Annotated in this window: 47 protein-coding genes and 1 pseudogene (1 of these 48 running past the window's edge); 6 read left to right on the plus strand and 42 right to left on the minus strand. The window is 33.0% G+C overall.

Annotation, left to right across the window (positions count from 1 at the left end; translation table 11 throughout):
• Positions 1-1,981: pseudogene (locus KZH69_RS17295) on the minus strand (hypothetical protein); the annotation flags it as partial.
• 1,937 nt (positions 1,982-3,918) lie between these two features.
• Here KZH69_RS17295 and KZH69_RS17300 point away from each other — a divergent pair.
• The 4 genes from KZH69_RS17300 to KZH69_RS17315 all read left to right on the plus strand — a co-directional run bounded on the left by KZH69_RS17300 (position 3,919) and on the right by KZH69_RS17315 (position 8,314).
• Positions 3,919-4,419 (plus strand): CAP domain-containing protein, encoded by a 501-nt coding sequence (locus KZH69_RS17300; RefSeq protein ID WP_219318737.1) that lies wholly within the window; start codon positions 3,919-3,921, stop codon positions 4,417-4,419.
• 381 nt (positions 4,420-4,800) lie between these two features.
• Complete coding sequence (locus KZH69_RS17305) at positions 4,801-5,286, plus strand: SixA phosphatase family protein (RefSeq protein WP_219318738.1); 486 nt, start codon at positions 4,801-4,803, stop codon at positions 5,284-5,286.
• 6 nt (positions 5,287-5,292) lie between these two features.
• On the plus strand, positions 5,293-7,368 hold the full coding sequence (gene ppk1 / locus KZH69_RS17310) for a polyphosphate kinase 1 (RefSeq protein WP_219318739.1): 2,076 nt from the start codon (positions 5,293-5,295) through the stop codon (positions 7,366-7,368).
• A gap of 55 nt (positions 7,369-7,423) precedes the next feature.
• Entirely contained in the window at positions 7,424-8,314 is an 891-nt protein-coding gene (locus KZH69_RS17315; RefSeq protein ID WP_219318740.1) for a Ppx/GppA phosphatase family protein, read from the plus strand.
• A 75-nt stretch (positions 8,315-8,389) separates the two neighbouring features.
• On the opposite strand, the gene KZH69_RS17320 is transcribed toward KZH69_RS17315, so the two are convergent.
• The 25 genes from KZH69_RS17320 to KZH69_RS17440 all read right to left on the minus strand — a co-directional run bounded on the left by KZH69_RS17320 (position 8,390) and on the right by KZH69_RS17440 (position 32,008).
• Complete coding sequence (locus tag KZH69_RS17320; RefSeq protein ID WP_219318741.1) at positions 8,390-9,559, minus strand: OFA family MFS transporter; 1,170 nt, start codon at positions 9,557-9,559, stop codon at positions 8,390-8,392.
• 29 nt (positions 9,560-9,588) lie between these two features.
• Positions 9,589-10,371 carry a pyruvate formate-lyase-activating protein gene (gene pflA, locus KZH69_RS17325; protein WP_219318742.1) on the minus strand — a complete coding sequence of 261 codons (783 nt, stop codon included), beginning with the start codon at positions 10,369-10,371 and terminating at the stop codon, positions 9,589-9,591.
• A gap of 99 nt (positions 10,372-10,470) precedes the next feature.
• The gene (pflB, locus tag KZH69_RS17330; RefSeq protein WP_219318743.1) at positions 10,471-12,705 is read right to left on the minus strand and encodes a formate C-acetyltransferase; all 2,235 of its coding nucleotides are present in this window, start codon (positions 12,703-12,705) and stop codon (positions 10,471-10,473) included.
• Between the two features lie 410 nt (positions 12,706-13,115).
• A complete protein-coding gene (locus KZH69_RS17335; RefSeq protein ID WP_219318744.1) occupies positions 13,116-13,559 on the minus strand; it encodes a DUF1572 family protein in 444 nt (147 codons plus the stop codon).
• Positions 13,552-14,028: a nuclear transport factor 2 family protein gene (locus tag KZH69_RS17340; protein ID WP_219318745.1), complete on the minus strand. Its 477-nt coding sequence runs from the start codon at positions 14,026-14,028 to the stop codon at positions 13,552-13,554. The genes KZH69_RS17335 and KZH69_RS17340 overlap by 8 nt, the downstream gene beginning before the upstream one ends.
• Before the next feature lie 344 nt (positions 14,029-14,372).
• On the minus strand, positions 14,373-16,067 hold the full coding sequence (locus KZH69_RS17345; protein WP_219318746.1) for an Ig-like domain-containing protein: 1,695 nt from the start codon (positions 16,065-16,067) through the stop codon (positions 14,373-14,375).
• 179 nt (positions 16,068-16,246) lie between these two features.
• Positions 16,247-16,513, minus strand: a complete 267-nt coding sequence (locus tag KZH69_RS17350; RefSeq protein WP_219318747.1) for a YtxH domain-containing protein — start codon at positions 16,511-16,513, stop codon at positions 16,247-16,249.
• A gap of 22 nt (positions 16,514-16,535) precedes the next feature.
• On the minus strand, positions 16,536-16,691 hold the full coding sequence (locus KZH69_RS17355; protein ID WP_219318748.1) for a lmo0937 family membrane protein: 156 nt from the start codon (positions 16,689-16,691) through the stop codon (positions 16,536-16,538).
• A gap of 70 nt (positions 16,692-16,761) precedes the next feature.
• Positions 16,762-17,226, minus strand: coding sequence for a sll1863 family stress response protein (locus tag KZH69_RS17360; protein WP_219318749.1), 465 nt, complete (start codon positions 17,224-17,226; stop codon positions 16,762-16,764).
• Positions 17,227-17,317: 91 nt separating this feature from the next.
• On the minus strand, positions 17,318-17,503 hold the full coding sequence (locus KZH69_RS17365; RefSeq protein ID WP_219318750.1) for a CsbD family protein: 186 nt from the start codon (positions 17,501-17,503) through the stop codon (positions 17,318-17,320).
• Between the two features lie 132 nt (positions 17,504-17,635).
• Positions 17,636-18,091, minus strand: a complete 456-nt coding sequence (locus tag KZH69_RS17370; protein WP_219318751.1) for a low affinity iron permease family protein — start codon at positions 18,089-18,091, stop codon at positions 17,636-17,638.
• 109 nt (positions 18,092-18,200) lie between these two features.
• A complete protein-coding gene (locus KZH69_RS17375) occupies positions 18,201-18,590 on the minus strand; it encodes a hypothetical protein (RefSeq protein WP_219318752.1) in 390 nt (129 codons plus the stop codon).
• Positions 18,591-18,601: 11 nt separating this feature from the next.
• Positions 18,602-18,817: a hypothetical protein gene (locus KZH69_RS17380; RefSeq protein ID WP_219318753.1), complete on the minus strand. Its 216-nt coding sequence runs from the start codon at positions 18,815-18,817 to the stop codon at positions 18,602-18,604.
• Between the two features lie 11 nt (positions 18,818-18,828).
• On the minus strand, positions 18,829-19,326 hold the full coding sequence (locus KZH69_RS17385; RefSeq protein ID WP_219318754.1) for a hypothetical protein: 498 nt from the start codon (positions 19,324-19,326) through the stop codon (positions 18,829-18,831).
• Between the two features lie 147 nt (positions 19,327-19,473).
• On the minus strand, positions 19,474-20,208 hold the full coding sequence (locus KZH69_RS17390; protein WP_219318755.1) for an MlaD family protein: 735 nt from the start codon (positions 20,206-20,208) through the stop codon (positions 19,474-19,476).
• A 19-nt stretch (positions 20,209-20,227) separates the two neighbouring features.
• Positions 20,228-21,004 carry an ABC transporter ATP-binding protein gene (locus tag KZH69_RS17395; RefSeq protein ID WP_219318756.1) on the minus strand — a complete coding sequence of 259 codons (777 nt, stop codon included), beginning with the start codon at positions 21,002-21,004 and terminating at the stop codon, positions 20,228-20,230.
• 3 nt (positions 21,005-21,007) lie between these two features.
• Positions 21,008-21,802 (minus strand): MlaE family ABC transporter permease, encoded by a 795-nt coding sequence (locus tag KZH69_RS17400; protein ID WP_219318757.1) that lies wholly within the window; start codon positions 21,800-21,802, stop codon positions 21,008-21,010.
• A gap of 60 nt (positions 21,803-21,862) precedes the next feature.
• A complete protein-coding gene (locus KZH69_RS17405) occupies positions 21,863-22,342 on the minus strand; it encodes a PA2169 family four-helix-bundle protein (RefSeq protein WP_219318758.1) in 480 nt (159 codons plus the stop codon).
• Positions 22,343-22,465: 123 nt separating this feature from the next.
• Positions 22,466-24,862, minus strand: a complete 2,397-nt coding sequence (locus KZH69_RS17410) for a glycosyltransferase (protein ID WP_219318759.1) — start codon at positions 24,860-24,862, stop codon at positions 22,466-22,468.
• Positions 24,852-25,898, minus strand: coding sequence for a glycoside hydrolase family 130 protein (locus KZH69_RS17415; protein WP_219318760.1), 1,047 nt, complete (start codon positions 25,896-25,898; stop codon positions 24,852-24,854). Before KZH69_RS17415 ends, KZH69_RS17410 begins: the two co-directional genes overlap by 11 nt.
• A gap of 533 nt (positions 25,899-26,431) precedes the next feature.
• The gene (locus KZH69_RS20645; protein WP_219318761.1) at positions 26,432-27,886 is read right to left on the minus strand and encodes an OmpA family protein; all 1,455 of its coding nucleotides are present in this window, start codon (positions 27,884-27,886) and stop codon (positions 26,432-26,434) included.
• 310 nt (positions 27,887-28,196) lie between these two features.
• Entirely contained in the window at positions 28,197-29,270 is a 1,074-nt protein-coding gene (locus KZH69_RS17425; RefSeq protein ID WP_219318762.1) for an OmpA family protein, read from the minus strand.
• A 241-nt stretch (positions 29,271-29,511) separates the two neighbouring features.
• Entirely contained in the window at positions 29,512-30,597 is a 1,086-nt protein-coding gene (locus KZH69_RS17430) for an AI-2E family transporter (RefSeq protein WP_219318763.1), read from the minus strand.
• A gap of 114 nt (positions 30,598-30,711) precedes the next feature.
• Positions 30,712-31,293, minus strand: coding sequence for an NADPH-dependent FMN reductase (locus KZH69_RS17435; protein ID WP_219318764.1), 582 nt, complete (start codon positions 31,291-31,293; stop codon positions 30,712-30,714).
• Between the two features lie 241 nt (positions 31,294-31,534).
• The gene (locus KZH69_RS17440; protein ID WP_219318765.1) at positions 31,535-32,008 is read right to left on the minus strand and encodes a Dps family protein; all 474 of its coding nucleotides are present in this window, start codon (positions 32,006-32,008) and stop codon (positions 31,535-31,537) included.
• 292 nt (positions 32,009-32,300) lie between these two features.
• Here KZH69_RS17440 and KZH69_RS20575 point away from each other — a divergent pair, with 292 nt between their 5' ends.
• Complete coding sequence (locus KZH69_RS20575; protein ID WP_255558390.1) at positions 32,301-32,552, plus strand: histidine phosphatase family protein; 252 nt, start codon at positions 32,301-32,303, stop codon at positions 32,550-32,552.
• On the plus strand, positions 32,549-32,725 hold the full coding sequence (locus KZH69_RS20580) for a histidine phosphatase family protein (protein WP_255558394.1): 177 nt from the start codon (positions 32,549-32,551) through the stop codon (positions 32,723-32,725). The genes KZH69_RS20575 and KZH69_RS20580 overlap by 4 nt, the downstream gene beginning before the upstream one ends.
• 202 nt (positions 32,726-32,927) lie before the next feature.
• Here the strand turns inward: KZH69_RS20580 and KZH69_RS17450 are convergent, their stop codons facing one another.
• From KZH69_RS17450 to ggt, 16 genes are all read right to left on the minus strand, one after another.
• On the minus strand, positions 32,928-33,122 hold the full coding sequence (locus tag KZH69_RS17450) for a hypothetical protein (protein ID WP_219318766.1): 195 nt from the start codon (positions 33,120-33,122) through the stop codon (positions 32,928-32,930).
• A gap of 43 nt (positions 33,123-33,165) precedes the next feature.
• Positions 33,166-33,369: a hypothetical protein gene (locus tag KZH69_RS17455; RefSeq protein ID WP_219318767.1), complete on the minus strand. Its 204-nt coding sequence runs from the start codon at positions 33,367-33,369 to the stop codon at positions 33,166-33,168.
• Positions 33,370-33,558: 189 nt separating this feature from the next.
• Positions 33,559-33,993: a response regulator gene (locus KZH69_RS17460; RefSeq protein WP_219318768.1), complete on the minus strand. Its 435-nt coding sequence runs from the start codon at positions 33,991-33,993 to the stop codon at positions 33,559-33,561.
• Entirely contained in the window at positions 33,990-36,944 is a 2,955-nt protein-coding gene (locus tag KZH69_RS17465; RefSeq protein WP_219318769.1) for a PAS domain S-box protein, read from the minus strand. Before KZH69_RS17465 ends, KZH69_RS17460 begins: the two co-directional genes overlap by 4 nt.
• A gap of 57 nt (positions 36,945-37,001) precedes the next feature.
• Positions 37,002-37,547 (minus strand): helix-turn-helix domain-containing protein, encoded by a 546-nt coding sequence (locus KZH69_RS17470; RefSeq protein ID WP_219318783.1) that lies wholly within the window; start codon positions 37,545-37,547, stop codon positions 37,002-37,004.
• Between the two features lie 195 nt (positions 37,548-37,742).
• The gene (locus KZH69_RS17475) at positions 37,743-42,068 is read right to left on the minus strand and encodes a CheR family methyltransferase (RefSeq protein WP_219318770.1); all 4,326 of its coding nucleotides are present in this window, start codon (positions 42,066-42,068) and stop codon (positions 37,743-37,745) included.
• A gap of 269 nt (positions 42,069-42,337) precedes the next feature.
• Positions 42,338-43,015: a peptidoglycan DD-metalloendopeptidase family protein gene (locus tag KZH69_RS17480; protein WP_219318771.1), complete on the minus strand. Its 678-nt coding sequence runs from the start codon at positions 43,013-43,015 to the stop codon at positions 42,338-42,340.
• Positions 43,016-43,099: 84 nt separating this feature from the next.
• Positions 43,100-45,508 carry an alpha-ketoacid dehydrogenase subunit alpha/beta gene (locus KZH69_RS17485; RefSeq protein WP_219318772.1) on the minus strand — a complete coding sequence of 803 codons (2,409 nt, stop codon included), beginning with the start codon at positions 45,506-45,508 and terminating at the stop codon, positions 43,100-43,102.
• 187 nt (positions 45,509-45,695) lie between these two features.
• Entirely contained in the window at positions 45,696-48,521 is a 2,826-nt protein-coding gene (locus KZH69_RS17490; RefSeq protein ID WP_369410679.1) for a gluzincin family metallopeptidase, read from the minus strand.
• Between the two features lie 149 nt (positions 48,522-48,670).
• Positions 48,671-49,399, minus strand: coding sequence for an LOG family protein (locus KZH69_RS17495; RefSeq protein WP_219318773.1), 729 nt, complete (start codon positions 49,397-49,399; stop codon positions 48,671-48,673).
• A gap of 187 nt (positions 49,400-49,586) precedes the next feature.
• On the minus strand, positions 49,587-49,805 hold the full coding sequence (locus KZH69_RS17500; protein ID WP_219318774.1) for an addiction module protein: 219 nt from the start codon (positions 49,803-49,805) through the stop codon (positions 49,587-49,589).
• A 21-nt stretch (positions 49,806-49,826) separates the two neighbouring features.
• On the minus strand, positions 49,827-52,658 hold the full coding sequence (gene uvrA / locus KZH69_RS17505; RefSeq protein ID WP_219318775.1) for an excinuclease ABC subunit UvrA: 2,832 nt from the start codon (positions 52,656-52,658) through the stop codon (positions 49,827-49,829).
• Positions 52,659-52,924: 266 nt separating this feature from the next.
• Entirely contained in the window at positions 52,925-54,718 is a 1,794-nt protein-coding gene (locus tag KZH69_RS17510) for a chloride channel protein (RefSeq protein WP_219318776.1), read from the minus strand.
• 59 nt (positions 54,719-54,777) lie between these two features.
• On the minus strand, positions 54,778-55,941 hold the full coding sequence (locus tag KZH69_RS17515) for a S1 family peptidase (protein WP_219318777.1): 1,164 nt from the start codon (positions 55,939-55,941) through the stop codon (positions 54,778-54,780).
• A 198-nt stretch (positions 55,942-56,139) separates the two neighbouring features.
• Positions 56,140-56,808 carry a DNA alkylation repair protein gene (locus tag KZH69_RS17520; protein WP_219318778.1) on the minus strand — a complete coding sequence of 223 codons (669 nt, stop codon included), beginning with the start codon at positions 56,806-56,808 and terminating at the stop codon, positions 56,140-56,142.
• A gap of 45 nt (positions 56,809-56,853) precedes the next feature.
• On the minus strand, positions 56,854-57,671 hold the 3' portion of the coding sequence (ggt, locus tag KZH69_RS17525; protein ID WP_219318779.1) for a gamma-glutamyltransferase. The gene runs 865 nt beyond the window's last position; 818 of the gene's 1,683 nt are visible here — the last part of the coding sequence; its start codon lies beyond the right edge, outside the window; its stop codon occupies positions 56,854-56,856.

Raw genomic sequence — 57,671 nt, forward strand, 5'->3', positions numbered from 1 at the left:
CCACCGCTTTTGCAGTAGTTTCTCCATTATCCCATAGGTAGGTATAACCTGCATTTCCACCAAGAGGAGTGACAGTGGCTTGACCATCGCTTAATCCATTGGCAGTAACGGCTTTGTCTTGAATCACTGAACAAGATAAAACATCTTGAGGTTCAGCTATAGTGATTTGTTCCGTATCGGTACACCCTTTAGAGTCTGTAACTGTTACGGTATAGTTTCCAGCAGTTAATCCCGATGCAATCGCGGTATTTTGAACAGGAGTTGTGTTCCAGCTATAGGTATATCCCGCAGTACCTCCAGTTGCGGAAGCTGTTGCAGATCCCGTGGCATCACTTTTACAATTCACGTCCACTTTTGAGTTAATCGCAGCCAATAGTGCATTTGTAGGTTCAGCTATAGTGATTTGTTCCGTATCGGTACACCCTTTAGAGTCTGTAACTGTTACGGTATAGTTTCCAGCAGTTAATCCTGATGCAGTTGCGGTATTTTGAACAGGAGTTGTGTTCCAGCTATAGGTATATCCCGCAGTACCTCCAGTTGCGGAAGCTGTTGCAGATCCCGTGGCATCACCTTTACAATTCACGTCCACTTTTGAGTTAATCGCGGCCAATAGTGCATTTGTAGGTTCAGCTATAGTGATTTGTTCCGTATCGTTACACCCTTTAGAGTCTGTAACTGTTACGGTATAGTTTCCAGCAGTTAATCCCGATGCAGTTGCGGTATTTTGAACAGGAGTTGTGTTCCAGCTGTATGAGTAAGTTGGAGTTCCACCCGTTGCAGACGCAATTGCCGAACCATTAGTTCCACTTTTGCAACTTACATCTATAACGGAACCAATTAAAGCTTGAGGTAAAGCATTGATGTTTATAGGTGTAGTAACTGATTTTGGACAGCCTCCGGTGGTAAATGAATAAGTTACTATATAACTTCCAGATGTACTAGCAGCAATATCAATTTTTCCACTTGTTGGGTTAATGCTTAAACCAGCTGGACCAGAAAATGTTCCGCCTGTTACTCCATCTAAGGTTACATCTACAGTTCCTTCATTTTTGCAGAAATTACCGTCCCCATAACTAATACTCGCAGTACCTAAAACTAATTTCACAGGATATGGACCCGCAAAATCATCTAATGATGCTGATGGTGCAGCAGAAGATTTGGTTTTAATTAAAACAGAACCAAATTGAGCTCCTTCACAAGGATTATTTACGGAGAAAAATGCACTTATATTTATTGCGGCTTCAATAAATTGAGAAGTAGTATATTGACTTGTGCCAAATGCAGAACCAGTCATTGTGTCTACTACCCCAATGTTAGTCTTTCCAAAAGCATTAGTGGAAGAGTTTGTCACCAATATATAGTCACTACCATTCCATGTGTAAAATTGAACAATTGCGGTACTCCCACCGTTGGAATATTCAACGGAAAGCAAAATATCACCAATAGTTCTACCACCAGTTAAATTAAAGGTTCCACCAGCATTTGCAGTTAATGTATGTTGAAAAAATTCAAAATCAATATAACTCGTTCCTGTTGTCTCTAATCGATCACTTGCAATAATTAACCATTGATTGTTACTTATGTCAACTCCTAAATGAATTAAAACATTATTTATATCCCCTTTTCCCCCAGCTTTATTATTGGTCCAAGACCATTGAGTTGTTGGGTTATCGTTGAATTTTCCTCCACCTGTAAAGATGTTATCACTAGTGGTATCATATAAATCCGTAAACTTATAAGTTGTGGCTGTGTTTACTGCGGTTCCATCAAGGTTAAATACGTACTCACCCGATCCACCACTGCCAGAAATCCAGTCACCAATGCCTAGACTTGGTGTATTAGCCTTGAGGTCGCCATCAATACCAAAACCATTATATGGAAAAATAACAGGTGCTGTTTGTGCAACAGACATAAAAAAACTAAAAAAACTAAAGATTAAAAGCGCAACTAATTTAGCTGAATGAGTAAAAATTGTTTTCATTTTTAATTATTTTAAGGTGAATGACCTATAACATTATGAGAAGAGATTCTTAGTAATTATTCTATATTGGATTTACTATTGAAGCATATAAAATGAGTACTCACTTGACAGTAATTACAATTGGGAACTCAAAAGATGTAGCATTAGACATTCAATAATTTGGAATGTACATAGTGTAATAGTATCTTTTTTCAGGAGGTGCACTTTTTCTTTTTCTATTTTTTTCTATTTTAGATATAGTTACAAATAGAACAGATTCAGCAAATGAAATGGATGAATTAAATACTAATAAAGGGATATGAGAAATTTTAAAAGGGATCGACCATACCTTTTTATCAAAAAAGGAGGATAAAAACAGTATTTTTTTTTGAATTGTATTCGAAAAAAAATCTTTTAATAGGTTTAGAGTAGTTTTAGGTTTCATATTATTGATTTTTTATTACGGAATAACTTTATTTGAAAGTTTAATAACTAGGGTTACTTTTACAAAATATTCAGTTGACGGTTTTATAAAATTATAGTTTAGTAAATTCTTGCATTTGGTTTAAAAGACAATTTTTGATTCAGATTTGGGAATTAAATCAAATTAAAAATTGTTTTGTCTAAATTGATAACCAATGATTGACATCAGTTATAATTAAATGATGTAGGTTTTTTATTTTTGATTGATTCAGATTTGGGAATTAAATCAAATTAAAATTTGTTTTGTCTAAATTGATAACCAATGATTGACATCAGTTATAATTAAATGATGTAGGTTTTTTATTTTTGATTGATTCAGATTTGGGAATTAAATCAAATTAAAATTTTGTTTAGAGTAAATTGATATCCAATGATTGACATCAGTTATCATTAAATGAAGTAGGTCTTTTATTTTAATTTGATTCAGATTTGGGAATTAAATCAAATTAAAATTTTTGTTTTGTCTACATTGATAACCAATGATTGACCTTTTTTGTCATTAAAAGATGTAGGTTTTTTTAATTTAAATTGATTCAGATTTGGGAATTAAATCAAATTAAATTTTTGTTCTGTCTAAATTCTAAACTGAAAAATGATTTCAGTTATCATCGAATAGTAGTAAGTTTTTTCAATCCTATTTTGATTCAGATTTGGGAAATGATTCAAAATATTACAAATTAAGCACTAAAAAGTGTCGATCAATTTGTGTTTTTACTTAACTTTTATTTGGGGGTAAAAAACTAATAAAATTTACATATCAAATTTAGTAAGAAAGTTTATAATTCAATATGATTGTCTTTGAAAAACCTAAATACTCGTTGAAAAGTCTAAAATATAAGTAAATTACCTGAAAAAAAAAATCTTGTTCACAAAGATCTTCCGCTTTTTATGAAGTTACCGATTTAATTAAAATGCTAATTATGTTTTAGAGTCTTGCAAAAAAAAAGATATATGTTATGAATAATTTAATGATATATATTATTTGTTGCTTAATATTTATTGCTGATGATTGGTAGTTTCAGATAAATGATGATTCATATAGTCAGTAATTAATGTTTTTGCTCTCAATCTAATTATATCTAAATTCAACTATTTTGAATATTAAAAGGCTTGTTTTAAAAAAAAAGTTTATGTTAACTCATATTTAAAGTTCTGTTAAAAAAAAATTCTTCTATGATCTTAATTTTATAGAATAAATAACTTCTGCAATGATGTAAAGTTTTAAACTTTAATAAAAGTTTATTTCGGTCGCTATTGAATAATTAGTTGTAATTTTTCTCCAATTATAATTTTAGTATTCTTAAGTTATTTATATAGGTTTTTTATATATGTAAATATATATTTAATGTATTTCGTCGATTATTTTTGACTTTTAAACGAATAAGTTGTTATTTTGATGTGTAATTAATAAAACATTAATTCATTAAATATTTAAAGTTTTTTGCAGCGAATATTAACTTTAATCTATTAACATCATGAATGCAAAACTTCTTCGATTTCTAGTAATTGGTTTTTTTCTAATGATTTTTACAGCATGTACATCTGAAGATAATTCAAGCGACACTGAGGCGATATTGCCAATAGTTAAAGTTTATGATTATAGTCCGTTAGAATTAGAAACTATGGCTTTAATAAATAGTCATAGAGTAAGTATTGGATTAAACGCTTTGGAAAAAATAAATCATGTTTCTTATAAGTCTGAAGAGCATGATGAATATATGATTGCAAACAATGTTGTCAATCATGATGATTTTGTGGCTCGTTCAGAAAATATAATAAAAGCTTTGGGGGCTTCAAGAGTGAGTGAAAATATCGCTTACAATTATACTACTGCAAAAGGTGCTTTTGATGCCTGGATGAATAGTCCAGATCACAGACAAAATATAGAAGGAAATTTCACGCATTTTGGATTGGCAATCAGGGAGAATCCTGTTAACGGAAGAAAATATTATACTAATATTTTTGTAAAAATTTAAATTTTGTTTGTTTATACTATTCTAATGAAGCTGTCATTTATTGACAGCTTTTTTTTTTAAATATTTTTTCTAGAATTAAAAAAAAAGGATTCTAGTCTTAATTTATTAGCACTTAATTAAAAAGAGAACATCAAAACATTTTCTCATGTTATTGCCTAAATTAAATAATGTGAAGTTTTAATTAGATAATCAACGATTAACTTTAAATGAAAAATTAAAACAAGGATTTTATACTTTTTTTTTGTAAATTGTTACTCTCTAAGTTTTTAAATTCAAATTTTATTTGTTGAATAATAATCTAAACAGAATCATTTATTTCTGGAATTTCTTTTTTATTAAATTGATTGAGGAGTTTTATTATAAAATTAATAGTAGTGATGTATGAAAAATCTAATTTTAATTCGGCATGCAAAGTCTAGTTGGGAAGCTCCTTTACACGACAAAGACCGACCGCTCACTTCACAAGGAATGCAAAGTGCTCATTTAGTTTCTTCTCATATCACTAAAGCTTTACCTAAAACCTTTAGTGTTTGGAGCAGTACCGCTGAGAGAGCTGTAGAGACGGCTATGATTTTTGCACAAAATATAAATTTTCCGTTAGAGAGCATTATTTATAAGGATGAGCTGTATACTTTTGATGAAAGAAAATTAGAAAAAGTTATTAAATCATATAGTAATGGTTATGATAGTATAATTATATTCGGACATAACGAGGCTATTACAAATTTTGTTAATAAATTTGGAGATGTTTACATTGATAATGTACCAACCGCTGGTTTTGTTCATATAGAATTTAATAACGACAGTTGGGACACTATTAGTAAAGGCAAGACAAAAAAAATACTATTCCCCAGAGATCTAAAATAAAAAAAAGTGTTTGAACATAAATATATTGATAGAGAGAAAAGCTGGTTGGCTTTTAATGCCAGAGTACTACAAGAAGCAGCAGATGATTCAGTTCCATTATTAGACAGGTTAAGGTTTTTAGGAATATTTTCTAATAATTTAGATGAATTTTTCAGAGTTCGATTTGCTGCAATCAGACGATTAAGTTTGAGTGGTATTTCGGGCGAAAAATATTTTGGAGGTGTATCTGCACAACAATTAATCAAAGATATAACAGGAATTGTTATTCAACAGCAATCCGAAAGTTTAAGAATTCTGAGTAATATAGAAGAACAATTAGAAACTGAAAATATTTTTATTATTCATGAAAATGATATTAATAAGGAGCAAGAAGTTTTTTTAAAAGAATTTTTTATACAAAAGTTAAGCCCGGAACTTGTTACCATTATATTAAATGACTTAGCAGAATTTCCTGTTCTAAAAGATTCATTGGGATATTTGGCTGTAAAATTGGTAATGAAAACAAACTTGGAAGTACGTTATGCCATTATAGAAATGCCAAAAATGGTCAATCGTTTTGTGGTACTTCCTTCGAGTAATGAAAAACAATATGTCATTTTAATTGATGATGTGATAAGGTTACATTTGAGTAGTATTTTTAATATATTTAATTATGAAAGTGTTTCGGCGCATATGATTAAAATTACCAGAGATGCTCAATTAGACATTGATAGTGATTTAAGTAAAAGCATGCTTGAAAAAATATCATCCAGTGTTAAGGATAGAAGAATAGGGGAGCCTGTTCGTTTTATTTACGATCAAGAGATAGATAAGGATACCCTCAAATTTTTTCTAGACAAAATGAATATTGATTCTACAGATAGTATTATCCCAGGAGGAAGATACCATAATAGGAGAGATTATATGGATTTTCCTAATTTGGGTAGATTTGATTTATTGTATAAAAAAAATGATCCACTCCCAATTCCCGGATTGAGTCTTGAAGGCAGTATTTTAGAAAAAATTGCCGAAAAGGATTATTTGTTGAATGCTCCTTATCAATCCTTTGCTTACTTAATAAAATTTTTGCGTGAAGCAGCTTTAGATCCTAAAGTGACCTCAATAAAAATAACTTTATATCGATTAGCCAAAAATTCTCAAATTATTAGCTCTTTAATTAATGCTGCCAAAAACGGAAAAAAAGTAATCGTTCAAATAGAATTGCAAGCAAGATTTGATGAAGCTTCCAATATTTCTTATTCAGAACAAATGCAAACCGAAGGAATCCAATTGATATTTGGTATTAAAGGATTGAAAGTTCATAGTAAAGTTTGTGTAATCGAAAGATTGGAAAAAAATAAAATAAAAAGATACGGCTTTATTTCGACAGGAAACTTTAATGAATCGACTGCCAAGATTTATACTGATGTTACCCTTTTTACGTGTCATCCTCAAATATTAAAAGACATTTCAAAAATATTTGATTTTTTTGACATTAATTATAAAGTGCAACGTTACAAGCATCTAATTGTTTCTCCCCAATACACAAGACATCGTTTTGTGAAAATGATCGATCGAGAAATTGCGCATGCTATAGCAGGCCGAAAGACCTATATGAAATTAAAAATGAATAGTTTGTCAGATTTGGATATGATTGATAAATTATATGAAGCTAGTAAGGCTGGAGTAAAGATTCAGTTGGAAGTAAGAGGTATTTGTTCATTGATTCCTGGAGTGAAAGGATTGAGTGAAAATATTGAAGCAATCAGTATAGTAGATAACTATTTGGAGCATTCAAGAGTTTATATTTTTGGTAATGCCGGATTTACTGAAGTTTATATTTCCTCGGCGGATTTCATGACCAGAAACATTGACGCAAGAGTAGAAGTAACATGCCCAATATATGATCAGGAAATAAAAAATGAATTGATTGATAATTTTGATATCGGTTGGAAAGGAAATGTAAAGGCTCGATATCATTCGTATAAATTAGATAATAAATATAGAATAAGAAACAATAATCCAATTTTTAGAGCCCAACTGGAAACCTATAAGTATTATCAGAGAAAGGTTGAACTGATTGGTGAGTTAAAAGAAATTTAAAAAAAACGCTAAGATTAGAATTAAATTCTAAAACATAAATCGCATCCTAGAGAATATGATTAAAATTAAAAAATATGCTGCTATTGATATTGGATCGAATGCCATGCGTTTATTAATTACCAATATAGTGGAAGAAGAAGGTAAAGAAACCCAATTTAATAAAAGCTCATTAGTTCGTGTTCCAATTCGTTTGGGGCAAGACGCTTTTACTGTTGGGGAAATCTCTCCTGAGAATATTGAGCGAATGATTGATGCCATGAAAGCTTTTAATTTGTTGATGAAAGTGCATAAAGTAGAACGATATATGGCATTTGCCACCTCTGCCATGCGAGAAGCTTATAATGCAAAAGAAGTAGTAGCCTTAATAAAAAAGAAAGCCGATATTAAAATAGAAATTATTGACGGTAAAAAAGAAGCAGCCATAATAGCTTCTACGGACTTACATCATTTATTAAAAACGGATGAAACTTATTTGTTTGTAGATGTTGGTGGTGGAAGTACTGAATTTACACTCTTTTCTAACGGAAAAATGGTGAATTCAAGATCTTTCAAAGCAGGAACTGTTCGATTGCTAAATGAAATGGTTTGTGATGTAGTTTGGGATGAAATTGAAAAATGGATTAAACATAATACCGCCGATTATGAAGAAGTTACTTTAATAGGATCTGGTGGAAATATTAATAAATTATTCAAAATGTCCGGAAAAGTTCAGGAAAAACCTTTGTCATACATTTATATGAATGCTCAATATGCTTATTTAAGTTCACTTTCTTATGAACAAAGAATTTCTCAATTAGGTTTAAATCCAGATCGAGCAGACGTAATTGTTCCAGCAACCCGAATTTATCTCAATGCAATGAAATGGAGTGGAGCCAGACAAATTTATGTCCCGAAAATAGGGCTTTCAGATGGTATAGTAAAAGCAATGTATTATGGAAAAGTGTAGTTAAATATTGATAAAAAAGCAAACAAAAAAAGCAGTTCAGTATAGTCTGCTTTTTTTGTTTTTAATACCATACCATTAAGCAAGTTTCAATAGCAATCCTTTAAGCCATAATCCAACAAATAAACCGATAACAAGTAATATGGCAAAAAGATAGAAAATAGTGATTTCAGTGCTTAAGCCCAATAATAGGGGGCCAACAAAAGCTGCGGCTGACCAAGCAGTCAATGTGTAACCAAGTACTTGTCCGTATTTTTCATTTCCAAAAATATTCTTTACAAAGGAAGGCATTGTTGCGAAACCAGCACCATATCCTGCAATAATAATAAAAGTTAAGGTTTGAAATGAGGTTTGATTGGTTGAAAAAGTCGGTATTAAAGCGAAACAGACAGCGTTTATCCCGATAAAGATCATAAAAGTTCTCCAGCAGCCAATTTTATCTGAAATACTTGACCAGAACAAACGTCCCAATCCATTGAACAAACCGATGATAGCTACAAACATTGTAGCTTGTGTTGTACTCATTCCTACGACTTCTTCTCCTAAAATTGCCGCTTTAGAGATTATGGCAATTCCTCCACATACATTCAAGAACAACAATAGCCATAGTGCAATGAAACGTTTGTCGGTTATAATTTCTTTTGGAGTCAAATCAACATGAATGTTTTGTGAGGCATCGGTAATCAAAGGATTGGATAAATACAATGCACTCAAAAGCATGCAAATTCCATAACAAATTCCGAGAGTTAAGAATGCGCCAGACAATCCTAACGAAGTATACAAAGGTCCAATTAAAAAAGAGGCAAATAAAGAACCCAATGCAAATGACATAATGATAATACCAGAAGCCAATCCTGGACGATCAGGAAACCATTTTACAACAGTATAAACAGGTACAATGTATCCAAAACCTAATCCAACACCTTGTAAAACGCCAAAAGTTAAATAGAACAAATAGATAGAACTCATTTTGACGGCCAAGGCACTACCTAGCAATCCGATCGTTAAAAATAGTGCGGCTATTAGTCCCGCTTTTGTTGGACCAATTTTTTGCGTAAATTTACCCATAAAAGCGGCCGTTAATCCTAAAAAGCAAATAGCTAAACTAAATCCTGTTTTGGTATCGTGAGCATCCCAGTTTAATTCCTTTGATAAGGGTTCTATCCATTTGCTATAAGCATAAATCGACCCAATTGACAGTTGCATAATCATACCTGCCAATACGATCAAATATTTATTTTTTGACATGATTGTAATATTGTAAAGTTATAAAGACCTTATTTGATTTTTACATTTTTGAAATAAAGTCTGAATATTTCGGCAGCTTTGTTTACTTCTTCTGCGGTAGGCGGAAGCGTATCAGCTAATTGATATTCTAAACCTAAAATTTCCCATTTGTGCTTTCCCATTTGATGAAATGGGATGATTTCAACTCTTTCTACAGTTTTATACGATGTGAAATGTTGCCCCCATTCATGCAGATATTCTTCTTGGTCGCTCCAACCTGGAACCAATACATAGCGTAACCACATTGGTTTTCCAGTACTTTCTCGATATTCTGCTACGCGTAATGTAGTCTTGTTTTTTAAACCCGTTAATTTTTTATGCCAATCTTTATTGATGTGTTTGACATCCAAAAGCAATAAATCTGTTCGTTCTAGTAGTTGTTCTGTCTTTGAATCTAAAACTCTACCATTTGAATCCAAACAGGTATGAATTCCATTTTCATGTAATCGATCAAAAAAGTGAATTAATTTTTCACGCTGTAATAAAGGTTCTCCACCAGAGACAGTGACACCTCCTTTTTTACTAAAATAAGATTTTTGATGCAATGCTTTCTCAATTAGTTCTTCAATTGAAATAAAAGTACCACCATGAATATCCAAAGTATCGGGATTTTGACAATACAAACATCTGAACTGGCACCCTTGAACAAAAACAACCATTCGAATTCCAGGACCATCATGTGTTCCTAAGGTTTCAATGGAATGAATTCTCAATAAGTCTGGATTGTTTGCATCTATTGAATCGTCAATATATTCTTGTTGCGGAAAATACATATGAATGAAAAGATTAAAAAAACCTGTCTAAAAATTAAACTGAATGTAGTTTTTTTAGACAGGTTAATGGTTTAATTCAAAATTATAGTTTTTAATAATTTACATAGCATCATGGAAAGTTCTGGTAATAACTTCTAGTTGGTGTGCTCTGGACAATCGAACAAAGTTTACAGCATAACCAGAAACCCGGATGGTCAATTGAGGGTAATTTTCGGGATGATTGTAAGCATCCATTAACGTTTCTTTATCCAATACATTCACATTCAAGTGGTGTGCATTTCGGTCAAAGTAGCTGTCTAATATGGTTGTCAAATTAGAAACCTGCTCTTCTTTATCAGAACCCAAAGATTTTGGCACCATCGTAAAGGTATAGGATATACCATCTTGAGCATCCTCATAATTCAATTTGCTTACGGAATTTAAGGAAGCAATAGCACCATTTACATCTCTACCATGCATAGGATTGGCTCCTGGAGCAAAAGGTTCACCACCTTTACGACCATCTGGCGTAGAACCTGTATTGGATCCATACATCACATTGGATGTAATAGTTAATAAAGATAGAGTAGGAGTGGCATTTTTGTAAGCCATATGTTTTCTTAATTCATCAATAAAAATAGTCGTAATTTCTTTGGCTATGCTGTCAACTCTGTCATCATCATTTCCGAATTTTGGAAAATCGCCTTCAATATTAAAATCTACAGTTAATCCGATATCATTTCTTACAGGAGTTACTTTGGCATATTTAATCGCTGAAAGGGAATCGGCAATGATAGAAATTCCTGCTGCACCATAAGCAATGTCGATGTTTGGGTCACTATCAATTAAAGCCATCTGAGCTCTTTCATAATAGTATTTATCATGCATATAATGAATAATGTACATTGATTTTGCATATACTCTTGCTACTTCGGCCAAAGTTATTTTGAACATATTCATTACAGAATCATAGTTTAGGATACCATCTTCCATTTGAGGAATGTTTCTAATGACAACAGATCCTTTATCTTCTTCTCTACCACCATTTAAGGCCATTAGTAAGGCTTTTGGTAAATTGGCACGTGCTCCAAAATGCTGAATAGTTTTCCCTATTTTTTGATATGAAACACAACAAGCAATTCCATAATCATCAGAACCTCTGTTGGTACGCATCAAATCATCATTTTCATATTGAAGCGATGAAGTATCGATAGAAACTTGAGCACAAAAATCTTTAAATCCTTGTGGTAAATTTTTAGACCATAAAATAGTTAAGTTCGGTTCTGGTGAGGCTCCTAAATTATAAAGTGTTTGCAAGAATCTAAAAGAAGTTTTGGTTACCTTGGTTCTTCCATCATTAAGCTGACCACCAATGGCTTCGGTAACCCAAGTTGGATCTCCACCAAAAATTTCATCATAAGCGCCTGGTCTTAAATGACGTACTAAACGAAGTTTCATCACAAACTGATCGATAAATTCTTGTGCTTCTTCTTCAGTTATTAAACCTGATTTCAAATCATTTTCAATATAAATATCCAAGAAAGAAGACACATTTCCAAGAGACATTGCAGCTCCGTCTTGTTCCTTAACAGCACTTAAATAAGCTAAGTATGTAAATTGTACCGCTTCTTGTGCGTTGGAAGCAGGGACAGCAATGTCAATACCATAAGAATTGGCCATGATTTTCATGTCTTGCAATGCTTTGACTTGCTCTGAAATTTCTTCTCTCAAACGTACTTTATGATCTGTCATTTCACCTGCAACAGCTGCAAAATCAGCTTTTTTTGCTTCGATTAATCTATCGATACCATAAAGTGCAATCCTTCTAAAGTCACCAATAATTCTACCTCTAGCATAATTATCAGGTAATCCGGTTAATAAATGTTTAGAACGATAGGCCCTAATTTCGCTATCATAAGCACTAAAAACGGCTTGGTTATGATCCTTGGCATAATTGAAAATTTTCACTACTTCATCAGAAACTTTCAATCCTCTTTCAGCTACTGCTGATTCCACCAATTTAATACCTCCAAAGGGCTTCATGGCTCTTTTTAAAAGCATATCGGTTTGTAAACCTACAATGACTTCGTTTTCTTTATTAATATATCCTGGTCCAAAAGAGGTTATGTTTGAAATTACATTAGTGTCAATTGATAAACAACCGTTATTTTTTCGCTCCTGAAGTAAAGAGTCTTTACAAACATCCCAGAGTGTTTTAGTTTTCTCAGAAGGTCCTACTAAAAAGCTTTGATCTCCTTCATAAGGTGTAATATTTTGCAAAACGAAATCATAAACATCAATTGCATTATTCCAATTGCCTGGCTTAAAATATAGTGTTTCGGTCGTACTTTCCATTTTAATAAAAATTATTTAGTTAACGTGTATTGTTTTATAAAAACTGATTTATACTAGTAAATTTAAGGATTTTTGAGATTGAAAAGGCGCTAAGATTAATTTTTGAATAATAATTAAAGTATTCAAATTTAAGTAATTATTTTTTTGATTATTTTATATTTTATTGATTATTCTTAGAAGCTATTACGTTATAGAGAAAATTTATAGTTAATGTTTTTAATAAGTTTTATATTGTTAAAAAATATTTTTTTTAGAATTTTATTCTAAATATCGCGTATTTAAAATATAACTTGAAGTATTTATAACGATAAGGAACCTTTTTTACCTATTATTTTATATTAAACACTTTTGATAAATTGATAATCTAAATTGCACTATACTGATTATCAATAGTTAGTAATTTAAAGAGATTACCTATCAAGTAATCTTCTATGGTAATTGATTTGTCCTAAATGATAGGCAAGATGGGTGGTTAGGTGAATTAATAGAAATTCAGTTGATGTTTTAGTTTCAAAGACTAAAATTGGATATTCTTTTTTTAAATCCTCATCCGCTAGAAGGGTTAGAGAGTCATTGATTATTTGAATTGTTGTTTCGATTTGGGCAAGCAATAAAGCTTTCGGAACATTTTTATTGGAGAATTCCAACTCGCGATTCCTCAAGTAATTTGTATTTCCAATTTGTGCACCTATATATGTATTCAGATTCCCTATTAAATGCAAACAAAGATTCCCTGCAGAATTAGAAATTGATTTTTCGATGTGCCAAATCTTACTTTCATTTTGATACGATTCAATTTCTATTTTCAGTCTATTGAGGTCACGGTTAAACAAGGTTCTTATTGTTTCAATCATTTGATTTTTTTTTATAGTTATCAAGAGAATAAAGAGCTTGTTTATGTATTTGCTTTTGCATAAAACCTGTCCAACCCAATAGCAATCCTTTGAACCCCAGTGCTTGCTTGGACCATTTCCAAATGTCAAAATTATCGGTATGCCTAATAATTAGATTATCCTGAAATTTAAATTGGGCATAAATAACATTAACTACTTTTCTATTGGTTTTGCTAAAGTTATAGGTAGCAACCCATTTGGCTGAACCTAAATACTCATTGGCCTTGATGTTTGAAAATTCAATTTTAATATTTCCCTTGCTTTTTTCTATTAACATTTTCCACATTTGATTGACATCGTCTCCTTTTAGAATACCAAAAACAGGATCTTGAAATTGAATATCATTGTGATAACATTCGCACATTGTTTTGGTATCAGCTTTTGCGAAAGCAGTATAGAATTTATATATTAATTGTTCGTTTGGATTCATTTTATGAAAATTTAAGAGTAAAAATAGTCATTTAAATTAAGCTAATAGACTACATTTAGTTATAAAAATTAAATAGGCTCCTGTTTTTTTTTAAGTTGGATGTTTTATTTTTTTTCGTAAGTGATGCTAATGGAACTCTTTTTTTAGAAACATTTTTTTTCTCTCAAAAAAACATAGAAACATAAAGCACGTCCAGCATTATATTTTTTTTGGAACAAGGAGAGCATATCCAGATAGTTTTATGTTAAAATTGCAAAACAAAAAAAAGGATAGGCTTTTTTATTACCTATCCTTTGTATTATCGAGTTGTACTTTAGGGCTATCTGATTTTAGGGCTAAAATATTTATGGTTTAGAGATAATGTTAGTATCGGTCATGACGATCGCTCCATTTCTGGCCAACATTCTTCCTTGTAGTGTAGCATGTGAATTCATTGTTATAGAAGTCAATGTCAATATATTTCCTTTAAAGTTGGTATAGTTTCCAATTGTTGCGGATCTACCCACTTGCCAAAAGATATTTTTTGCCTGAGCGCCTCCACTTAAGATTACATTTCCACCAGCTCCACCTACAGTTGTGAAGTCGGATGCTACTTGGAAAATCCAAACTGCATTAGCGTCACCTTGTGCATCAAGAGTTAAATCCCCAGATTGTATTAACAAGGTAGATGTAGATTTGTAAATACCAGGGGCCAATGTTTTTCCGCCTTGATCACCAGATACTGTTGCTGGTGCAGGTGTTGAAGCTCCTTCGGCAAAAAGATAGGCATTTGTCAAATCTTGTTTTGCTTTTATTAACATAGCTCCAATACCTTGAGGAGCAATGTCATCAGAAGCATAAATAGCGCCTTCAACGATGATTGCAGGCGGAAATCCTGTAACCGAAGAACGCACACCAGGATATATACCTACATCCATATTTCTTATTTCACTAAAACCTGAATTATTGCTTACTCCTACACCTGCTAGGATACCGAATCTCTCAGCTGATCCAAGATTTACGACGTTACCAACTAATGAAGAACTGGTGCTGAAATTCCAAACATAATCGTTTGCTAAAGCTATACCAGCCATATTTTTGGCTCCAGAAATTGTTGCAGTATAGATTGTTCCCGGCAAAAGATTTGCACTTGGGTCAAAAGTGGCCGTTGTGCCTGTGTAGGTTACAATTCCTGCCACTGCAACAGTTCCATTTTTTACAGTAAATGTTTTATCATTGATGGTTTTAGGATCAATAGCAATGCTGAAAGTAGCTGAAATCGATTTGTCAAGCAATATTGCCTTTGCATTATCTAAAGGATCCGTTGAGATAACCGTTGGTGCTGTTGTAGCACCTGCAGTAAACGTCCAAACATAATTAGAGCTTAATGCTGTTCCTTGTATGTTTTTGGCTTCTGTGGTAATTGTAACTGTGTACAGCGTATTTGCCATCAAAGAAGCACTTGGTTTAAAATAAGCTGTTGTTCCTATATATGTAACGTTTCCTGCAATAACCGTTGTTCCTTGTTTGATTGTAAAGGAGTTTGTGTTTATAGTAGTTTGATTCATTGGCATATTAAAATTTACAGCAACTACTTTATTAAGAACTACATTAGTTGCTTTATTGATAGGATCTGTTGAAATTACCATTGGATTTAATGTATTTCCGGTACTAAATGTCCAAACGTAATCCGTTTCTAAGGTTTGGCCAAACGTATTTTGCACAGTTGTTCTGATGGTTCCTGTGTATGTTGTATTGGCTGTAAGTGCAGTTGTTGGTGTAAATGATGCTATTTTTCCAATCATGGAAACAGTTCCAGCAACTGATGTTGTTCCCTTTATTGTAAAAGAGGATGAGTCAAAGGTGGAGGCTTTCATTTCTTGGTTAAAAACCACTGAAATGGTTTTGTCCAGCGGTACATTTAGAGTACCATTTTCTGGATTTACTGATGAAACAATTGGAGCTTCACCAGTTGCTTGTTCACTATCATCCTTTGAGCATCCCGAAATCAAAACAACAACAGCCATTACAATTGTCGAAAAAAGTTTTTTAGTATTCATTTTTTTTTTGGATTAAATTATTTATATAGCAAAGGTTGGCAGATTATCTCAGAAAGTTGTTACAGAATTCAAGCCATTCGTTGTATAATACGCAGTCTGTATTTTCAACATTCCATAAAAAAAAGCCAAATTGCTTTGTACACAATTTGGCTTTACTTTTTTGTTGTTTGTTTCTAATTCTAACTGTTAATGTCCATTATATCATCAAATTTTGATTTTCTTTCAGCAATTATGTTTTTACCGTCATGAAACATTTTATCATAATTGTTTTTTATTGTTCCTGATAAATTCTCCAGTTGGCTTTTGAATTCATCGGCTAAGTTATTGCCTTTTTGCAGCATTTTTTTTCTTGTATCTGCTCCTTTTGCAGGGGCAAACAATATCCCTACAACAGCTCCTGCGGCTATACCGCCCAAAACTCCTAATGCGATTTTATTTGCTTTCATATCTCAATTTTTTAATGATTAATTATAAAATTTTTCTACCTTGAATTATTCTTAATATTACTGCTATTAATGCGATTACAAGCAATATATGTATTATAGATCCTGCACTATAGGCAAAGAAACCGATTGCCCAAAAAATAACAAGTATAACTGCGATTGTGTAAAGAAGGTTGCTCATGATTATTGTTTTTTTTAAAATTAATAATTCGTTGCAATCATATACAATCACAACTATATAACGTATTTATTTAATTTTTGTTATTTACTGTAAAATCTTTTAGACTATTTCCAAGTTCATCCATATCATGGTTGAATTCTCTTTTAAAAGATTTCCAATCACTGTTGACATCATTTTTGTATGAATCAACTTTTATTTTAAGTTCTTTATTTTTTTGTTCCATAGCATCGATATTTTTTTGGTAGGTTTTATCGATATCATTTCCAGTTTTTTTGATTTCCAATTTCAAATCGGCTATTTTAGCATTATTTTCTTCAATTTTGGTATTGGTATCTTCCTTAAATTGTTGCCATTCTTCTGCTGTAGCAGCTCTTTTGGCTTCGTCCAAATCCGCTTCGGCTTCTGTTACAGCAACTTTTGCACTGTCAACGTTCTCTTGGGCATCTTGTTCTTTTTCAGTATTTGGTTTGCAACTTGTAACGATTGAACTAATTGCAAAAGAGGCAATTGCAATGGTGAAAATTGATTTTTTCATATTAATTATATTTAGAGTTATGCTTTTGATAAAAATTGTATCCATTTAAATCCGTAAAGAGATCAAATGGATACAACTTCCAATCACTATTTTAAAGTGCTTGAATAATTTTGTGAAGTTCTTCTTTGCTTTTTCCTAATTTGATTTGAAGTTTACCCATCATTTCTTCTTTTTTACCTTCAGCAAATAACAAATCATTATCTGTTAAGGCAGCAAATTTTTGTTTCAATTTCCCTTTTTGTTCGTCCCAATTTCCTTTTAGCTCTGTTGTGTTCATCTTGTTATTATTAAGTGTGAAAGTAGTTTCACGACACTACAAAGGTGGGGTGATTTGAAAATAAAAGGGTTACAAAATTTTTGCAAAGAGTTACATCATTTACAGTTTTCGTACTGTTATGCATCATTAATTTTACTCTTTGATATGGTTTTCTGCCTCATCCAAAGCTTTATCCAATTCGCTATTAAATCCGTCTTTTATTTCTTCTTCCAATTCATTTATTTGTTCTGCTAATTCGGAATATTCTTTTGATAATTCTGTGATCTCTCGTTCAGTTTTAATTTCTGCATTCATTACCGAATTGCTTGCTGGTTCGTGTGAAGAAACTAATTCGTTTATTTTGAGATGCAAGGAAGCTGAGAAACGATTGAACGATTTTTGGATAATGAATAAACTCAGGAAAGTAACTCCAAAAATGATATCACCAATAATCAGATGTGCATCATTGTATGTAAATAAACTATTGATCCACCAAAACAATACTAAACTTAATGCGATAAGAAACGATATAGAATTCCCCAATATTGTAGTTGCGATTGAGACTAATTTTTCGAAAAGAATTTCGGTATGACTATATATTTTGTTCATGATATTTTATTTATAACTAATATAAAAGCCCCACCAATTTAATAGTAGGGCTAATCCTAAATCTTTAACAAACGTTCCCGTTGTCTTAAATTTATTTTTTAAAGAGCATTTACGCTTTTACGGTTTCAAAATAATCTGATATAAAAAAGATTTTTTGGGTTGTACTCATTTTGTCCGCTTCTTTGATTACAATTTTTGTATTAACAAAGCGATGGTCTTTTTGTGTTTTATTGAATAGTTCTGCTTTTGCATTTGTAGGTCCAAAGAGCAATACATCATCATATTTCAAAATTATTTCTTCCAGTTTTTTATAGAATTCAGTTTGTAATTGCTGTTCCTTATTATGCATTAATAATTCGCTTTTTGCAAGGCTTTCTACTTTATCAATATGTGAAAAATTAGATTCAATTGTTTTTAATTCATTCCATTGATCATTAAATTCTATGATGTGAGCGATTGAATGATTCATCCAAATAGCTAATTTTTTTTCCGTTTTCATCTTCTTTATTTTTAAATATCAATACTGTGATTTGGGGCATATTTATCTAAAATTTCTTTTAAAGAATTTAGGTATTCTTTCAAAACTTTTTTGTTCATTTCAGGAGTTTCGATATATGGAATGGTTTCCGGCATTTCTAGAAGATACTTTGATAACTCAGGATATTCTTTTCGTATTACCATTGTTATCTTCAAGATTCGGTCATTCAGTTCTTTTGTGGTTTTCATACAATAAGAACCTAATGTTTACCATTTTTATGACCATTATTTCCATTGCCATGATCACCATGATTGCCTTGGTTTCCATTATGATTACCATTGCCATGATTATCATCATGGCGAGGTTTGTAATTTGATGCTGATCTGTAGTTTTCTTGATGTCCTTTATTATACCCTCTGTAATATTTTACTTTGTGTTCTTTGTAATGACCATAAGGTCTTGATCCATGATAGTCATTTAACACTACCTTGTAGCCGTTATATAAATCATAATTTCTATAGCGATTGGGTAAATTACCGGATCTTATCCATATACCATTGCTTAAAAATATAAATTGATGTGCACGTATGTCATAATAGGATTCTACATCTGGCAAATAATAATAGGATACTTCAGAGTAGCCAACAGGCCCCCATTGTGGTGGTGTTCCAAAATTTACGTTTATTGAAACTTGTGCATGGTTTGCTGTTGAGACAAACAAGAATATTGCTACGGCAATTAGTTTTAATGTTTTCATTTTCTTTGTTTTTAAATGTTTCTATTCATCATCATTCATCATTTTTGAAGAGAATGGAATATATATTCTCTTTTAATTTTGATACAACAAAGGTGATATTGAAACCCGGATATTATGTTATACTATTAATTCTAAAGATTTCATAATTCACGGATTGGCAACTTTTGATTTTGAATTCTTTTCTTTTTCAATTTCCTCTTTCTTTTTGGCAGCTACTTTTTCTTTTTTATTAAAATAGCCTTTCAATAAAAAGTTATGTTTTGCTGCCTCCATGTTTTCATTAAAGCCTTTAGTCCCTTTTTGTAGATTTGTCATAGTGGCATCCAGTCTATTACCCATTTGCTCATCCATTAGCAGTTTGGACAAAGTTCCTTTTCCGTTATTTATTTTAAAACTAAATTCGGCTAATTGATCCGTAATTACGGCGGCATTATCGACTGTGGTTTTTACTCCTTTCATAATATCTTCAATTTCAATCGCTTTGAGGGATGCAATTGTAGCATTGTCTTTTACGGCATTTTTTGATGTTGTACCGGGTGAGATCGTAAGTACTTTGTCGCCCATCAAGCCATCAGATCCAATACTTGCTTTGGCATCTGTTTTTATAAAGTGTCGAACCTCGTCTTTGATAACCAATTTTACTACTACAGCTGAATCTGTGATGAGCTCAATTTCGCTAACTGTTCCTATATTTATTCCAGAGAACCGAACATTATTGCCCACTTTCAGTCCTGTAACTGTTTTAAACTGTGATTGCAAAGTAAAAGTAGATCCAAATAAATTTTTCTGTTTTCCAACAAAGTATATGGTTCCAACAAAGAGAATCAATCCTACTGTTACAAACATTCCTAATTTCCACGTAAAACCTGATTCTTTATACATAATTTAAGTATTTTATTTGTTAAATGAAAAAAGAGCGAACCCATTCGTCCTTACTTTTTTCTAATGCTGCATAACTGCCTTCTGCACATATTACACCGTCTTTTAAAATCATAATTCGATTACCGGTCAGTTTGGCGCAGGCCATATCATGCGTAATGATGATCGAAGTTGTTTTGTATTTTTTTTGGACATATAATATCAGTTCACTTATTTCTCTTGAAGTTATAGCATCCAAACCAGTTGTGGGTTCATCATACAAAATGATTTCGGGTTTAATGATGACTGTTCTGGCAAGTCCAATTCGTTTTCGCATACCACCAGACAATTCGGAAGGCATTTTATCAATAGCTTCTTCTAAGCCAACACTTTCGAGTGCTTCAAGAATGGCTTGGTTAACTTCATTAGAAGTCGCATTTGGCGAATGGTGTTTTAAGGTAAATTCCAAATTTTGTCTGACCGTCATCGAATCATACAAAGCACCATTCTGGAAAAGAAAACCGATTCGAACTCTAATGTTATTTAAATCTGATTCCTTCAAATTTGTGATATCATTTCCAAAAATGGTAATCTCTCCTTCATCGGCATGTACTAGTCCTACCAAACATTTTATGGTAATTGATTTACCAGAACCCGATCGACCTAAAATCACCAAATTTTCTCCTTTTTCCACAGCAAGATTGATGCCTTTTAGAACGGCATTATCACCAAAAGATTTACAGACATTTTTTAATTCTATGATAGTTTCTTTTGAATGCGTTGTTTTTTTTATATCCTTCAATGTTTTGTCCTGTATCATAGTTTAATAAAATAAATCAGTTATCTGAACAGCAATCATATCCAAAACAAAGATGGCTAAGGAGGCTGTAACTACTGCTGTATTTGCAGCTTTTCCAACACTTTCAGTGCCATTCTCGGCATTATACCCCTTATAACAACCTACTAAACCAATAGCAAATCCGAAAAAAAAAGTTTTTAGTATTGCAGGCAGTATGTCCAAATATTCGAGGTGTTCTAATACATTGGAGAAATAGCGGTATAAGCCCATGTTTTCATGAATGTTGTATCCAATATAACCTCCAAAAATGCCAATAAAGTCAGCATAAATAACTAAAATTGGAATCATAATGGTGGTTGCCATAATTCGGGTTGCTACTAAATATTTGTAAGGATTTATCGTCGAAACTTCCATAGCGTCAATTTGCTCGGTAACTTTCATGGAACCCAATTCGGCTCCTATTCCAGATGCTATTTTTCCAGCGCAAATCAGGGCGGTGATTACGGGTATAATTTCTCGTATTAATGAAAGTCCAACCATACTGGGCAGCCAAGACTCTGCGCCAAATTTGGCCATTGTTGGTCGAGATTGTATAGTAAGAACGAGTCCCATTATAAAAGCAGTAATACTTACTATAGGTAAGGATTTGTATCCAATGGCGTAACACTGCCAAATAAATTCTTTGAATTCAAAAGGAGGTTTTACAATTTCTTTAAAAAAGCGTGTGGCAAATAGCGTTGCCTTGCCAATATCTTCAAAAATGTTTTTCAGATAGGATTTAGCAATCGGTACTTTTATATTGTTTACAGGACTATTCATGGTTTTAATAATGGAGTTGCACAGTTGATTATGTAAATCTCAGGAGACTGAAGATTTTCTTTAAGTATCCAGGTTAAATTTCCGGCAAGTCACCAATAAATCGCCAAGACCTTTTAAAGTGTCATGATCTTTTTTTATTGATTGATGTTGGGCTTTGAGCATATTTTGGTGATTTGGTGTTAAATGCTCTATGTTATTATTCAAAAGGTAATTATACTTTTTTAGAATAACATCGGTATCATACTCACAGCGATTCAGTATATCTTCACGATCTTTAATTTTGATATTAGACAATAGTTGCATCCAAATTCGAAAAAACAATAAAATTGCAGCAGAATCTTTTGTTGGTTTTCCTCCTAATTTGTGAACTTCCGAAATCAATTCTGCTTTGCATCTTTTGCTTTTTTCTTGAAATACGGCAAACAACGTTTTTAAATCCGCTTCATTAGTTTGTTTTGAAGCCGTCGTGTATCTTTCAAATCGGTTGCAATTGATTCCAATAAAAATATTTAACACATCAATTGATTTTTTTGTATTCATCGGATTCAAATTAAGGTTGGTGGTTAATATATCGAAATGCTACATTTTTTAATGAGCAAAGGTCAATGCATTAGTATCATAAAGAGTTTCATAATTTGTAATGAGTTTTATATTATTCACGCATTAAGCTCCTATTTTAGGACGGCTTAGTTTCAAAAAGACTTCTTTATTAACTTGACTTGAAGTATGCAATTTTAAATGGCGTCTACTCATTTTTTCAATAGTCAATCGAGCCATTAAATAACTGACAGTAGATTCAGCTCCTTGGTTAAGATTGATATAGGTATCTTCTAATCCGTCATAACACCCGCCAGTACAAGGATTGTAAACGATTTGATGTAAATGGTTGTTTCCTAAAAACCAACTGAAGCCAATCTTCAATTTTCTTGAATATTCTTGATCTTTGAAGGCTATAGAAAATTTGCTTAACGCCAAAATAGTATAAGCAACATCAATGGGTTGTTCACCTCCAATTACTTGTTTGTCGTCACTATCTTTTTTAAGCATCCATCCCTTATTGGATATTACTTTGATGCTGTTTTCTTTAAAAATTTTGCCCAAAAGGAAGTCAAAGGTATTTTTGGCTACTTTTTTATAATCTTTGTCTCCTGTGCTTAAATAGGCGCAAAGCATTGCTTCTGGCAAAATACTGTTTCCGTAAGTCAGGTAACTTTCATACCAGTTCCAATTGGGAGAGGATTCATGTTTGTACATTTGAATCATTCGGTCGGCTAATTTTTTAATTATTGTCGTATTTTGTTTTGATTTTTCTTTAGAATTAGCATAATACAACCCTTTGATAACAAAAGCCATTGCACGAGTCGAATGTATTTTAGTTACATTGACTATTGCCAGTTGCAAAGTTAATTTAGCCTTTTCTACTAAATCTAAAGGCAAAATGGCTCCTAATGAGATCAAATATCCTAATGCCCAAATGGCTCTTCCGTTAGAATCTTCCAGATTTGTCTCGTTGTTTTGATCTGTAAAATCGCCATCTTCATCAACATAATTTAGAAAAGAACCATCATCTTGCAAACAAGAGGCTATAAAATTCAAGTAGATTTGGATGTAATTTAAGTCAGTTTTGTCTTTATGTAATTCAAAATGTTCACACATGGCTACCATCGCGCGGGCATTATCATCTATAGTGTATCCTGATTCTAAGTCGGGTTGATTGACAATAGAAAACTGAATCATGCCAAAATCAGTAGTTAGTTTTTTGATATGATCCAAGTTAATTTCTGGAATCTTATATTCTAAATTAAAATTTTTACTTCCCGTTTTTTTAAACAAAAGGGCATGAGCTATTGCAGAATTTTCCCAAGCTGTTGGGGCAATTTTATGCAATCCGTTTGCACTTATGTTTTTTCTTAATAGATTATCCAGTAACAAATGATTGACTTCTTTGGCTAATTGATTTGAATTTTCAAAATCGATTATGATTCCAGCACCTTTGCTAAGTACTTCATTGGCATGTGGAATAGGAGTAGAGATAATAGGGCAACCACAGCTTATGGCATATGAGAATGTTCCACTTACAGCTTGATTTGGATCTTTTGACGTAAACAAATAAATATCGGTCAGTTGCAAAAAGTCTAAAAGTTGAGTTAACGGCAAAAAAGCGTTGACAAATAGAACATGATTTTGTAGTTGCAAGGTTTGAATTTTAGCCTCCAACATCGTTCTGTATTTTTCACCTTCTTCTTTTACTACAGATGGATGTGTTTTCCCTATTATTAAAAACAAGACATCCTTGTTTTCTTTGATAATACTGGGCATGGCGTCAAGGGTTGTTTCGATACTTTTCCCCGAACTTAATAATCCAAAAGTCGAAAGCACTTTTTTTCCGGCCAAATTATATTCTTCTTTCAAAAGTTCTTTGTCTGAATGAGGTACCAAATGGGTTCCATGTGCTATTACGGTTATTTTTTCAGGATCAATTTCATAATCATTTTTTAAAATTCGAGCTGCTGATTGGGTCATGACAATTATCGAATGAGCTAGTTGACCAATTACCTGTACATTTACTTTAAATGAATTATCCGGATTGGGTAATACAGTGTGGAATACAATTATTATTGGTTTATTTATTTTATAAAAAAATTGTATCAAATTGGCTTCGTTTTTTTTAAAAAGTCCAAACTCATGTTGTAGCAATACCATCTGAATTGAATTATTGGCATTGATCTTTTTGGATAAATGATATAAATCATTTGGTTGATCCGTATTGAGTATGTACTTTATCGGTTCATTATACTGGTGTCTTTCTGCATCTGATTCTAACGCACAAATTTTTATTTTGAATGAATTTTTAAACTTATTGTTTAAGGATTCAATTAAATCCTTTGAATAGGTCGCAATACCACATTCTCTTGGAGGAAAAGTAGTTATAAACAGGATTTCGGGAAGTTTTGTTGCAGTTTCAGAAACCAAATGGTTGGAAATAGATGTTGTGAATTCAGTGTTTAATATTCCAACAGGTAGGCTATTTGCGTTTTGTGTGGGGATTCTATTTCTCATCTTTTAATGTATTAAGCATTAGATCTTTTAATAATTCGGATATACTCATAGAGGCAGTTCCGATACGTTCATCGGCAGCTCCATAATAGATATATAGGGTATCTTCAAATAAAGCAGTTCCGCTTGGAAAACACACATTATTGACTTCACCTTTTAGTTCCCATATTAACTCGGGTTTAAAAAGGGGGTAGGGCAATCGTGCAATTTCCTTCATTGGATTTTTTAAATCCAACAAGGAAGCACAGGCTGAATAAACAAATCCTTTGATGGTATCCTGTACTCCATGATAAATGACGAGCCACCCAACTTTAGTCTCAATAGGAGGACAACCGCCGCCAATGTAACTCGCTTCATGCGCATATTTCGGTTTCATAGCAATGCGCTCATCAAAACTTTCGAAATAGGTTTCCCAAAACTGAGGATTAAGATCTTCCAAGTTTTTTACAGAAACAACAATTTGTATATCAGGTTTAATGCGATGCAAAAAAACAAATAGACCATTTATTTTTCTAGGAAAAAAAATCACATTTTTATCCCATAACAATACTTTTTCTCCCTGTTTTTTGGTTACTCCTTCATGGTTATTATAGCGAAAGTATTTGTCATTTTTTTTTCTATTTTTTGTCGTATTCTCATCAAACTCATTGTAGGTAATTTGAGGAACAATTATGCCTTTTTTATCCCATTTTACTAAATCCATTGATGTAGCCAAAGCCCCTAATGCATTTATTCCGTCATAGGCAGTGTAGGTCATATAATAGATGTCTTCAATTTTTACAATTCTTGGGTCTTCAACGCCATGTGATTCATAATCAAATTGAGCAAAAATAATGGGAGTGAGGTTCCGGCTTTCAACAGTAAGTGGACCAATGAGTTTGCAGTATCCTATATTTGAATAATTACCATTGCTTACTGCTCGATAAAATAGATGAACATGTTCTCCTTCTTTTATTACAGCTGGATTTAGAACACCTTCATTCTCAAAAACGAGTGCTGTTTTTTGGATAAGTACACCTTCTTTCTTTACTGCTACCATGATTTTGTGTTTGACTTTTTTGTATAAATTAGAATCATAAAGGTCAATTTATAATACCGAAAATTGTTTCAATACTTTTTTAATTACTTTTATTATTTACAGATTTGAAAGTATTTACACATTCTTATAAAAGTCTTTTAATCAAATTTTGAAAGAATCTTAATTGTCTTTTCATAGAAAAGGGCTGTTGTTTCCAACAGCCCCATTCATCCCAAACCTACCTTTTACCTATTTTATGAATTCTTGTTTTGAATGCTCTATATTTAAATGCTTTTCCAGAAAGGCATTTTCATTGAACTACATTTTCTGTTTTCTAAGACTGTAAAGGTCTAATTATAATAGCTAATAGTATTACATTTTTATTTTTATAACTTATAGTATTCACTGATTTTGAATAACTGATAGCACTATGAAGTATCATTTAAAATGTTATTCTTCTATCTAAATTCGGAATTTTTATTACAAAAAAAAGGAGGCTGTTTTCCAACAACCTCCTTTTAAAGAGTATTAAAAAAACCAATTAAAAAAACTCTTTAGTATGTTGTTTTTAATTCAACTCTTCTGTTTTTGGCACGACCAGTAGCAGTTTTATTGGTTGCAATTGGTTTACCTTCTCCAAATCCTAAAGCAAGTAATCTTGACTCAGGAATACCTTTACTTACCAAATATTGTTTTACAGACTCCATACGTTGTTGTGATAATTTTATATTGTATGCATCACTTCCATTACTATCAGTATGACCTTCAATTTGCAATTTAGTTCCATCATAACGATTTAAAATTAGAACTAGTTCGTTAAGTTCAACATAAGAAGATGTTTTTAACGTAGCACTGGCATTTTCGAAGAAAATTTTACCAGCGATATAAGCAATTCTTTTAACATCTTTAGGTGCTATTTCTGGGCATCCTTTGTTTATAATATTTCCTTTTACTGTAGGACAACGGTCATCAATATCTGGAACACCGTCACCATCAGTATCAGGACAACCTTTTAGTGCGATTGGTCCAGCAGCTTCAGGACAACGGTCTTCACTATTTACAACGCCATCTTTGTCGTTATCCATAGGACATCCAGCTTCATTAACAGTTTGGCCTGCTGGTGTATTTGGGCATTTATCATCGATATCTGCAACACCATCGTTATCTGCATCTGGACAACCTCTTAAAGCTACTGGTCCCGCAACATCAGGACAACGATCTTTAGCATCGGCTACACCATCTTTATCTCTATCAGGACAACCATTCAAGGCTGCTGAGCCAGCAACATCTGGACATTCGTCTAAATAATCGGCAACACCATCATTGTCTTTATCAAGAGGACAACCATTCTTATCGACAAGTATGCCAGCAGGAGTATCTGGACATTTATCATTTCTATCTGAAACGCCATCATTATCGGCATCTTTTTTCTCTCCTAGGTTGAAAGACAATCCTACAGTATGCATCAAAAACGAATCTTTGCTTCCTCCAGAAACGCCGTCTCTGTCGTCTCCATCAGTAAACATGAATGTTTCTTGCACATTAAGCATCACAACTGGCGTCAGTCTGAATGTTAATCCACCACCTGCTGTTGGCAATAGGTAATCGATTTTTTTACTATCTACATCTAGTTTTTTGTCAAAAAGCATAACTCCCAAACCTCCAAAAATATAAGGTCTCACCACATAATCTGGATTTAATAAATTAATTTTTAAATTCAGTGCAAGTGATGAAAACTCACTGTTGAAATAACCATCAGGACGGTTGTAAGCAACGGTTCCTTTATTTGCAGCTAAGTTCAAATCAAAATATTTTCCTAAATATCTCGAAACAGACAAACCTCCAACTCCATAAAACGTCATATCGGTTTTATAAAAATCATTTCCGAGGTCTCCGTTATACTGTGTTGCACCACCAGATATTCCAATGTTCCATTTTCGATCTTCGGTTTGTGCATTTGTAATAAATGTAAATGCTAAGCACGTACATAAAAATAGTAACTTTTTCATTTGTGTTTTTGTTTAATTATTTAGTCAAAGGTCATTCGTAAATCAACTTTTATAGTTACAAAACTTTTCTTAATAATTGTATCATTCACACTTTTATTGGAGAAATAAACTCATGTGATTACTAAATAACATATTGATATTAATCTATTTGTGTGTGTTTTTTTTATAAAAGGTAGTATGCAGTTGTGGTTTAGTATTTGTGCTTAATGCAATCACGATAATGCTTTGTTTCCAATTATTAAAACAAAAAAAAGAGGCTGTTTTGCAACAACCTCTTCAGAGAAAAAAATATTCAAAAAAATAAAATAAACTATTTGTAAGTTGTTACCAATTCAACTCTTCTGTTTTTGGCTCTACCTGAAGCAGTTTTGTTATTGGCAATTGGTTTACCATCTCCAAATCCTAATGCTGTAAGTCTAGTTTCAGGTATTCCTTTGCTGATTAAATAGGTCTTTACAGATTCTGCTCGTTGTTGTGATAAATTTATATTGTCTATATCACCACCAATGTTATCCGTATGTCCTCCAATTTGTAAATCAGTCGCATTATAACGTTTTAATATGATTACCAAATAATCAAGTTGAGCATAAGACGACATTTTTAATTCAGCACTGGCATTTTCAAAGAAAAGCTTACCTGCAATATCAGCTATTTTTTTCACATCGACAGGAGCTATTGTGGGACAACCCTTGTCTATGATATTGCCTTTTTCATTGGGACAACGGTCATTATTATCTGTAACTCCATCGCCATCAGTATCTGCACAACCTTTCAGAGATAGTGGTCCAGCGGTATCTGGACAAAGATCCTGTTCATTGGCTACCCCATCATTATCATTATCCAAAGGACATCCTGATGCATTTACTTTGTAGCCTGCAGTTGTATTTGGACAAGTATCATCAATATCGGCGACACCATCTTTATCAACATCAGGACAGCCTTTCAAAGCAGCAGGACCTGCAATATCAGGACAACGGTCTTTGGCATCGGCTATTTCATCTTTATCTCTGTCAGGGCAACCATTCAAAGTTGCAGATCCGGCAACATCTGGGCATTCATCACGATAATCGGCAACACCATCAATATCTTTATCAATCGGACAACCTGTTTTGTCTACTGCTACACCAGCAGGAGTGTCAGGACATTTATCATCTTTATCGGCTACACCATCATTATCAGCATCTCTTTTAATATCCAAAAGACTTGCTGTTAAACCTCCGGTTATTTCAAAAAAAATGTCTTTTTTGTCTAAAATATTTTCTGGATTTCCGCTATAAAGAGCTATGCCATCAGACATTGCCACTTTTTCTTTTCCAATTTCGGTTTCTGCTGCGTTCATATATGCAAATGAAAAGCACATGCACAATAATACTAATTTTTTCATTTTTATGGTTTTTTAATTGTTTGTACCAAAGATCATCTACAATTTGACTTTAAGTGTTACATAACTTTTGATAATAGTTGTATGATTCACACCTTTTGTATTTTTAATGTATTGATTTTTAATTGTTTGTTTAAATAAAAAGATTAGAATCGGTTTGCTTTTATATTAATCTTATAAGAGATATTGAAAGTTTGCTGTCATTTAAGAGTGATTCTTAATGATTTTTGGCAGCACTGGCAATTTAATGACTAAAAAAAGTTTTTATTTTTTTAAAAAAATGAGAATCACCAGATTTTTTGCTTTCAATTTCTCCTATCAAAAAGCCATACGGTTTTAGGGATTCTACATGGTCACACATGATTTTTAGCATGGCAGTTAATGGTATTGCCAAAATAATTCCTGGTATTCCCCAAAGGAGTTCACCCAATACCAACGCAATAATAGTAAACAATGGGTTAATTTTTACTTGAGGTCCTAACATCAAAGGCTCAAGCACCCAACCTTGTATGAATTGCACAATTCCATAAGTAACGGCTATACCTGCAAGCAGCATTAGATCGCCTCCATGCATGGCTGCAATCAAAATTGTTAGTGATGTTCCTGTTATGTTTCCCACAAATGGAATGATTTCCAGGAATCCGCAGAGTATGGCAAAAAAGAACGCATTTTCTAATCCAATAAAACTAAAACCAATATAATACATGATCCATAAACAAACAATCATTTTCGAAAGTCCGAACAAATATTGTTGCGATACTTTGGCTATTTTATGTAAGATTAGCTCCATTGATTTTTGCTCAGAAACCGCAGTAAGCTTTAAAATAAATTGTTTTATATGGGAATGATAATACAATAAAAATAAAAAATAAGCAGTAACCAAAACAAGATTCGTTACTATTGCTGCAAATGAACTCAATATTATTTGCATCATACTGGAATAGGAAGGTTTTTCCTCATTCAGGATTTTAAATTGTTCTGCGACAGAAATATTAAAATGTTTGAAAATGTATTTTTGGATGTACGCAACTGTGTCTAATGCTTTTTCTTTCAAGAGCGTGATGTCATTAAAAACATCGGATATTTTCCAACTTAATAGAGCAATTATTGCCGAAATAAAAACTAATAAGGTCAGTAAGCAAAGAAATACAGCTAATCCTTTTGGGAATTTCTTTTTTTCCATCCTATTGCAAAAAGGCAAAAATAGTGTTGCCAGAATTCCGCCAATGACAAAAGGCATTAAAAAAATCTGACCGTAATATAAACCAGCAATAATTAGAAAAAATAAAAATAATTTCTTTGTGACAGTTGTTGAGGATGAAGTTATCATTTTGATTCTTTTAAGAAATAAAATTATGGGACTTATTCTAAATGTCAATTCGAGTGTTTTTTTTTGCAGAAAAATTCCTGTAAAAAAAAAACTCGAATTGGGATTTTTATTTTTTTAAAAACGAATCACATCCGATTGATAATACTCTTTTTTAGTTAATTTGACAGTCCAAAGTAATTCTTTTATAAACACCGAAGCCATTTCATCAGTTTGGGATTTGTGCAACGCATTTCCTAAATTGTCAAATTCCTCTTGTACTTTTGCTATCGGAAAAGTGGCAGGGATGGTAAACGCTTTTATTTTCCAAAGTAAAAACTGTAAAAAAATCAAAGCTTGTGATCCTGCATATTCTCCAGCCGAAACAGTTGAAATTCCAATAGGTTTGTGTTCCCATTCCGCATACAATAGATCAATAACATTTTTTAGACTTGCTGGAAAACCTCCATTATATTCGGGTGTTACCATAATGATTCCATCCGAAGATTTTATTTTCTCTGCAAATTCCAATGTCGCAATTTTAGGTTTTTCCTGAAACTGTAAGCGCTCTTCAAATAGAGGGAAATTGTAGCTTTTCAAGTCTAATAATTCTACTGTACCCAATTTATTTTCTACAATATAGTTTTGCAAGTATAACGCAACATTGTGGCTTTTGCGACCTGTTCTTATACTAGAGGAAATAATTGTAATATGATACATGGCCTTTGTTTTTTAAAATTTTGCATTCAGAAAGATACTTAAAGATTTTTTACTCTTTCTGTAAACAGAATATTCGATTTTTTAAAGGCGTCCGTTTTAAAATCAATCTGAATTGCGCAAGAATCACCCAAACCTTTTTTAAGTGAAATTATTTTTCCCACCTTGCAATGACTTTTGGAACTTGATGCTAATTCTTTTTTTGCTTTAAACATTTCAATAGTTTTATAGGTTTTTTTTATTTCTAACTCAAGTATCGTCTCAATATCCAAGCCATTGTTTCATGCTCCTCCATCAATCCAGTCATAAAATCAGCCGACCCTGCATCTCTATTTTCTTCAGCGCAGATTTTTATATCTTCTCGCAATTGCACAATAACAGTTTCTTGATCTTCTAAGAGTTCAAGAATCATATCTTTTTGTGAAGGATATTTATTTGGATTTTCTTTAAGTCTCGTCAGTTCCGAAAATTCATTCATAGTACCAATTGTTTTTCCTCCTAATTTACTGATACGCTCAGCAATTTCATCAATCGATGCTTCCAATTGCTTGTATTGATTTTCGAATAATTTATGTAATTCCATAAAACTATTTCCCGATACATTCCAATGGAATTTTCTTATTTTGATGTATAATGTCATTTCATCTGCCAAAATTGAAGATAAAAAGGCAATGCTTTTTTGTAAGTTTTGTTTACTGATTCCAATTTGAGGTTCCATATCTTTTTTTTTTTTGTAATTACTATTTTGAATTTTCTCAACGGGATTATCCGAATCCAGAAATATATAGGTTACAAAGATGACCACATAAGCTCAAAATCGAGTTATATAATTTTTGAAGATAATTATAGAATTTACGGTTACACTTTGATTTATAATCTGCGTTTTACATTTTAAAAAAAGGATGAATTATCCTGAATTATAGCATTATTTAACCGAACTTAGAGTATGGAATTCCCTATCACATTTCTAAGTGTTTTTTGGGCAAAAAAAATGTAATAAAGAAATAAGTATGGTTGTATTAACACTTATTCGGCACGGGCAATCGATTTATAATTTTGAAAACTGCTTTACAGGAAATGTCGATGTAAAACAGACTCCGTTTGGAAAAGAAGAAGCCAAGCGCGCTGGAAACAATTTAAAAGGATTTGATTTTAGTATTGCCTTTACCTCTGTCTTTAAAAGAGCACAGGAATCTTTAAAAATAATTCTTGAAGTGATAGGGTTGTCCCGTATTATAAAAAGGAAATACAACCAAAACTGAAAGCAGGACAAAATGTTTTGATAGTTGCTCACGGAAATAGTCTTAGAGCTTTGGTAATGTATTTAGAAGGAATTAGTGAAAAAGAAATTGTCAGTTTTGAAATTCCGACAGGCATACCAATACATTATATTTTTGATAAAAATCTAAATATAGAAAGTGTGAATTATTTGTAGATAAAAATTAGAAAAGAACAATAAAATATATTCAAAAGAGATTACTATTAACTGATTAACGGGTATCAAGCTCGTGTACCTATTCGTTGGTCATAGACGGAAGGTTGGAAAACTTCTATGTTCTTGATGCCGTTGCGCCAACCTGGCAAACCAGAAAAAGTACTATCTTGTATTCAAAAGGATATTAATAACCAATAGAAAATTAAGATTCATCTTTTGTAGTTCGGATCAAACTAATTCCTGCTATAAAGAAGACAGTTCCTAAAACTCCATAAATAACTAAAGATTTTATATCTTTTTCACTACCAGAAGTATTTGTAAATATAACCGCATCATAGATAAGGCCTCCTATTCCTAGAGCCGTTAATAATGCACCAAAGATTCGTTTGATATTCATAATTTTTATTTTTTAATAATTTATAATTCTATGTGTTTTTATTTTATTCTTGAATATCTTCTTCCAGGTCGTTATGATCATCTCCGCCTAAACTGTAATAGTCATTTTCTACATCTTCAGAACCAAATCTTTTCTGGTTTTTATCCAATTCAGAGCCTGGAATATCTAAATCACCAACTGCTTTATCGTCCCCGAAATCTTTCTCGTTTCTTTTTTCAACAAAATGAATTTTTAGGATTTCCTTCATTTTAGAAATATCCTCAGGACTTACATCAGACTCTTTATGCAATTTGTTATAAATGTCTTCATTTGGGGGATAATCCGATAATTGGTAAGACTCATTTTAATTTGCTTTATGCAAATTATTTTGTTTTAAATAGGGGTCTTTATTTTTCATTTTCATCGTTTTCTGCATTATTAAAAGAACATTATTCTTTTACATTCTTTCCATATACCAATTTAATTCTTTTTTCATTTTTCTGAATTCGAAAAGAGAAGATATTATTTTTTGCAAACGAACAAAGGCCGTTTCGCTTTTTACCACATAATCAAAGGCATGATGGTGCATACAATCGATTGCTACTTCAATTTTGTCCTGCGAAGACAACATTATTACCTCTATTTCGGGATTAAATTCTTTTATCTTATCCAAGGTGGCTATACCATTCATTGCGTCTTTATCGATACCATCCAGATGATAATCCAAAATTATAATATCTGGATTGTGATTTACATTAGCAAGGCAAAGTTCACCGGTAGAGTAGGTCTCGATTTCAAAATCGGCATGATCTAGAAACTCAATTTCCAAAGATTTTAAAAATAAGGCATCATCATCAACTAAGAATAGTTTTATTTTATTTAGGGTATTCATTTTAAGGATTTTTTTAATATTTCTAATTCCAGCTCTAGTTCTTTACATGCTTGAGTACATACGTCTTCAAGTTTCAAAATCATATCTTCCATTTCATCATTTTTTTGTTGAATGGCTACAAATTCCTGAATTTTTTTGGCCATATTTTCAAAATCGGAATGAATTCCCATAATTGAAAAAGAAGGTATCATTTTGTGAATGGCGGCATTTAATAAATTCCAGTCTTGATCCCGCAAGCTTTGCTTTAATGTATTGATCAATTCAGGTGTTTGTTTGAGATAAAGACCGATCATTTCAATCATCAATTTTGGATTGGATTTGGTACGATGGTTTAAGTAGTCTAAATTGATGTATTTTGTTTTTTCCATCTCTACCGTTTTCACAGTGTTATTTTTAATAGGTAATGTATTTTGAGGATTTTGTGTTAAATTTACAATTTTAGTATACAATACTCTTTCGTCAATTGGTTTTGCAATATAATCGTTCATACCTACTGATTTGCATTTAGCCAAATCAACCGTAGTGACATCAGCCGTTAATGCAATGATTGGGATAGTCAAATTCAGTGTTTCTCTAATGTATTCTGTTGCTTCAAAACCATTCATTTCGGGCATTTGCAAATCCATTAAAACAATGTCATATTGATTGGTTTTGAGTTTTTCAATAGCTATTTTTCCGTTTTCGGCAATATCACGTTCAAAACCAAAATCATCCAATACCGTTTTCATTAACAATTGATTGAGTGCCATATCTTCAACAACTAATACCTTAACGCCTTTGATTTCGTTATCTAATTCCATTATTTCATTTTCTAATGCTGCATCTTCTTTTGTTTTTAGAAAAGGTAATGTAAAACTAAAACGGGAATATTCATTAATTTTACTTTTAACCCTAATACTTCCGCCTTGAGATTCCACCAATTGTTTTACAATAGCAAGCCCGAGACCTGTACCTCCATATAACCGGGAAGTACCACTGGATGCTTGTTGGAAATTCTCAAAAATTCGGTCTATTTTATCTTCTGCTATTCCTATTCCGGTGTCATTGACCGCAAATTCAATAATTACTTTTTCGTCATCTTCAAACATTAAATGAACACTTACAGTAATGACCCCTTTATTTGTGAATTTAACTGCATTACTAACCAAATTTAATATAATTTGGTGCAAACGAATTGCATCTCCAACTAAAACTTCTGGAATTTTATCGTCGTATTCAGAAACTAATTTTAAGTTTTTTTCCTGAATTTTTGTTTCAAATAAATGAAGCATAGAAGATAATGACTTTTTTATTTTGAAAGGACTTTGCTCAAAAGTCATTTTCCCAGCATCTACTTTTGCTAAATCCAGAATGTCATTTATGAGCACGATCAAAGCATCACCACTCATTTTTATCGCCATCAGATACTCCTTTTGTTTAGCCGATAATTCGGTTTTTAGGACTACTTTTGTAAATCCAATAATGGCATTCATAGGAGTCCGAATTTCATGACTCATATTCGATAAAAATTGCTGTTTTGCTTTTACTGCATTTTCAGCAATTTTAGTAGCCAATTCTGCTTTACTTTTTGCTTCTTCGGCTATTACTGTTGCCAATTCAGCAAAGACTTTGGCTTCAAATAATTCTGTTGCAATTCTTTTTTGTTCTGTTATATCTCTGGCAACTACCACAGCGCCTACTACATTTCCTAAATCATCTTTGTAAACGGAACCGTTGAACAAGACATCTGTAAATTTTCCATCCATAATAGTAAGCGGATAATCGACAACAAAACCTTTTGAAAAAACTTTTTTATATCCATCACGTGCTTTTTGAGGTTCTGTGAAATAATCAAAAAAATCGGAACCAATTAGTTTTTCTCTGGATACACCAGTAACTCGTACTGTTGCATCATTAGTATCGGTAATTTTTCCGTTGGGAGATATTGTGAATAAGGGATCACGACTGGCTTCAATCAGACTCAAAGAATATTGGGAAGCCAATTTGAGGGAATAACTGTGAGCCTCTAATTCTTTGTTGGCAATCTCGCGTTTCTCTTTTTCCTTATTTTGAAACTCCAATTCCAAATCTGCAATTACAAGTTCAGCAGCTCTATTTTCTTTCTCTCCTGTTTGAAAAATAAGCTCTTTGTTGGCAATGTATAATTCGTCGGCTCTTTTTTCTTTCTCATCATTTTGAAATGCCAATTCTTTATTGGCAATTATCAACTCAGCAGCTCTTTTTTCTTTGACTTTATTTTGATACGCTAGTTCTTGATTGGCAATAACCAATTCCGCAGCTCTATTTTCCTTTTCATCGTTTTGATAGGCTAACTCTTTGTTGGCAATGAATAATTCAGCTGCTCGTTTTTCTTTTTCTTCATTTTGAAAAGCCAATTCTTTATTTGCAATACCTAATTCATCAGCACGTTTCTCTTTTTCATCATTTTGGTACGCCAATTCTTTGTTAGCAATACCTAATTCAGCTGCTCTTTTCTCTTTCTCTTCATTTTGAAAAGCCAATTCTTTGTTAGCAATTCCCAATTCATCTGCGCGTTTTTCTTTCTCATCATTTTGAAAAGCTAGCTCTTTGTTGGCATTTCTCAATTCTAGGGCCCATTTTTGCTCAGCTATATCTCTGGCAACAATGACAACCCCTTTTATATTTCCTTGATTATCTCTATAAACGGATCCATTAAATAATACTTCGGTCAATTTTCCGTTTTTGTGGCGTAATGTAAGTGGAGAATCTGAAACCGAATTTTTATCAAATACCTCTTGGTAAACATCATGCGCTTTGTTGGGTTCTGTAAAATAATTTTTAAAGTAGGTTCCCGTTAATTCTTCTCTAGATATTCCAGTAATATGCGTCAACGCCTCATTCATATCCGTAATTTTGCCTTCAGTGCTTATGGTGACCAAAGGATCTAAACTGGCTTCTATTAGGCTACGGGCGTATTGTGATTCTTGCATGGATGGGAGTGGTATTGTTTGTTGAATTTATTGTTGAATATCCAAAGTAGAATGTAATTAATTTCCAATTTCTTCAATTGGACTGCGCCTTTTGTCTTTTAATTGTTTAAAGTGAGTAGGAGATAAGCCTGTAACTTTTTTGAACTGACTCGATAGATGCGCTACACTGCTGTATCCCATTTTCCAAGCAATTTCTGTGATATTGAGTTCACCATAAATAATCAGTTCTTTTATTCGTTCTGTTTTGTGCGAAATGATAAACTGTTCTATTGTTGTCCCTTGCACTTCCGAAAAAAGATTGGACATATAGGTATAATCATGATTTAATTTTTCATGCAAATAATCCGAAAAATTAATTTTTATGTTTTCATCTGTATGATGAACCAATTCAATAATTACATTTTTTATTTTCTCGATTAGCATGGCTCTTTTGTCATCCATTAATTCGAGTCCCGAATCAACTAAACCTATTTTGAGTTGTTCCCTTTGATACATAGAAATGGTTTCCATGATTTCAACTTCGCCCAAATCAACCACAATAAAGTGCAGACCAAGTTTTTTCAATTCTTCTTTCACCGCCATTTTACAGCGATTACTAACCATGTATTTGATATATAATTTCAAGTTGTTCTTGTTTTAAAGGATAATGTAAAGATCATCTAAGAATCAAAAATCAATGTTATACAACTTTAATTAATTGTTGTATAATTCACAGATTTTTGTTTGTGAAAAGTGGATGGAGAATTGTAACTTGCGAATAGTCAATTCACTACTAACTATTCACCATTTTACCAAGAACTATTTTTTAGTCATTGATTTCTTAAGCTGTTTGATAATTTTGTCGTACAAAAGCTTTTCATCAATGGGTTTTGAGATGTAATCATTCATACCGACATTTTTAGATTTTTGCACATCTACAGTGGTTACATCTGCTGTAAGAGCTATGATTGGAATTTTGGAATCCATCGTATTCCTAATGTAATCGGTAGCCTCAATACCATTCATTTCGGGCATTAGAATGTCCATCAGGATAATATCATAATTATTTTCTTTTAGTTTTTGTATGGCTACTTTGCCGTTTTCGGCTATATCGCAAAGAAAACCAAATTCCTCTAAAATTATTTTTATTAAAAGCTGGTTTAACGGTACATCTTCTGCTACCAAAATTTTTACATTTTCAAATCCTTCTATGACATTATAACTATTTTCTGTTTCTACAGGAGTTTCATCGCAGTATTTTTCAAAGTCCATAACAAAGCCAAAAGTAGAACCTTTTCCTTCTTCACTTTTTACAATTAATGTTCCGCCTTGATGTTCAACTAGTTGTTTAACAATGGCAAGTCCTAAACCAGTGCCTCCGTATAATCGAGAAATTTCGGTAGAGGCCTGTTCAAAATTATCAAAAATATGCGCTAGTTTGTTTTCAGGAATTCCAATACCGGTATCTGTTAAAGTAAACTCAATTGTCGTTCTTTCAGCATCTTCTTCTAGCATTTGAACGCTCAAAATTATTCGCCCTTTTGCCGTAAATTTGATGGCATTGCTTATCAGATTCAAAATAATTTGTCTCAAACGCATACTATCGCCCACAATATATTCGGGAATTCTACTATCATATTGCTGTTCTAATTTTAAATTTTTCTCAGAACATTTAGACTCAAATAAATAAAAGATATCCGCAATAGATTCAAAGATATTGAAGTATTTTTTGTCGAATGTCATTTTTCCAGCATCTACTTTGGCCAGATCCAGTATGTCATTTATTAAAACAATTAATGCACTTCCTGAAGATTTTATGGCTGTAATGAATTCTTTTTGTTCTTTATTCAAATCGGTTTTCAATACTACATTGGTAAAACCAATGATTGCATTCATCGGTGTCCGAATCTCATGACTCATATTCGATAAAAATTGTTGTTTGGATTTTAAAGCATTTTCAGCAATTTTTGTATTCTCTTCCGCAATGCGTTTGGCTTCAATTAATTCATTTTTTAGATTAATATGAGCTGTAACTTCGTATGCAATAATGGTTACGCCCACGATGGTTTCATCGGCATCGAGATAAGGCTGGTACACAAAATTGAAATAGGCATCTTTTAATTGGCCGTTGCGCATAATAGGTATTAGGAGTTCATATTCTTCTTGCGGGATTCCGGACGTGTACACTTCGTTCAGCATTTTTGGCTGTGCAGTATTTTTTAATTCGGGTAAAATTGCGAAAAGAGATTCGCCTTCTATTGCACTTCCTTTTCCCCAAAGTTCTTTAATACTGTCATTGGCAAGTTTAACGAGCATATCTTTTCCTTTTAGTATAGCAAAAGAAAAAGGAGAATGCATCAGCATCATATTATACCGTTTGTTACTGTCCTCAACTAATCTAAGTGCTTTTTTTTCAACCTCAAGTTGTACTTCCAATACTTTTTTCTCTTTGATTTGGAGTTCAATTGCCAGATTTCGAACATCGGTAATGTCAATAATCGTAAGGACAATCAATTCTTCATTTTCTCGTGCTTGGATGATGCGGTGGGCATTGAGCAACATTATTTTTTTGCCAATAATCGGAAAAACATGCTCTACTTCAAAATCATGAAAGTTCTTATTTTCTGAAACAATTTCTTCTATTAGCACTTTTAATTTTGGAATATTCCATTGGTTATTCCCTAATTTATATAATGATTTTCCAATGCATTCTTCTTCGGTTACATGAAATGTTTTGCAAAATGATTTATTGGCTGATTTTATTTTTATGTCTTTATCAAGGATAAGCACGGGTTCATGAACGGTCGAAAGTATGGCTTCATTATATTGATTTAATTCTTCGACTTGCTGTATTCTGGAGTGCAATTCTTGATTACTTGTTACCAGCTCTTCATTGGTTGATTCAATTTCTTCTTTGGAGGTTTCGAGTTCTTCATTCAAGCTTTGCAATTCTTCATTACTTGAGACTATTTCTTCGTTGGCACTCTGCAATTCTTCATTAGCAGCCTCTTGGTCATGAGTGATAGATCCCATATCTGCCCGGGCTGCTGCAAGTTCTTCTTCCAGTTTTTTTATTCTGCGGTCCTTTGCAATGGTGTTGTTTTGTTCTCCTTTTATTGATTCTTCCTCTGTTTCATGTTGTATGTATCCTGTGAAAATAACAATCAATAAGGGTTCTTCCCCTTCAATATTTAACGGAATGGCTTCGATATTTACAATTTGAATAGTATTATCAATTGGATTCCGATTCATTTCAATTCCCATTTTCCGGATGGGAAGTTTTGTTTTAACAGCATGATGAATGGCATTTCGCAACTCAAATGAGATTTCGATATGTGCCATTTTCAAAATATTAAAACTGGCTTTACCTGGTGAATGCTGTAAATACAAGGACGTTGAGCCTCTAAATTGCAAAATTTCCAAATCGTAGTTAATGATGACACTGGCAGGAACATGATGTTCAAGCAAAACGGTATCAAAAACCATTCCGATAGTACCGTTTACGGATGTAGATACTTTTTTGAATGTCGAAGTTGGTATTGTATTTTTATCTGGCATGGCTGAATGAGAAAGGTTTGAAGTAAGATCTGGGATGGTACGTAATCCTGAATTTTTTTTTCTGGAATAAAATTTAAATTTTTTATCGAGAATAGTAAAAAGCTGAGTCGTTGTTCCAATAGTTTCTGATTTTCCTAACATCAAGCAACCACCATCGTTTAGTGCATAATGAAAAGTAGAAATAGCTTTTTTCTGAGCCGTGGTATCTAAATAAATTAGCATATTTCTGCAACTTATAAAGTCCATTCTTGAAAAGGGAGGATCGCGCAAAATGTTGTGTTTGGCAAAGACACAAACATCTCTTAATTGTTTTGAAATACGGTATTTGTTTTTTGATTTTACAAAAAAATGGAGTAATCTTTCTGGAGAAACGGTTGTTAGTTGTGTAGTTGTATATTCACCAATTCGAGCTATACGTATGGCATCGGCGCTAAGATCGGAAGCGAAAATTTGAAAAGGAATTCTAGTTGGATCATTTTCTTCTAATTCGAACAGGATCATCGCGATTGAGTACACTTCTTCACCGGTGGCGCAAGCGGCTACCCATATTCGAAGGGTTTCACCTGTAGTTTTATTCTCCAGTAATTTAGGAAAAATAACATTTTTTAAATGTAAAAAAGGTTCGCTGTCCCTAAAAAAAGTAGTTACATTAATTAATAAATCTTGATAAAGAATATCAACCTCATTACTTTGATTTATAAGTAATTCAGAGTATTCTTTTAAAGTTTTAATTTTGTGAACTAACATCCTGCGAAGCATTCGTCTTTTGATAGTATTCATTTTGTAGTGACTGAAATCTACATTTTTTCTTTTGTGTAAAAGCTGTAGAATAACCTTCAATTCAGGATTACTATTATCAATTTCGGTTTCGGGTATTTTTTCCGGACTAGTATTCTGACTTATTCGTGTCAGTTCAATTCCAATTGCTGCTGGTGGTAATACAAAATCAACAATTCCTGCAGCAATCGCAGAATTTGGCATACTGCTAAATTTTGCTGACTCATCTTGGGCGAAAGTAATACCGCCTGCCAATTTGATTTCTTTTAATCCACGAGTGCCGTCATTGGCTGATCCTGACAAAATTACACCTACTACATTTTCATGGTGTGTTTCGGCCAAGGAGGAAAAAAGCAAATCAATAGAAAAGTTTGATGTTCGGTTTTTAGGTCGGGGCACTAGCTTAATATGCCCGTCTATTACTTCAATTTCTTTATCATTTGGAATAACATAGAAATTATTGGGTTTCAGCAATTCCATATCGTCAATCACCTGAACATCCATTTGAGTCACTTTAGATAAAAGTTTATCAAGTAAACTTTTATGATCTGGACTTAGGTGTTGGACATAGATAAAAGCCATACCAGTAGTGGGAGAAAGGTTTTTCAACAATTGAGTAACCGCTTCAAGACCGCCTGCAGATGCACCAATAGCTACGACAGTAAAAGATTTTTCTTGTTTCCCTTGCTTTGAAAACTGAAGGTTATTTGCATTGACCTTTGAGATTTTTATTTCTTTTGTTGCTAATGATCTTTTGATAGGCTGTGTTTTAAGTAAACTATTGTTGTCTATGGTCGAAATTGATTTCATGTACCAATATTTACTTTGGACAACTAAGTAAAAAGAAATATTCTCTTTGACCTATCCCATAAAAGGGAATATCCATATCAAATGTAGTTATAACTAAAACCAATAACTATTAATAAAGGATTTATCTTTCTGGAATCGTAAGTTTAGTAGCCTAGTTATTGCATGAAAAAATAGAATAAAGCTTTGAAACAGTAGAATAATTGCTACAAATACTAATCAGATTATTTTGTGTTCTATACATTATTTAATAATCCTGAACGGAAGATTAGTCAGTAAATCTTTAATAATAAATTGGGGTCAGGACAGTTTTGCAAATAATAAGGCAGTTTATTGTTACTACATACACCAGGATAATCACCGTAATAGTGTTCAATGTTTTTTATAATTTGAAAGTGTAGATGTGGAGCATAATCTCCATTTACTGTGGGTTCTCCTAGTGAAGCTAATTGCTGTCCTTTTGCAAAAAAATCCCCTGCTTTAAGACCAGCAATACTTTCTAATGCTAAGTGACCGTACAATGTATAAAAAACGTGTTCTTCTAATTGATGTTCCAATATAATTGTTGGGCCATAATCGCCGAGATTATTATTGTATTGAAAGCTATGTACTTTTCCATCCAAAGCTGACAAAACAGGAGTTCCTGCTCTAATCCATAAATCTAACCCGATATGGATATTGCGTTCATCAGTGTCTGAATTATTAAAAGCAGTACTTCTTTTGTATAAATTGCGTATTTCATTATAACCACCATAAGCTACAGAGGCTTTATTTTTGGCTAAAAGCTGTTCTATGTATTTTTCAAATTCAGTTGCATCAGAAATATTTAGTTGATTCAATTCCAGATTGGAAGCTGATAGATCCAAAGAAACATATTTGGAATAGGGAATAGAGCTGTCTATAACTTTGATGTTTTTTAAATCTGAAAATAAAGTTTCTAATGGTGTCATTTGGGAAAGGAAATAAGTTTGACTAAAGATAAAAAAAAATCCATTCGTTGTTGCGAATGGATTTTTGAATATTGTATTTTTTACTTAATATAAACTTGGAAATTTTGAAGGATTTACTTCGTTCATCATTTCATAAACTTTCTCATAAATATCTTCTGCGGAAGGTTTGGAGAAATAATCACCGTCTGTTCCATAAGCAGGTCTATGTGCTTTGGCAGTCAAAGTTTGGGGTTTGCTGTCTAAATAATTGTAAGCATCTTGTTGTTCTACAATTTGTTGCAAAATATAAGCAGAAGCTCCACCCGGTAAATCTTCGTCAATTACCAATAATCGATTGGTTTTTGCAATGCTTTTAGCAATATCACTATGAATATCAAATGGAAGTAAGGATTGCAAATCGATAACCTCACAATCAATACCTACTTCAAATAATTCTTTAGCAGCTTGTTCGACTAGTCTTAATGTTGATCCATAAGAAACAAGTGTAATATCGGTTCCTTTTCTCAATGTTTCTACTACACCAATTGGGGTTTTGAATTCACCGTAATTCAAAGGCATTTTTTCTTTCAATCTATAACCGTTCAAACATTCGATAACCAAAGCAGGTTCATCACATTCCAATAAAGAGTTATAAAAACCAGCCGCTTGTGTCATATTTCTTGGCACCAAGACATGGATTCCTCGAATAGCATTGATAATCATGCCCATTGGAGAACCAGAATGCCAGATACCTTCCAAACGATGTCCACGAGTACGAATGATAAGTGGTGCTTTTTGTCTACCAACCGTTCTGTATTGCAAAGTAGCTAAATCGTCACTCATGATTTGGATCGCATATAGTAGGTAATCTAAGTATTGAATTTCGGCAATGGGACGTAATCCTCTTAATGCCATTCCAATTCCTTGTCCTAATATGGTAGCCTCACGAATTCCAACATCGGCAACGCGTAATTCTCCATATTTTTCCTGCATTCCTTCAAGACCTTGGTTTACATCACCAATATTTCCTGCATCTTCTCCAAAAATTAAAGTTTCCGGATATTTAGAGAAAATAGCATCGAAATTATCTCTTAGAATCATTCTGCCATCGGTATCTTCCGCAGAATGATCAGGGTATTGAGGTAAAACTTCTTTAACTGAAAATATATTTTTATTCGATTCAGAAAATAAATTACTACTGAATTTGATTTGTGTTTTTTTGATATAATTATTGATCCAACTGGATAATTCTAATTTGTCTTCCTCATTGATAATTAGTCGTAATGTTTTACGGGCAGCCACCAATATTTCTTTTTTCAAAGGAGATTTAATACTTTTTAAACTAGAAATAGTTTTAAGAATCTCGTCTTTTTTTACACTGGTTACGGCTACTCGTTCCAGAATAGCGATTAATTCATTTTGCTCTTCTACTATTGGACTGATAAAAGCATTCCAAGCTGCTTTTTTACCTTCAAAAACTTCTTTTTTGGCTTCTAAATCAATAGCATCTATTTCTTCTGGTGACGCAATATTGATGGCAATCATCCATAATTTCATTTGACGAATACAATCAAAATCTTTTTCCCATGCCAAACGAGCTGCATTTTTATATCTTTCATGCGAACCAGAACTAGAGTGCCCTTGAGGTTGTGTAAGTTGATTAACATGAATCAAAACAGGAACGTGATTTTCACGAGCTATTTGTGCTGCTTTTTCATAAGTAGCAATCAAATCCACATAATCCCAACCTTTTACTTTTAGTATTTCAAAACCATTCGAATTTTCGTCTTTTTGGTATCCTTTCAAAATTTCAGAAATACTTTCCTTTGTAGTTTGGTGTCGTGCATGTACCGAAATGCCGTACTCGTCGTCCCAAACACTCATCACCATTGGTACTTGTAATACTCCAGCTGCATTAATGGTTTCAAAGAATAATCCTTCGGATGTACTGGCGTTTCCAATAGTTCCCCATGCAATTTCATTTCCGTTTATAGAAAATTGGTCAGCATTTGGAATACCCGGAACGTTTCTGTATATTTTTGATGCTTGTGCCAGTCCAAGTAATCTTGGCATTTGCCCAGCAGTAGGGGAAATATCGGCGCTAGAATTTTTTTGTTGTGTTAAGTTTTTCCAAGATCCGTCTTCGTTCAAACTATGGGTTACAAAGTGACCTCCCATTTGTCTTCCTGCAGACATTGGTTCAAGATCAATATCGGTATGACCATATAAACCAGCAAAAAATTGTTGAATGGTTAATTCGCCTATCGCCATCATAAAGGTCTGGTCGCGATAATAACCTGAGCGGAAGTCTCCATTTTTAAAGCACTTGGCCATTGCAAGTTGTGGAACCTCTTTGCCATCTCCAAAAATACCAAATTTGGCTTTTCCAGTTAATACTTCTTTACGGCCTAATAAACTACATTCTCTGCTTATTATGGCAATTCGGTAATCATTTAAGACTTCAGTTTTAAAATCTTCAAATGTTAAACTAGTATTGACTTTCTCTTTTATCATAATTTAAAAGTATAGCTTTAATGGCGCAAAAGTAATCAAAAACTATGTATATATCATTATACGATTCTGTATTTTTGTAATTTTTTATGAAATAATTTCCAGTAAAACATATATATTTTTATGATATATGTAATTTTAACTTAAAAAATTAAGTAAAAGTTTAATATTTTAAACTTTTTGTTTTGAATTAAAACCATTTTCGGGTAAAAAGATTAATTAATGATTTTGGATTGAAAATAAAGATAAATCGTATTTTTTCGCTGTAATTTTTTTGGGTTGCTTCAAATCCATTGGAAGAATACACAGGAAAGAATAATTCGAAGTAATCTTGAACTAAATTAAGTCGTATTCCACTATCATAAATAAGGGTGTCTCGCATTCCTTTGTTTTTTACAAAACCAAAATCGGCATAGGCATCTACCCAATTCCATAATAGACTATAACTCAAATTTGTTGTTACCAACCATTGATTGGATTCCGATGGACTAACGAACGATTTAAACCCTCCTTGCCCCATAATGTATTGCTGACTTAATAATCCAGTTTCATCAGATCGTGCATAAAGGGGATAATCAAACAAATAATCATTCACTCTGGAAACACCGAAATTGTAGTTTTGAGTGTCATTGGTATTGTATAAAAAAGTACCTACAAATGCCCTAACATTAAAATAACGCTTATCTTTAAATAGTTTACGGTATTCCATTTCAGCCGACGCTTTACCGAAATAACCAGAAAATTGAACATCCGCTAAAAATTTAACATGACTTGCGATCTCCGTTTTTACATTTGAATATTTCAAATTTAAAATAGAATAATTGTCAGTACTGTCAATTACAATAGCTGATGGCTCTTTGTTAATTATATTATATTTTACAAATATTGCTTGTTTTCTATTGTCTCTATAACTGGGTTCCCGAAAGTATAATGATAAACTTGGATACAATTTTGAATATGCAGCATCTGGTGCATAATGGTAATATGATCCGTTTAAAGAATACCGGATATTGTATAATCTTCCTTCTCTCAAATATTGATTTATTGCAAATGAATAACTCCCAACAATTGATTTGGTATTGATAGAGTACATCGGACTCAAACTAAACATAAATGGCTTATCAAAAAAACTATAGTTGTAAAAATTTATTCCTGGCGCAAAACCATCGTATTTATTATAAAATAGGGTAGGTACATAGAATAATTGAGAGCGGTGCGGATCTTCCAGATCTTGAAAAAAAGTGAGTTTCAATGGGCGGTTTAGTGAAAATGAATACAATGATTTCCAATTGTTTCTCAAATTGAATTCGGGCACTTCATTTTTATAATTCAGCACTAGTTTATCTACACTTTTTCTTTCTAATGTCAATGTAGTATCAATTTCATTGGTTTCAAGCCATTTTTTAAAAATAATCTGCTTGTCTTTAATCCCAAATATCGGCATCGGAACCAATGGAACTCCTTTGTTTTTTACTGTAAAAGTTATACTGTCTTTTGTTTTAGAAAGGTCTCCAAATTTATAATCAATGTTTTCTCTGCTATCTATTAGGTAATTAAAAAACCAGTCAATATTTTTCGGAGAATTTAATTTTAAGAGGTTTTCAAAATCACTTCTGTTGGTTTGTCTTTCATAATTTAAAACATAAAATTGCTGGATACCGGATGAAACCAAACCTTGGCCCAGATAGTCGTCTAAATATTGCAAGCTCAAGCCAGCTTTGTATTTATTGGCAATCTGAACATTGTATTTTATTAACTTATTTTTGGGCGCATTTAGGGGCTGATCCAGATTTTTTCTGGCCATCAGCATATAGTAATAACTGTATTGCTCGTTAAAATCAGTTTGGGCCATTTTAAATCCTTTGAGCAAAAAGTATTTGGATGCCGATCCCATCATCTTGCTTTCCGGATGGTATTTTTTAATATATTTAATCATTGTAAACACCTGAATTCCATCATAAATCCAATTGTCTTTTCTGGAATCCAATTGCAAACTATTTTTTAGGTAATTATTCAAATAGGTTTTTAAAAACTTTATTTCAAATATAAAATCAGTATGAAAAGGTCGCATAAATTTGGGTAATTGATTCAATCCATAAAATGGATTTTTTTCATAGTCCGCTTCCGAAATGATTATTTTATCATATGGATATTTTCCAATCTCGTTAGTGCCAAAATCTACAATTCTTTTGATAATGCCTGCTTTTAAAGAATCATTAAATCTTCCGGAACTAATATTGGTCATGACTTCCAAATCACCAATTTTATAGCTCCTGTAACTCGATTCCTTTTCTATAATAAGTTCAAAATCAGCTCTGTTTTTGCCCGTGAGATTAACACCAGTTTCTTGTTCAGTAATTACTAAATTGTTAATTGCCAAATCCGTAGTAATGGCATTTTTGAGTGGAATTTTCAAATCAATATCAAAATCTGAAACGGCATTGGCTATATCATCAAGATTTTCGTTGCTGTATTGTACAAATTGATGCCTTTCATAGCGAGAAGGTGTAAGAAACCAGTTTTTAAGATGCATGCCATAATGCTCAAAAGATCCATATTTAGTGAATTTGTCACTAGGAATTTTCGAAATATACTTAAGATGTAATTTTACTTTTTGGTTTGGAACTAATATTCTTTTCAATAAAACCTTGACATAATCAGGATTCATTTTGGTTCTTTCCCAATCAAAAGCATTTTTATCTGTGTCTTCAATATATAAATTAATAGTTCCTCCGCGATCTTCTTCCAGAGCCATGTGAAACTTATTGTAGAATTCATCCGAAAAACGTTTTCCCAGCGGACTTTCTTTTTCCGAAAAAGCATTATTCCAATCGTTTAAGACAATAGATGTTAAAGTGTCATTGGTTTGATTATAAAAAGTAATTTCTTGATCAACTGTTAGGGTTTTGGCTTCCATATTCACAACTACAGACATCTTGGAGTGATGCTGTGCATATTGTTTTTGGAAAACAAACAAAACAATAAGAAACAGGGGGATTTTATAATGAGTTTTCAATTTGGGGATGTATAAGTTAACTGAAAAATATAAAACTAAAACAAGTTACAAAAAATTAAGAAAAGTTCAGTATTAATTAGTCAAAATACATCAATATACGTTAAATTAAAAGAGCCGACTCGTCTTCTGGGACGAGACGGCTTTCTGTATTAAAAATTAGGACTCAAATCATATTTTTTGTAGAATTTATCCAGTACATCAACTACTTCATCCTCAGTGTCTACAAGTTTAAATAAGTTCAAATCTTCAGGGCTTATTGTATGCTCTCTTTCTACTAAAACTGCTTTTATCCAATCGATTAAGCCGGACCAAAATGTAGTTCCTACTAAAATAATGGGGAACCTAGCAATCTTTTTTGTCTGAATCAAAGTAATCGCTTCAAACAACTCGTCCATAGTTCCAAAACCACCTGGCATCACCACAAATCCTTGCGAATATTTCACAAACATTACTTTTCGAACAAAGAAATAGTCAAAATTTAGGTTTTTATCTCTGTCAATATAAGGGTTAAAATGCTGCTCAAAAGGCAATTCGATGTTCAGCCCCACCGAAGTTCCACCGCCCAAATGAGCTCCTTTGTTACCTGCTTCCATAATTCCGGGACCACCACCAGTAATCACGCCATAACCCGCTTTACTGATTTTGAAAGCAATTTTTTCGGCCAATAAATAATAATGATCCTCTGGTTTAATCCTCGCCGATCCAAAAATAGTCACACAAGGTCCAATTCGGCTCATTGCATCATATCCATTTACAAACTCGGACATAATTTTAAAAATCGCCCAACTGTCATTACTTTTAACATCATTCCAAGTTTTTTGCTTCAATCTATCTTGGATTACTCTGTCTTCGTCGTTGTCAAAATCTTCTAATCTCATACTAATTTTATTCTTATTATATTTATTTAACCCTGAGCGAAGTCGAAGGGGAGCTATTTACCGCTATTCGCTTCAATCTTATGAGCCGAACCCCAGCTCATAAGGATTTCCACTTCTATCGGGGCTAGGGCATCCGTTTTTCAATTTAAGTTTTGGTTTTAATATTTAGTGAACATTTTTACAGAGTTTACCGGCTTTTAATTTCATCCCAGTTTAACATTCTACTTGGGTTTGCTTTACTCTTTTGAATTCTATCATTAACCAATTGTTGATGTTCCAAAGGAATCTCGCTATCATTATCCCAAATAGCTTCATTTAGTTTTAATTTTTCTGATGGAGACAATTGCTTAACAACATCCAATAACTGTTGGAAATCCAAATCGACTTTTAGACTTAAACTACTCATAGCGGATAATTTTATATTAATCTAAGATAACTCTTTTTTCAAAAACTGTGCCGTATAGCTTTTTTTATTTTTTACAATTTCTTCTGGTGTTCCTTTGGCCACAAGCTGTCCGCCACCTTTTCCTCCTTCTGGACCTATGTCAATAATGTAATCGGCTAGTTTGATAACATCCATATTGTGCTCGATAATCAAAATCGTATTTCCTTTGTCGACCAACTTATTTATCACATCCATCAACACTCGAATGTCTTCAAAATGCAAACCTGTTGTAGGTTCGTCCAGAATATAAAATGTATTTCCGGTATCTTTTTTAGACAATTCTCCTGCCAGTTTGATGCGTTGCGCTTCGCCGCCAGAAAGCGTGGTGCTTTGTTGACCAAGTGTGATGTAGCCCAAACCAACATCCTGAATGGTTTTTACTTTTCTATAAATCTTGGGAATCATTTCAAAGAAAGGAACCGCTTCATCCACCGTCATATTCAACACATCCGAAATGGATTTTCCTTTGTAGCGAATCTCCAATGTTTCTCTGTTAAAGCGTTTTCCTTGGCAAGTTTCACATTCCACATACACATCGGGCAAGAAATTCATTTCTATGGTTCGAACTCCAGAACCTTCACAGGTTTCGCAACGTCCGCCTTTGACATTAAAACTAAAACGTCCTGCTTTATAACCCCGAATCATACTCTCTGAAGTCATCGTAAACAGGTTTCGGATTTCGGTAAAAACCTCGGTGTAAGTTGCAGGATTCGAGCGTGGTGTTCTTCCAATCGGACTTTGGTCAATATCAATCACTTTATCGATATGTTCTAAACCTTCAATTTTTTTATATGGTTTCGGTATCTTGACCCCATTAAAATAATACGCATTCAAAATAGGGTAGAGGGTTTCATTAATTAAGGTCGATTTTCCGCTTCCCGAAACGCCAGTCACACAAATCATTTTACCCAAAGGCAAATCAATCGTTACATTTTTCAAGTTATTTCCAGTGGCTCCAGTGAGTTTCAGGAATTTTCCGTTTCCTTCACGACGTTTTGACGGTATTTCGAGTTTCATTTTTCCATTCAAATACTGAGCCGTAATCGTATTGGATGCCAACGTTTCAGCAGGAGTTCCAATACTGATGATTTCACCACCATATTTTCCTGCTTTTGGACCAATATCAATCACATAATCGGCGCGTTCAATCATGTCTTTGTCGTGTTCCACCACGATTACAGAGTTTCCGATGTCACGCAGTTGTTCTAAAGAATGAATCAATTTGTCATTGTCTCTTTGGTGCAGACCTATACTTGGTTCATCCAAAATATACAAAACACCCACCAACTGAGAACCAATTTGTGTCGCCAAACGTATACGTTGTGCTTCGCCACCCGAAAGCGATTTGGAACTTCGGCTTAAAGCCAAATAATCCAAACCAACATTCATCAAAAACGCCAATCGATCTTTGATTTCCTTGATTACTTCGGTTGCAATACGTTTTTGTTTATCGGATAAATGTTGATCTAATTCCAAAAACCAAGCGGTCAAATCCGAGATATCCATATCACACAATTCGGATATACTTTTTTCGTTTATTCTAAAATAATTGGCCTCTTTTTTTAAACGGGAGCCTTCACAAACCGGACATTTTACTTCGTCCATAAAAGCCGAAGCCCAACGTTTTATAGTAGTTGAACCGCTTTCGTCGTGTTGGTTTTTTATAAAATGGGAGATTCCTTCAAAATCAATTTTATAATCTCTCGCAACGCCCAAAACTTCAGAATTGATGGTAAACTTTTCTTTCCCGCCATTCAAAATCATTTCCATGGCTTCTGCCGGAATTTTTTCGATGGCATCGGTCAGTTTAAAACCATATTTTTCTCCGATAATTTCCAATTGCTTAAAAATCCAGGATGATTTGTATTCGCCTAAAGGTGAAAAACCACCCGCTTTGATGGATAATTTTGGATTCGGAATAATTTTGCTAACATTAATTTGATTGACAGTTCCCAATCCGTTACAATTATCACAGGCGCCTTTTGGAGAATTGAAAGAAAACAAATTCGGTTCTGGATTTTGATAGGATATTCCAGTAGTAGGACACATCAAATTCCGACTAAAATAGCGTACTTCATTCGTGTCTTGGTCCAGTATCATCAACACATTTTCACCGTGGTGCATTGCAGTATTGATACTTTCTGACAGACGTTTTTCGTTTTCAGGAGTATCTTCAATTACTATTCTGTCCACAACAATTTCGATATCATGAGTTTTGTAACGGTCTAATTTCATTCCAGAAACTAAGTCCAGAATATCTCCATTGACACGAACTTTGAGGAATCCTTGTTTGGTTATTTGCTGAAAAAGCTCGGCATAATGTCCTTTTCTGGCACGAATAACCGGTGCGAGTATGTTAATTCTTTTCCCAGTAAAATCCTGAATAATCAAATCTTTAATTTGATCATCCGAGTAGGAGACCATTTTTTCGCCCGTATTGTAACTATAAGCATCTGCACCACGAGCATAAAGCAAACGGAGGAAATCATAAATTTCAGTAATGGTTCCCACTGTAGAACGTGGACTTTTGCTCGTCGTTTTTTGTTCGATAGCAATAACAGGGGAGAGACCATCAATTTTATCAACATCGGGACGTTCTAATCCGCCAAGAAATTGTCTCGCATAAGCAGAAAAGGTTTCTACATACCGACGTTGTCCTTCGGCATAAATGGTATCAAATGCCAAAGAGGATTTTCCAGAGCCCGAAAGTCCGGTAATAACTACCAGTTTTTCTCTGGGAATGGAAACATCTATATTTTTTAGATTGTGAACGCGGGCACCTTGAACTTCAATCGTATTGTCTGTATCTAGCATAATTTTTGCAAAAAAGCAAAGTTACCATTTTGATTGCTACTTTTGATAGAACAGTATGGAAGTTTGTGTTAAAAAAGAGGATTAATTTTTGATTTATAAGTTCTTGAAAAAACAAAATCTCGTTGTTTATTAAATTGATCTTATATGTGCGTGAGGGATAGAAGCTAGCTACCAAAGTAGCGCGGATAGCCCGACCCCGTTGAGCAAAGGAGCTAAATAAGCGGTACTTTAAATTAGCTCCTTTGCTCAACGGGGACACGCCCAAATTATTCTATAGTCATCGATTTTAACTTGGTTCTATACGCTTCAAGGGCAACCGATTTGGATATAAAACCGTAGTATTTATCATCACTTACCACTGGAAGAAAGGCTTTTTTGGATGATTCAAATTTATCCATTACGATTTCCATACTATTTGAAGGATGGATTATAGCAACTGGGTCAGTCATAATTTCTTTGACTAAAGTGTATTTTACACGGTAGGAATTGAAAATAATTTCTCGAATATCATTAAAATGAACAATTCCCAATAGCCGATTTTCTTTTGAAACTACGGGAAAAATAACTTGATTGGAATGGGATATCAAATCAACTAATTTTTCGAGATTCTCCTCGGGTGAGATGGTTAAATAATCTCTCTGTATGATGGCATTTGTGTCTAAAGTTGAAAGCACATTGGCATCTTTATTACTGGTGAATACATGTCCTTTTTTTGCTAATCCCTTAACATCCAAAGAATGCACTTCAAATCGTTTTGAAATAGCAAAGCTAATAGAAGATACAATCATAAGCGGTATCATCAAACCATAACCGCCAGTAATTTCAGCAATTAAGAAGATCGCGGTCAGAGGTGCATGAAACAATCCGCTTAAGATACCAGCCATACCAACCATTGTAAAATTACTGATAGGTAAATTTGTTAAGCCTATTAAATTCAATAGTTTAGAAAAGAAAAAACCAACATAAGAACCTAAAAACAGGGAGGGAGCAAAATTTCCACCATTACCGCCACTTCCCAAAGTTATTCCTGTTGCAAACGCTTTTAGCATAAAAGAACAGCCGACAAAAGCCAACAATGCCCAACTATTATCTCTAAATCCTCTAAAAAGGGTGTTTTCTAGCAATTCACTTGGGTCTTTATCTGATAATATTCTAATGCTCTCATATCCTTCACCAAAGAGCGTTGGAAAAATAAATATTAAAAGGGCTAAAATAGATGCCCCAAAAAGCGCTTTTTTATAAGGTGAAAACCGGATGTGACTGAAAAAATGTTCTGTTCTTTGAAAATTTCGTGCGTAAAAAACGGCAACAAATCCAGTGCATGTGCCAAGAAGGATGTAATATGGAATATTGTGATAATTGAAAGTTTGTCTGCTTGTGAAATTTAATAAAATCGTTTCGTCCAATGCAATTGCTGATACCAAAGCTCCAGTTGCAGCAGCTATCATTATGGGTGTAAATGCGGATATACTGACATCGACCAACAAAACTTCAATGGCAAATAGAACTCCTGCGATAGGAGCGTTAAAAGCAGCGGCTATTCCAGCGGCTACACCGCAACCAATGAGTAAGGTTCTGTCTTTATAATTCAGTTTGTATTTTTGAGCATAATTGGAACCGAAAGCAGCTCCAGTTATTACAATAGGACTCTCCAATCCAGCTGAACCTCCCAAACCCACAGTAAGTGAGCTCGTAACAATTTGCGCATACATTTGTTTTCTGGGAATGATACTTGCTTTTTTTGCAACCGCATATAAAATCTGAGAGGTACCTTTTTCAATTGTTCCTCCTAAAAAACGTTTTATTACAAACACCGTAAGCATAATACCAATTACGGGGAGCATTATTTTAAGAAGGCCTATCTTAAAAAAATTGGTATGAATCGTCACATAGGTTGCAAATCTAAATACCCAGTGTGCGAATGTTTTTAGAATAATTACTGCCGTAGCAGATGAAATTCCAACCAAGACACTCGATAAAAAGATAAATTGCTTTGGGCTAAATGCAGACTGGGATAGAGCAAGCAGTTGTTCTATTTTTGAAAAAAACTTTTTAAACATTGTATCTTTAAACTTGGTTTATCACAAAAATAAGCTTTTTTAATATAAAAAAGGAAGAACTATTCCATCAAAGACATTGCATGTTTAGCAACTATTCCAAAATTATATCCTTGTGCTTCATCATAACCCGCATAATTGACGGCGATAAGTTGACCACATTCGTTAAACACTGGTGAGCCGCTGGCGCCATGAGTTGAAGTGACATTATACTGAACACTGACGCCATCTGATTCTTTATTGATTTGGCCTTCATAAACTTGCACTTTGATACCTCTACGCGTGTTCGCTAATTGTAGCCCCATTGGGTATCCAATCAAAATGGCATTGGTTCCTGGTTTTATACTTGAATCATCTTTTACTGCATTGTCTAAATCAACAATGTCCGATACGGAAGCAGGTAATGTCTCACTTGTAAGTTGTAAAATAGCAACATCCACTTCGTCTCCATCGGCTATTTTTAAAACTTTGCATTGCAACCAATCATCTTTCGAACCATGCAATGCCACACTTATTTCAACGGTTTTAGGAACAATTTCGATATCTTCAAGTTTGGTGAATACAATTTGGCTTGTTATTGCTTTTTCTTCTGATTGATTATCCGATATCAAATCATTTACTTCGGTATTTACACTAGTAGAATCTACATTGGCAACCGCCTCTGCAGTTGTTGCTACCGGAGCATCTTCCTCTGAATATTCTTCTTCACCTTCATCACCATAATAGTCATTCCAATGTAATTCAAGATAGGTTTTATAGTCTTTTTTATCAATAGAATCAGGCAAAACAGCTGCGATATGATTTTTCAAATCGCTAAGGTCCTCATTTTTGTCTTCAGTATATTTCCAAGGTTCAGCAACGTGATGATTTGTGACAATTTTTCCATCTTCTGAAACAAAAAAACCAGTTCCTGAAATTGTTTTTCCATCAAATGAATTATCGTCAACTGTAATTTGAAAGGGTTCAGACCCTTTTATGGAAATTTGCAAAGCATAAGTATGTTTAACAAGAACAACTGCATCTTTGTATTTTTCATAAATTGCAGTTTGATTATTTAAACAAACTACTTCTTTTTTATGGAATTTTGCCCAAACTCTGGGAATAATAATGATTCCCAGAACAAATACAATTCCAATAATCAATGCTATCTTTTTATTTCTCCCTTTGTTGTTGGATTGCAATGTGTTTGCATTAGATTTTTCTTCCGAAGCTTGATTATCTATCATTTCTTAAATTTTTGATAGCAAATTTAATAAAAGAAAACGTACTAATTAAATTGTCGCTTGTTTTAATCTAAAATATTTACAAACGTAAATTTAAAATACTTAATTTCAACTACTTAATTTTTTTTAAACTAAAAACAATAAGTGGCATACGATTATTTAAGAATGAAAAGACTCAAACAAATAGGGTAAGAATAAATATTATTTGATGTTTTTCAAAGCTTCTTTCTTACTCAATTTTTTTAAATCAGAACAGGAAACAAAATTTCTGACCGCTTCTGGATTTGTTTTGGCATATTCCCGCAATGCCCAACCAATGGCTTTTTGAATAAAAAATTCGTTGGATGTTTTATGCTTCTCACATATCGATTTCAATAAATCAAAATTCGTTTTTTCTTTATAACCCAACTGAAAAAGAATAGCGCTTCGATTGAGCCATATATTTGCTGAATTTGAAAAACGAGCGATGACAAAATCTGTTTCTAAAGGGAATTTTTGCAAATAATCGCCTAAAATAAATTTGGCAATAACATCAACACTGTCCCACCAAGAGTTGGTAATGATGAGTTTTTCGATAAGCAGAATGTCCTCTCTTATATAATTATTCTTGAGGTTTTTGATTACGATTTCTAAAGCACAATATTGTAGTTCGCGCTCCTTTTTAGAATACAATAACAAAGCAATTTCTCTTGTATTATCAGACACTTCTCTTTGATTTACTGCCCAAATAGCTTTAAGAATTCTTCTTCTTTCTTCCGTTTTTATACCAAAAAACAGAAAGTTGTTCCTCATGTATTTTGACATAGCAACTGCATTTCCGGCGTTGCTTTTTATTGCAAAAGCTTTTTCTAAAGAGGAAATAAAAATCATAATATAAAAATTCAATTTGCAATCTGTACCTAACAATCTAAAATTTTAATATCCAACCGCTTTATCATCTCCCCTAAAATCGGCACCGCCTTCAATCTTCCCGTCAGGCAGTATTAAAATAGCATCCACTTTTCCAATTACGGGGGTTGTTTTCTCATTGATAAGGTATCCTTTAGTTTTTAATTTTTCAAATGTGGTTGAATCAAAAGTATTAGGTTCAAATGTAATGACATCTGGCAACCACTGATGATGAAATCTCGGAACATTGACTGCTTCTTGCATTCCCAAATTGTATTCATAAACATTGAGAATGGTTTGCAAAACAGATGTAATAATGGTTGAACCTCCGGGTGATCCGACAACCATAAATAATTTTCCGTTTTTCTCAACAATTGTGGGAGTCATAGAACTCAACATTCTTTTTTGTGGAGCGATACTGTTGGCTTCGTTTCCAACAAGTCCAAACATATTGGGTTCACCGGGTTTAGCACTAAAATCATCCATCTCATTGTTTAGGAAAAAGCCCAATTCATCACAATAATATTTCGAACCAAAGCCATCATTTAGGGTTGTCGTAGCAGCAATTGCATTTCCAAATTGATCAACGATCGAGTAGTGGGTAGTCTCTGTACTTTCATTATAAGTTATTTTTCCTTCTTTAATTTGAGACGATAAAGTTGCTCTATCTAGATTGAAGCTGGACATTCTTTCTTTTAAATAATTATCATCCATCAACTCTTTCAAAGGGATTTTTACAAAATCCGGATCCCCCAGAAAATAACTTCTATCGGCATAAGCTCTGCGTTCGGCTTCCACAATTACCTGTATTGATTGGGCTGAATTGTGACCCATTTTGGATAACT

The organism is Flavobacterium taihuense (genome assembly GCF_019351435.1).
Classification (GTDB): domain Bacteria; phylum Bacteroidota; class Bacteroidia; order Flavobacteriales; family Flavobacteriaceae; genus Flavobacterium; species Flavobacterium taihuense.

Coding starts and splice junctions, on each gene's coding strand:
- KZH69_RS17300 (WP_219318737.1), top strand. CDS start 3,919: ATGAATGCAAAACTTCTTCGATTTCTAGTAATTGGTTTTTTTCTAATG.
- KZH69_RS17305 (WP_219318738.1), top strand. CDS start 4,801: ATGAAAAATCTAATTTTAATTCGGCATGCAAAGTCTAGTTGGGAAGCT.
- KZH69_RS17315 (WP_219318740.1), top strand. CDS start 7,424: ATGATTAAAATTAAAAAATATGCTGCTATTGATATTGGATCGAATGCC.
- KZH69_RS17320 (WP_219318741.1), bottom strand. CDS start 9,559: ATGTCAAAAAATAAATATTTGATCGTATTGGCAGGTATGATTATGCAA.
- pflA (WP_219318742.1), bottom strand. CDS start 10,371: ATGTATTTTCCGCAACAAGAATATATTGACGATTCAATAGATGCAAAC.
- pflB (WP_219318743.1), bottom strand. CDS start 12,705: ATGGAAAGTACGACCGAAACACTATATTTTAAGCCAGGCAATTGGAAT.
- KZH69_RS17335 (WP_219318744.1), bottom strand. CDS start 13,559: ATGATTGAAACAATAAGAACCTTGTTTAACCGTGACCTCAATAGACTG.
- KZH69_RS17340 (WP_219318745.1), bottom strand. CDS start 14,028: ATGAATCCAAACGAACAATTAATATATAAATTCTATACTGCTTTCGCA.
- KZH69_RS17345 (WP_219318746.1), bottom strand. CDS start 16,067: ATGAATACTAAAAAACTTTTTTCGACAATTGTAATGGCTGTTGTTGTT.
- KZH69_RS17350 (WP_219318747.1), bottom strand. CDS start 16,513: ATGAAAGCAAATAAAATCGCATTAGGAGTTTTGGGCGGTATAGCCGCA.
- KZH69_RS17355 (WP_219318748.1), bottom strand. CDS start 16,691: ATGAGCAACCTTCTTTACACAATCGCAGTTATACTTGTTATTTTTTGG.
- KZH69_RS17360 (WP_219318749.1), bottom strand. CDS start 17,226: ATGAAAAAATCAATTTTCACCATTGCAATTGCCTCTTTTGCAATTAGT.
- KZH69_RS17365 (WP_219318750.1), bottom strand. CDS start 17,503: ATGAACACAACAGAGCTAAAAGGAAATTGGGACGAACAAAAAGGGAAA.
- KZH69_RS17370 (WP_219318751.1), bottom strand. CDS start 18,091: ATGAACAAAATATATAGTCATACCGAAATTCTTTTCGAAAAATTAGTC.
- KZH69_RS17375 (WP_219318752.1), bottom strand. CDS start 18,590: ATGAAAACGGAAAAAAAATTAGCTATTTGGATGAATCATTCAATCGCT.
- KZH69_RS17380 (WP_219318753.1), bottom strand. CDS start 18,817: ATGAAAACCACAAAAGAACTGAATGACCGAATCTTGAAGATAACAATG.
- KZH69_RS17385 (WP_219318754.1), bottom strand. CDS start 19,326: ATGAAAACATTAAAACTAATTGCCGTAGCAATATTCTTGTTTGTCTCA.
- KZH69_RS17390 (WP_219318755.1), bottom strand. CDS start 20,208: ATGTATAAAGAATCAGGTTTTACGTGGAAATTAGGAATGTTTGTAACA.
- KZH69_RS17395 (WP_219318756.1), bottom strand. CDS start 21,004: ATGATACAGGACAAAACATTGAAGGATATAAAAAAAACAACGCATTCA.
- KZH69_RS17400 (WP_219318757.1), bottom strand. CDS start 21,802: ATGAATAGTCCTGTAAACAATATAAAAGTACCGATTGCTAAATCCTAT.
- KZH69_RS17405 (WP_219318758.1), bottom strand. CDS start 22,342: ATGAATACAAAAAAATCAATTGATGTGTTAAATATTTTTATTGGAATC.
- KZH69_RS17410 (WP_219318759.1), bottom strand. CDS start 24,862: ATGAGAAATAGAATCCCCACACAAAACGCAAATAGCCTACCTGTTGGA.
- KZH69_RS17415 (WP_219318760.1), bottom strand. CDS start 25,898: ATGGTAGCAGTAAAGAAAGAAGGTGTACTTATCCAAAAAACAGCACTC.
- KZH69_RS20645 (WP_219318761.1), bottom strand. CDS start 27,886: ATGAAAAAGTTACTATTTTTATGTACGTGCTTAGCATTTACATTTATT.
- KZH69_RS17425 (WP_219318762.1), bottom strand. CDS start 29,270: ATGAAAAAATTAGTATTATTGTGCATGTGCTTTTCATTTGCATATATG.
- KZH69_RS17430 (WP_219318763.1), bottom strand. CDS start 30,597: ATGATAACTTCATCCTCAACAACTGTCACAAAGAAATTATTTTTATTT.
- KZH69_RS17435 (WP_219318764.1), bottom strand. CDS start 31,293: ATGTATCATATTACAATTATTTCCTCTAGTATAAGAACAGGTCGCAAA.
- KZH69_RS17440 (WP_219318765.1), bottom strand. CDS start 32,008: ATGGAACCTCAAATTGGAATCAGTAAACAAAACTTACAAAAAAGCATT.
- KZH69_RS20575 (WP_255558390.1), top strand. CDS start 32,301: ATGGTTGTATTAACACTTATTCGGCACGGGCAATCGATTTATAATTTT.
- KZH69_RS17450 (WP_219318766.1), bottom strand. CDS start 33,122: ATGAATATCAAACGAATCTTTGGTGCATTATTAACGGCTCTAGGAATA.
- KZH69_RS17455 (WP_219318767.1), bottom strand. CDS start 33,369: ATGAAGGAAATCCTAAAAATTCATTTTGTTGAAAAAAGAAACGAGAAA.
- KZH69_RS17460 (WP_219318768.1), bottom strand. CDS start 33,993: ATGAATACCCTAAATAAAATAAAACTATTCTTAGTTGATGATGATGCC.
- KZH69_RS17465 (WP_219318769.1), bottom strand. CDS start 36,944: ATGCAAGAATCACAATACGCCCGTAGCCTAATAGAAGCCAGTTTAGAT.
- KZH69_RS17470 (WP_219318783.1), bottom strand. CDS start 37,547: ATGGTTAGTAATCGCTGTAAAATGGCGGTGAAAGAAGAATTGAAAAAA.
- KZH69_RS17475 (WP_219318770.1), bottom strand. CDS start 42,068: ATGAAATCAATTTCGACCATAGACAACAATAGTTTACTTAAAACACAG.
- KZH69_RS17480 (WP_219318771.1), bottom strand. CDS start 43,015: ATGACACCATTAGAAACTTTATTTTCAGATTTAAAAAACATCAAAGTT.
- KZH69_RS17485 (WP_219318772.1), bottom strand. CDS start 45,508: ATGATAAAAGAGAAAGTCAATACTAGTTTAACATTTGAAGATTTTAAA.
- KZH69_RS17495 (WP_219318773.1), bottom strand. CDS start 49,399: ATGAGATTAGAAGATTTTGACAACGACGAAGACAGAGTAATCCAAGAT.
- KZH69_RS17500 (WP_219318774.1), bottom strand. CDS start 49,805: ATGAGTAGTTTAAGTCTAAAAGTCGATTTGGATTTCCAACAGTTATTG.
- uvrA (WP_219318775.1), bottom strand. CDS start 52,658: ATGCTAGATACAGACAATACGATTGAAGTTCAAGGTGCCCGCGTTCAC.
- KZH69_RS17510 (WP_219318776.1), bottom strand. CDS start 54,718: ATGTTTAAAAAGTTTTTTTCAAAAATAGAACAACTGCTTGCTCTATCC.
- KZH69_RS17515 (WP_219318777.1), bottom strand. CDS start 55,941: ATGATAGATAATCAAGCTTCGGAAGAAAAATCTAATGCAAACACATTG.
- KZH69_RS17520 (WP_219318778.1), bottom strand. CDS start 56,808: ATGATTTTTATTTCCTCTTTAGAAAAAGCTTTTGCAATAAAAAGCAAC.